The sequence below is a fragment of the Streptomyces sp. 3N207 genome (assembly GCF_052246355.1).
Classification (GTDB): Bacteria; Actinomycetota; Actinomycetes; order Streptomycetales; family Streptomycetaceae; genus Streptomyces.
Genome location: NZ_JBQQBV010000014.1, coordinates 170,141 through 222,533, shown reverse-complemented (window position 1 = coordinate 222,533; position 52,393 = coordinate 170,141). Strand labels below are relative to the sequence as shown.

48 protein-coding genes, 1 tRNA gene and 1 pseudogene (1 of these 50 only partly in view) are annotated in these 52,393 nt (G+C 70.6%); 30 read left to right on the top strand and 20 right to left on the bottom strand.

Annotated elements, in window-relative coordinates:
* The first annotated feature begins 27 nt into the window (after positions 1–27).
* Positions 28–996 (top strand): 1-phosphofructokinase, encoded by a 969-nt coding sequence (gene pfkB / locus ACTWP9_RS22800; protein WP_443248097.1) that lies wholly within the window; start codon positions 28–30, stop codon positions 994–996.
* Entirely contained in the window at positions 993–3,110 is a 2,118-nt protein-coding gene (locus ACTWP9_RS22795; protein WP_443248085.1) for a fructose-specific PTS transporter subunit EIIC, read from the top strand. Before pfkB ends, ACTWP9_RS22795 begins: the two co-directional genes overlap by 4 nt.
* A gap of 152 nt (positions 3,111–3,262) precedes the next feature.
* Here ACTWP9_RS22795 and ACTWP9_RS22790 read toward each other — a convergent pair whose 3' ends face one another.
* The gene (locus ACTWP9_RS22790; RefSeq protein ID WP_443248084.1) at positions 3,263–4,414 is read right to left on the bottom strand and encodes a P1 family peptidase; all 1,152 of its coding nucleotides are present in this window, start codon (positions 4,412–4,414) and stop codon (positions 3,263–3,265) included.
* Positions 4,415–4,461: 47 nt separating this feature from the next.
* Between ACTWP9_RS22790 and ACTWP9_RS22785 the strand changes: the two genes are divergently transcribed.
* Positions 4,462–4,662: a hypothetical protein gene (locus tag ACTWP9_RS22785; RefSeq protein ID WP_443248083.1), complete on the top strand. Its 201-nt coding sequence runs from the start codon at positions 4,462–4,464 to the stop codon at positions 4,660–4,662.
* Positions 4,663–4,825: 163 nt separating this feature from the next.
* Here the strand turns inward: ACTWP9_RS22785 and mscL are convergent, their stop codons facing one another.
* From mscL to ACTWP9_RS22755, 6 genes are all read right to left on the bottom strand, one after another.
* Positions 4,826–5,380 (bottom strand): large conductance mechanosensitive channel protein MscL, encoded by a 555-nt coding sequence (gene mscL, locus ACTWP9_RS22780; RefSeq protein ID WP_443248082.1) that lies wholly within the window; start codon positions 5,378–5,380, stop codon positions 4,826–4,828.
* Between the two features lie 174 nt (positions 5,381–5,554).
* Positions 5,555–5,833, bottom strand: a complete 279-nt coding sequence (locus tag ACTWP9_RS22775) for a hypothetical protein (RefSeq protein WP_443248081.1) — start codon at positions 5,831–5,833, stop codon at positions 5,555–5,557.
* Positions 5,834–6,278: 445 nt separating this feature from the next.
* Positions 6,279–7,115 (bottom strand): S-methyl-5'-thioadenosine phosphorylase, encoded by an 837-nt coding sequence (locus ACTWP9_RS22770; RefSeq protein ID WP_443248080.1) that lies wholly within the window; start codon positions 7,113–7,115, stop codon positions 6,279–6,281.
* Positions 7,116–7,194: 79 nt separating this feature from the next.
* Complete coding sequence (locus ACTWP9_RS22765) at positions 7,195–7,554, bottom strand: FmdB family zinc ribbon protein (protein WP_443248079.1); 360 nt, start codon at positions 7,552–7,554, stop codon at positions 7,195–7,197.
* 67 nt (positions 7,555–7,621) lie between these two features.
* Positions 7,622–9,010, bottom strand: coding sequence for an MFS transporter (locus ACTWP9_RS22760; RefSeq protein ID WP_443248078.1), 1,389 nt, complete (start codon positions 9,008–9,010; stop codon positions 7,622–7,624).
* A 269-nt stretch (positions 9,011–9,279) separates the two neighbouring features.
* Complete coding sequence (locus tag ACTWP9_RS22755; RefSeq protein ID WP_443248096.1) at positions 9,280–10,788, bottom strand: potassium/proton antiporter; 1,509 nt, start codon at positions 10,786–10,788, stop codon at positions 9,280–9,282.
* Between the two features lie 379 nt (positions 10,789–11,167).
* Between ACTWP9_RS22755 and ACTWP9_RS22750 the strand changes: the two genes are divergently transcribed.
* A complete protein-coding gene (locus tag ACTWP9_RS22750; RefSeq protein ID WP_443248077.1) occupies positions 11,168–13,987 on the top strand; it encodes a penicillin acylase family protein in 2,820 nt (939 codons plus the stop codon).
* Positions 13,988–14,066: 79 nt separating this feature from the next.
* Here ACTWP9_RS22750 and ACTWP9_RS22745 read toward each other — a convergent pair whose 3' ends face one another.
* Entirely contained in the window at positions 14,067–14,681 is a 615-nt protein-coding gene (locus ACTWP9_RS22745) for a 5-formyltetrahydrofolate cyclo-ligase (protein WP_443248076.1), read from the bottom strand.
* A 117-nt stretch (positions 14,682–14,798) separates the two neighbouring features.
* Between ACTWP9_RS22745 and galU the strand changes: the two genes are divergently transcribed.
* The 8 genes and pseudogenes from galU (at position 14,799) to ACTWP9_RS22705 (ending at position 21,521) form a co-directional block, all read left to right on the top strand.
* The gene (gene galU, locus ACTWP9_RS22740; protein ID WP_443248075.1) at positions 14,799–15,701 is read left to right on the top strand and encodes a UTP--glucose-1-phosphate uridylyltransferase GalU; all 903 of its coding nucleotides are present in this window, start codon (positions 14,799–14,801) and stop codon (positions 15,699–15,701) included.
* 3 nt (positions 15,702–15,704) lie between these two features.
* On the top strand, positions 15,705–17,045 hold the full coding sequence (gene glp / locus ACTWP9_RS22735) for a molybdotransferase-like divisome protein Glp (RefSeq protein ID WP_443248074.1): 1,341 nt from the start codon (positions 15,705–15,707) through the stop codon (positions 17,043–17,045).
* A 66-nt stretch (positions 17,046–17,111) separates the two neighbouring features.
* The gene (moaC, locus tag ACTWP9_RS22730; RefSeq protein ID WP_443248073.1) at positions 17,112–17,618 is read left to right on the top strand and encodes a cyclic pyranopterin monophosphate synthase MoaC; all 507 of its coding nucleotides are present in this window, start codon (positions 17,112–17,114) and stop codon (positions 17,616–17,618) included.
* The gene (locus ACTWP9_RS22725; RefSeq protein ID WP_443248072.1) at positions 17,615–18,277 is read left to right on the top strand and encodes a MogA/MoaB family molybdenum cofactor biosynthesis protein; all 663 of its coding nucleotides are present in this window, start codon (positions 17,615–17,617) and stop codon (positions 18,275–18,277) included. The genes moaC and ACTWP9_RS22725 overlap by 4 nt, the downstream gene beginning before the upstream one ends.
* Positions 18,274–18,903, top strand: coding sequence for a GNAT family N-acetyltransferase (locus ACTWP9_RS22720; RefSeq protein WP_443248095.1), 630 nt, complete (start codon positions 18,274–18,276; stop codon positions 18,901–18,903). The genes ACTWP9_RS22725 and ACTWP9_RS22720 overlap by 4 nt, the downstream gene beginning before the upstream one ends.
* Before the next feature lie 182 nt (positions 18,904–19,085).
* Positions 19,086–20,609, top strand: coding sequence for a hypothetical protein (locus ACTWP9_RS22715; RefSeq protein ID WP_443248071.1), 1,524 nt, complete (start codon positions 19,086–19,088; stop codon positions 20,607–20,609).
* Between the two features lie 72 nt (positions 20,610–20,681).
* Positions 20,682–20,755: transfer RNA gene (locus tag ACTWP9_RS22710), tRNA-Ala, on the top strand.
* A gap of 149 nt (positions 20,756–20,904) precedes the next feature.
* A pseudogene (locus ACTWP9_RS22705) lies at positions 20,905–21,521 on the top strand (helix-turn-helix domain-containing protein).
* Positions 21,522–21,556: 35 nt separating this feature from the next.
* Here the strand turns inward: ACTWP9_RS22705 and ACTWP9_RS22700 are convergent.
* A complete protein-coding gene (locus tag ACTWP9_RS22700; RefSeq protein ID WP_443248070.1) occupies positions 21,557–22,399 on the bottom strand; it encodes a DUF2637 domain-containing protein in 843 nt (280 codons plus the stop codon).
* A gap of 445 nt (positions 22,400–22,844) precedes the next feature.
* On the opposite strand from ACTWP9_RS22700, the gene ACTWP9_RS22695 reads away from it, so the two are divergent.
* Positions 22,845–24,080: a macrolide family glycosyltransferase gene (locus ACTWP9_RS22695; RefSeq protein WP_443248069.1), complete on the top strand. Its 1,236-nt coding sequence runs from the start codon at positions 22,845–22,847 to the stop codon at positions 24,078–24,080.
* Positions 24,081–24,124: 44 nt separating this feature from the next.
* Here the strand turns inward: ACTWP9_RS22695 and ACTWP9_RS22690 are convergent, their stop codons facing one another.
* Both ACTWP9_RS22690 and ACTWP9_RS22685 read right to left on the bottom strand, forming a co-directional pair.
* Positions 24,125–24,445 (bottom strand): hypothetical protein, encoded by a 321-nt coding sequence (locus tag ACTWP9_RS22690; RefSeq protein WP_443248068.1) that lies wholly within the window; start codon positions 24,443–24,445, stop codon positions 24,125–24,127.
* Complete coding sequence (locus ACTWP9_RS22685) at positions 24,442–25,383, bottom strand: LysR family transcriptional regulator (RefSeq protein ID WP_443248067.1); 942 nt, start codon at positions 25,381–25,383, stop codon at positions 24,442–24,444. Before ACTWP9_RS22685 ends, ACTWP9_RS22690 begins: the two co-directional genes overlap by 4 nt.
* A gap of 127 nt (positions 25,384–25,510) precedes the next feature.
* Here ACTWP9_RS22685 and ACTWP9_RS22680 point away from each other — a divergent pair, with 127 nt between their 5' ends.
* Genes ACTWP9_RS22680 through ACTWP9_RS22670 form a run of 3 tightly spaced genes read left to right on the top strand, consistent with a single transcriptional unit; the run spans position 25,511 to position 28,410 of the window.
* Positions 25,511–26,176 carry a maleylpyruvate isomerase family mycothiol-dependent enzyme gene (locus ACTWP9_RS22680; RefSeq protein WP_443248066.1) on the top strand — a complete coding sequence of 222 codons (666 nt, stop codon included), beginning with the start codon at positions 25,511–25,513 and terminating at the stop codon, positions 26,174–26,176.
* 38 nt (positions 26,177–26,214) lie between these two features.
* Complete coding sequence (locus ACTWP9_RS22675) at positions 26,215–27,144, top strand: putative RNA methyltransferase (RefSeq protein ID WP_443248065.1); 930 nt, start codon at positions 26,215–26,217, stop codon at positions 27,142–27,144.
* Positions 27,145–27,189: 45 nt separating this feature from the next.
* Positions 27,190–28,410, top strand: a complete 1,221-nt coding sequence (locus ACTWP9_RS22670; RefSeq protein ID WP_443248064.1) for a serine hydrolase domain-containing protein — start codon at positions 27,190–27,192, stop codon at positions 28,408–28,410.
* Between the two features lie 61 nt (positions 28,411–28,471).
* Here ACTWP9_RS22670 and ACTWP9_RS22665 read toward each other — a convergent pair whose 3' ends face one another.
* Positions 28,472–28,849, bottom strand: a complete 378-nt coding sequence (locus tag ACTWP9_RS22665) for a MerR family transcriptional regulator (RefSeq protein ID WP_443248063.1) — start codon at positions 28,847–28,849, stop codon at positions 28,472–28,474.
* A 92-nt stretch (positions 28,850–28,941) separates the two neighbouring features.
* Between ACTWP9_RS22665 and ACTWP9_RS22660 the strand changes: the two genes are divergently transcribed.
* Entirely contained in the window at positions 28,942–29,778 is an 837-nt protein-coding gene (locus ACTWP9_RS22660) for an alpha/beta fold hydrolase (RefSeq protein WP_443248062.1), read from the top strand.
* A gap of 89 nt (positions 29,779–29,867) precedes the next feature.
* Here ACTWP9_RS22660 and ACTWP9_RS22655 read toward each other — a convergent pair whose 3' ends face one another.
* On the bottom strand, positions 29,868–30,647 hold the full coding sequence (locus tag ACTWP9_RS22655) for an AraC family transcriptional regulator (RefSeq protein ID WP_443248061.1): 780 nt from the start codon (positions 30,645–30,647) through the stop codon (positions 29,868–29,870).
* A 55-nt stretch (positions 30,648–30,702) separates the two neighbouring features.
* Here ACTWP9_RS22655 and ACTWP9_RS22650 point away from each other — a divergent pair, with 55 nt between their 5' ends.
* On the top strand, positions 30,703–31,287 hold the full coding sequence (locus tag ACTWP9_RS22650; protein ID WP_443248060.1) for a class I SAM-dependent methyltransferase: 585 nt from the start codon (positions 30,703–30,705) through the stop codon (positions 31,285–31,287).
* Between the two features lie 18 nt (positions 31,288–31,305).
* Here ACTWP9_RS22650 and ACTWP9_RS22645 read toward each other — a convergent pair whose 3' ends face one another.
* Together ACTWP9_RS22645 and ACTWP9_RS22640 are read right to left on the bottom strand one after the other, a co-directional pair.
* A complete protein-coding gene (locus ACTWP9_RS22645) occupies positions 31,306–31,626 on the bottom strand; it encodes a DMT family transporter (protein ID WP_443248059.1) in 321 nt (106 codons plus the stop codon).
* A gap of 55 nt (positions 31,627–31,681) precedes the next feature.
* The gene (locus ACTWP9_RS22640) at positions 31,682–32,296 is read right to left on the bottom strand and encodes a DUF1269 domain-containing protein (RefSeq protein WP_443248058.1); all 615 of its coding nucleotides are present in this window, start codon (positions 32,294–32,296) and stop codon (positions 31,682–31,684) included.
* Between the two features lie 163 nt (positions 32,297–32,459).
* Between ACTWP9_RS22640 and ACTWP9_RS22635 the strand changes: the two genes are divergently transcribed.
* Entirely contained in the window at positions 32,460–33,227 is a 768-nt protein-coding gene (locus ACTWP9_RS22635) for an acyltransferase domain-containing protein (RefSeq protein ID WP_443248057.1), read from the top strand.
* 44 nt (positions 33,228–33,271) lie between these two features.
* On the opposite strand, the gene ACTWP9_RS22630 is transcribed toward ACTWP9_RS22635, so the two are convergent.
* Positions 33,272–33,775: a GNAT family N-acetyltransferase gene (locus ACTWP9_RS22630; protein ID WP_443248056.1), complete on the bottom strand. Its 504-nt coding sequence runs from the start codon at positions 33,773–33,775 to the stop codon at positions 33,272–33,274.
* Positions 33,776–33,916: 141 nt separating this feature from the next.
* Here ACTWP9_RS22630 and ACTWP9_RS22625 point away from each other — a divergent pair, with 141 nt between their 5' ends.
* The 3 genes from ACTWP9_RS22625 to ACTWP9_RS22615 all read left to right on the top strand — a co-directional run bounded on the left by ACTWP9_RS22625 (position 33,917) and on the right by ACTWP9_RS22615 (position 37,020).
* The gene (locus tag ACTWP9_RS22625; RefSeq protein ID WP_443248055.1) at positions 33,917–34,720 is read left to right on the top strand and encodes an exodeoxyribonuclease III; all 804 of its coding nucleotides are present in this window, start codon (positions 33,917–33,919) and stop codon (positions 34,718–34,720) included.
* A 135-nt stretch (positions 34,721–34,855) separates the two neighbouring features.
* Entirely contained in the window at positions 34,856–35,731 is an 876-nt protein-coding gene (locus tag ACTWP9_RS22620) for an alpha/beta fold hydrolase (protein WP_443248054.1), read from the top strand.
* 26 nt (positions 35,732–35,757) lie between these two features.
* Positions 35,758–37,020 carry an RNA-guided endonuclease InsQ/TnpB family protein gene (locus ACTWP9_RS22615; protein ID WP_443248053.1) on the top strand — a complete coding sequence of 421 codons (1,263 nt, stop codon included), beginning with the start codon at positions 35,758–35,760 and terminating at the stop codon, positions 37,018–37,020.
* Here the strand turns inward: ACTWP9_RS22615 and ACTWP9_RS22610 are convergent.
* The gene (locus tag ACTWP9_RS22610) at positions 36,993–37,805 is read right to left on the bottom strand and encodes a MerR family transcriptional regulator (protein WP_443248052.1); all 813 of its coding nucleotides are present in this window, start codon (positions 37,803–37,805) and stop codon (positions 36,993–36,995) included. The genes ACTWP9_RS22615 and ACTWP9_RS22610 overlap by 28 nt on opposite strands.
* A 204-nt stretch (positions 37,806–38,009) precedes the next feature.
* On the opposite strand from ACTWP9_RS22610, the gene ACTWP9_RS22605 reads away from it, so the two are divergent.
* The 3 genes from ACTWP9_RS22605 to ACTWP9_RS22595 are packed head-to-tail and all read left to right on the top strand — an operon-like array spanning position 38,010 to position 41,466.
* A complete protein-coding gene (locus tag ACTWP9_RS22605; protein WP_443248051.1) occupies positions 38,010–39,626 on the top strand; it encodes a flavin-containing monooxygenase in 1,617 nt (538 codons plus the stop codon).
* Positions 39,623–40,579 (top strand): alpha/beta fold hydrolase, encoded by a 957-nt coding sequence (locus ACTWP9_RS22600; protein WP_443248050.1) that lies wholly within the window; start codon positions 39,623–39,625, stop codon positions 40,577–40,579. The genes ACTWP9_RS22605 and ACTWP9_RS22600 overlap by 4 nt, the downstream gene beginning before the upstream one ends.
* Positions 40,576–41,466 carry an SDR family oxidoreductase gene (locus ACTWP9_RS22595; RefSeq protein WP_443248049.1) on the top strand — a complete coding sequence of 297 codons (891 nt, stop codon included), beginning with the start codon at positions 40,576–40,578 and terminating at the stop codon, positions 41,464–41,466. Before ACTWP9_RS22600 ends, ACTWP9_RS22595 begins: the two co-directional genes overlap by 4 nt.
* A gap of 128 nt (positions 41,467–41,594) precedes the next feature.
* On the opposite strand, the gene ACTWP9_RS22590 is transcribed toward ACTWP9_RS22595, so the two are convergent.
* Complete coding sequence (locus ACTWP9_RS22590; RefSeq protein WP_443248048.1) at positions 41,595–41,777, bottom strand: hypothetical protein; 183 nt, start codon at positions 41,775–41,777, stop codon at positions 41,595–41,597.
* Positions 41,778–41,874: 97 nt separating this feature from the next.
* Positions 41,875–45,240, bottom strand: coding sequence for a S41 family peptidase (locus ACTWP9_RS22585; protein WP_443248047.1), 3,366 nt, complete (start codon positions 45,238–45,240; stop codon positions 41,875–41,877).
* A 233-nt stretch (positions 45,241–45,473) separates the two neighbouring features.
* Here ACTWP9_RS22585 and ACTWP9_RS22580 point away from each other — a divergent pair, with 233 nt between their 5' ends.
* The gene (locus ACTWP9_RS22580; RefSeq protein ID WP_443248046.1) at positions 45,474–47,717 is read left to right on the top strand and encodes an MMPL family transporter; all 2,244 of its coding nucleotides are present in this window, start codon (positions 45,474–45,476) and stop codon (positions 47,715–47,717) included.
* A 78-nt stretch (positions 47,718–47,795) separates the two neighbouring features.
* Here the strand turns inward: ACTWP9_RS22580 and ACTWP9_RS22575 are convergent, their stop codons facing one another.
* A complete protein-coding gene (locus ACTWP9_RS22575) occupies positions 47,796–48,209 on the bottom strand; it encodes an SsgA family sporulation/cell division regulator (protein WP_443248045.1) in 414 nt (137 codons plus the stop codon).
* A gap of 284 nt (positions 48,210–48,493) precedes the next feature.
* Between ACTWP9_RS22575 and ACTWP9_RS22570 the strand changes: the two genes are divergently transcribed.
* The 4 genes from ACTWP9_RS22570 to ACTWP9_RS22555 form a co-directional block, all read left to right on the top strand.
* Positions 48,494–49,633 (top strand): energy-coupling factor ABC transporter permease, encoded by a 1,140-nt coding sequence (locus ACTWP9_RS22570; protein ID WP_443248044.1) that lies wholly within the window; start codon positions 48,494–48,496, stop codon positions 49,631–49,633.
* Positions 49,634–49,649: 16 nt separating this feature from the next.
* Positions 49,650–50,414, top strand: a complete 765-nt coding sequence (cbiQ, locus tag ACTWP9_RS22565; RefSeq protein ID WP_443248043.1) for a cobalt ECF transporter T component CbiQ — start codon at positions 49,650–49,652, stop codon at positions 50,412–50,414.
* Complete coding sequence (locus ACTWP9_RS22560; protein WP_443248042.1) at positions 50,402–51,202, top strand: energy-coupling factor ABC transporter ATP-binding protein; 801 nt, start codon at positions 50,402–50,404, stop codon at positions 51,200–51,202. The genes cbiQ and ACTWP9_RS22560 overlap by 13 nt, the downstream gene beginning before the upstream one ends.
* 113 nt (positions 51,203–51,315) lie before the next feature.
* Positions 51,316–52,393, top strand: partial view of a serine hydrolase domain-containing protein gene (locus ACTWP9_RS22555; protein WP_443248041.1) — the 5' portion only. It continues 140 nt past the right edge of the window; 1,078 of the gene's 1,218 nt are visible here — the first part of the coding sequence; the start codon lies at positions 51,316–51,318; the stop codon falls past the right edge of the window.

Here is a 52,393-nt window from a genome sequence, read left to right as displayed (position 1 = left end):
GTACTGCACCGACCCCCTGGACCCCCTATGACCGTCCTCACCGTCACCCCCAATCCCAGCCTGGACCGCACATACGAGATACCGGCCCTTGACCGCGGGGCCGTACTGCGGGCCGGTGCCGACCGTGTCGACCCGGGAGGCAAGGGCGTCAATGTCTCTCGCGCGGTGGCCGCGGCGGGGCACCCCACAGTCGCGGTACTCCCGGTCGGTGGCCCCGAAGGTGCCCTCCTCTCGCAGCTCCTCAGCGATCTCGGTATCGCGGTGGCCGGCGTACCGGTGCGGGGCTCGACCCGCGTCAACATCTCCTTGGCCGAACCGGACGGCACCCTGACCAAGATCAATGCCGCTGGGCCCGACATCGGCGCCGGCGAATCCCGCGCCCTCCTGGACACGCTGGCCGCCGAAGCCGCCAGGAGCCGGGCACGCTGGCTCGTGTGCTGCGGCAGCCTTCCGCGCGGCCTCTCCCATGAGTGGTACGCGGCAGTCGTCACCCGGGCCCGCGAGAACGGGGTCCGTGTCGCGCTCGACACCTCGGGACCCGCTCTCGCGGCAGCCCTCTCCGCACAGCCCGACGTGGTCAAGCCCAACGCCGACGAACTCGCCGAGGCAGTCGGCCGCCCCCTCACCACCGTCGGCGACGCCGTCAAGGCAGCCGACGAGGTACGGGCGGCGGGCGCGGGAGCGGTGCTGGCCAGCCTCGGCGCCACGGGACAGCTCCTCGTGGACACCACTGGCACCTACTTCGCGACCGCCCCCGTCGCCACCGTCCGCAGCGATGTGGGCGCGGGTGACGCCTCGCTGGCGGGTTTCCTGACGGCCGGCGGCGCCCGCGCCCAGGCGCTTGTCTCGGCCGTGGCACACGGCGCGGCCGCCGTCCAGCTGCCCGGCAGCCAAATGCCCACTCCGGACGACATCCGTCCGGAAGCGGTCACCGTGACCACCGACGTCCCCTTGGACCTCCCCCTTCTCCCCGACGTCAACGGAGCCGTCCGATGAGCCAGTTGATCACAGCGGAACTGGTCGACCTCGATCTGTCCGCCACCACAAAGTCCGATGCCGCCCGTTCGCTCGCAGAGCGGATGGTGTCGCTTGGCCGCGTCACCGACCTCGAAGGGTTCCTCGCCGATGTCGAGGCCCGCGAGGCACAGATGCCGACGGGCCTCGAAGGAGGCATCGGCATACCCCACTGCCGCAGCACTCACGTCACCGAACCCACGCTGGCCTTCGGCCGCCCGCGGTCGCCCATCGACTTCGGTGCCACGGACGGTCCTGCGGACCTGGTCTTCCTGATCGCGGCCCCCGACGGCGCGGACAGCGACCACTTGACCATCCTGTCCTCGCTCGCACGGCACTTGGCCGACCCCGAGTTCACCGATGCTCTCCGCTCCGTAGCTGACCCGGAACGGGCGAGTGCGCTCATACGTGGCGACGCCGACCCGGCGACCCCCTCGTCGGCAGAGCAGCCCGAGGCGGCGAACGAGGTGCCGAACGAGACCACTGAGTCGGCGCACGGCACGGCGGAGCCACGGCCGGCGGATCCGGATACAGAGCCCGAGCGGCCTGAGCACACGCAGCCGCCGGAGCCCGGCATCCAGGGAGATGCGGCGCCGGCCCCCGAGCCCTTCCGGATCGTGGCCGTCACCTCCTGCCCCACCGGGATCGCCCACACCTACATGGCCGCTGAATCCCTGGAGAGGGCGGCCGAGGAGAGCGCGTCCAGCACTGTGATGACGGTGGAGACCCAGGGCTCCGCCGGTTTCCAGCGGCTCGACCCCTCGGTGATCGCCGCCGCCGACGCCGTGATCTTCGCCCACGATGTCGAAGTACGGGAGCGCGGACGTTTCGCCGGTAAGCCCACCGTCGATGTGGGGGTCAAGGCCGCCATCAACCGTCCCGCCGAACTCATCGAGGAGGCGCGGAACAAGGCCGCACGCGGGGAGACCGCGCCCAAGTCCTCTGCCACCGCCCCCATGGACCAGGGCGCCGAGGAAGGAGACGGGTTCGGAACCCGGCTGCGGACCTGGCTGATGACCGGCGTCAGCTACATGGTTCCGTTCGTCGCCGCGGGCGGCCTGCTGATTGCCCTGTCGTTCGCCATCGGCGGGTACGAGGTCGCCAACGCCAAGTCCGTGGCCGACCACTTCGTGTGGACCGAGGCCCACAGCTGGGCCGCTTTGCTCAACCAGGTCGGTGGGCTCGCCTTCGGCTTCCTCGTGCCCGTCCTCGCCGGATACATCGCCTACGGCATGGCCGACCGGCCCGGTCTCGTGCCTGGTTTCGTGGGCGGTGCCGTCGCCGTCCAGATCGAGGCGGGCTTCCTCGGCGGCCTGGTGGCGGGTCTGCTCGCGGGCGGCCTCGTGATGGCCATTCAGAAGGTCAATATCCCGGCCGTACTGCGCGGCATCATGCCGGTCGTCGTCATCCCGCTGATCTCGTCGGCGATCGTCGGCGCGCTGATGTTCGTCGTCGTCGGCAAGCCGATCGCCACCGCGCAGAAGGCCATGACCGACTGGCTCAGCGGGCTGACCGGGACCAACGCCATCCTGCTCGGGCTGCTCATCGGCCTGATGATGTGCTTCGACCTGGGCGGGCCGGTCAACAAGGTCGCCTACACCTTCGCCACCGGGGGTATCGCCAGCGCCGACCCCGGCAACGGCAGCCTGATGGTGATGGCGGCCGCCATGGGCGCCGGAATGGTGCCGCCCCTGGGCATGGCCCTTGCCACGACCGTGCGCGGAAGCCTCTTCACCAAGACCGAACGGGAGAACGGCAAGGCCGCCTGGGTGCTCGGAGCCTCCTTCATCAGTGAGGGAGCGATTCCGTTCGCCGCCGCCGATCCGCTGCGGGTGATCCCCGCCTCGATGGCGGGCGGAGCGGTCACCGGCGCGCTCTCGATGGCCTTCGGGAGCACACTGCGGGCGCCTCACGGCGGTATCTTCGTCGTGCCGCTGATCGGCTCCCCGCTGCTCTACCTCGTCGCGATCGCGGCCGGAACCGTCGTCACGGCCGGTACCACCCTCCTCCTCAAGGGCGCCCGAAAGCAGGCCCCGAAGGTGGAGACCACCCCGGCGAAGGACGGCGCCGAGGCCCGCATTCCGGCAAGCGTCTGAGCTGGTCCCACTCGACGGCCTACCCGGCGGCGGCACCGTTCCGCGGTCCGTCGCCGGGGCCACCCCGGCGGACGCTTCCTCCGCCTCACGGCGCTGTGGTCCCGCCGCCTTGGAGCCCCGTGCTCCCGTCGGCTTCCAGCGCCACGGCCCCGTCAGCCCCCGGCGCCGTGCTCCAGGTCCTCCTCCGGGGAGTTGTCTCCTTCCGGTTCGGACAGCGCGGGGCCGTAGAGGTCGGTGTACGAGGGAAAGACGCCGCCGGACCCATCCACACCATCCGCGACCCGTACCGCCTTCACCACGGCGCGGGCCACCACGTCGGCACCTGCGGCCAGCACCTCGTTGAATTCGCCGCCCTGCAACTCGCGTGAGCTCACGGCCAGCGCGAAGGCCGTGTCGCCGTCGTGCATCAGATGCGCCGGACGCACTGCCCTCGCCAGCCCGTCGTGGGCGCTGCCCGCCAGCCGCTGTGCCTGGGGGCGGCTGAGACTCGCGTCCGTCCCGAGCACCACCAGCGTGGTGTTCAAGGCCGGCCGTAGCGTGCCCGCGGCCCGTCTCGCGGTTTCCTCCTTCGCTTCCGAGCGCAGCATCTCGGCCTCGGCGTGCTCGTCCTCGGACGGGATGTGCGGCAGGCCGTCGGCCAGTTCGCCGTAGAGGACGCCCGTCGCCGGATCCGTCGCCGAGCCTGCGGCATTGAGGACCACCAGTGCGCCGACCACCACTCCCGACGCCAGCCGGGTGCTCGCCGTGCCTATCCCGCCCTTGAGGCCGCCGACCACGGCCCCCGTCCCGGCCCCCACACTGCCCTCCGCAACCGGCGCGCCCGGCTCCGTCGAGGCCGCCGCCTCCACCGCCTGACGACCCAGCGCCGCATCCGGCCGCGCGCTCCAGCGGCCCCCGCGCCCCAGGTCGAAGATGACCGCTGCCGGGACCACAGGGACCACCTGCCGGGGGTCGGGACCCACCGGTACGCCACGGCCCTGCTCCTCCAGCCAGCTCATCACGCCCGAGGCGGCGTCCAGACCGAACGCGCTGCCCCCGCTGAGGACGACGGCGTGAATGCGCTCGACCAGGTTCCGTGGGTCCAGGGCGTCCGTCTCGCGCGTTCCCGGTGCCCCGCCCCGTGCGTCCACCCCCGCGACCGCGCCCTCCTCCGGAGCCAGCACCACGGTTGTACCGGTCAGCCAGCCGTCCTCCGTCCGCTGCGCGTGGCCCACGCGCAGGCCGGGCACGTCTGTCAGCGCGTCCCGAGTACCGGTCGGCGGCTCCTGCACGGGGCGCGGCCCCTGGGCGTCGTGAGTGTCCATGAAGCATCAATACCAGCAGGCGCTTGCGACGGCCGTACGCTTGAGCCATGAGCGTCGAACCGCAGTCCTCACTCCGGCCGGAAATGCCGCGTGATGCGGCGGCCTCGCTGGTCTTCGACGACCCGCTGAGCCGCCCGTCCTCGGACGACGCCGACCAGGGCTGGGGCGAGGGGGCAGGCGGCGCATCCGGGGGAGCGAACGCCGACCTCGCCCGCTTCCTCGACGAGAAGCCGCCCCACCACATCTGAGTCCGGACCAGCAGCCCGCACAACGTCCGCACACAGCGCCGGACTGCCTGATTCCTGTTCCGCACGGTCCAGCCGTCCGCGGAGGAGCCACTGCCGCCACTGGGGCAAGCACTGGGCCCGCTGCCCGGCCGGGAGGGCTGCGCCGCCCCTGCGGACTGCCGCGCTACTTGTGAGTGCTGACGCCACCACCGCGCTGCGGCCCCACCGAGCCGTCCGGACCAGCCGGCCCGGAGCCGTCCTGGGAGCCGGAAGAGCCATCCTGGCCCGTGTGCTGTGCGAGCAGCACGTCGCGGATCTCCGTGAGCAGCTCGACCTCGGTCTTGGGCACCTCCACCGGGTCGGCCTTTGCCTGCTGGCGCTCCTTGAACTTGTTCATCGGCAGGATCATCAGGAAGTAGACGACCGCCGCCGTGATCAGGAAGGTCAGTGTGGCGCTGAGCACAGGGCCCCAGTGGATCGTGATGCCCTTGGTCACCTCGCCTGTGGGACTGATCTCGCAAGGTCCCTTGAGGCAGGAGCGGTACTTGTCCAGATCCTTGGTTCCGATGGCACCGACCAGCGGGTTGATGAAGCCGTTGACGATTGCGTCGACGATCTTGCTGAAGGCTGCTCCGACGACCACGGCAACGGCCAGTTCGACCACGTTGCCGCGCATCAGGAATTCCTTGAAGCCGGCCAGGACGCCCTTCTTCTCGGGTGCGGGTGCGTCGTTGCTCAACGGACTTCCTCTTCCAGAACCAAGTGACGATGCTGACTGCGAGCGGGAGACCGAGAGCACACGGCACTGCGGACAGCGCCCACGAAAGGGACCGGCGGCTCACCTGCCCTCGGACGCAGTGGTTCATGCACATACGACCCTGGCGCCCCAGGCGTGACAGAGGCCGCAGACGGCTCAGCACAGCGTCACCGCCAACCGGGACTTCGCCGCGGCGCCCGCCAGCGCTGCCGCTGCGCGCCGGGGCACGACGACAACGATCAGCGCGCCCTCGGCTCCGCCGCCCGAGACAGTGTCGCCGTACTTCGGCACATGGGCCACTCGGACATTTGTGGCCACTACCCGGGCGGAAGCCCTCTTGGACGTGCTCGCCAGTACATCGATCCTGTCGCCGGGGTTCAGCAGCCGGACCGTTGCGGGGTCGGCGATCCTTACCGGCGAGGAGACGGGAGCCATTTGTGCACTCTGCTCCGTGACAGATCTCTCAGCGCCCTGCCGTCCCCCAGCGGCGCCGGACCCACCGCTGCCGGCGTCGTCCGCCGCACCGCCGCCCGGGGCACCGACCGCAAGCCCTGCAGCCGAGACGGCCAGCGCGGCCGCGAGGACCCTGCGGCGCCCCAGCCCCCGCCGCAGCCGACGGGAGCCCCGTCCAGCACGCACGGGTGGGAAGTCGGGAACGGGGGCGCGCAGCCGCGTACGGGGAAGGGACTCCTCGGGAACCGGGTTCCGAAATCGGGGCACGACGCTCACCACCAGCCATCACAGGGAGAAGCACCGCCTGGTCACGGCCTTCGGTGACTACGGTGAACCCCTCGACGGAATCCCGCTGAAGGCGTCGAAAATCTGTGGATGACTGGGAAGTTGTGGACAACTCCGTCACCCGGGAGGGGGACTCTCCCGGTCAGGGCAGCGTGATCCCGGGCTCCAGCCCGCCCAACGCCGCCCCGCACTCGCACTTGCGTTCGTCCGCTGCGGGCATTTCGCGTACCGCGTCGAAAAGCACCTCGCGCAGCCGCCCGATGTTCTCGCCGAAGACGCGCAGCACCTCCTCGTGGGAGACACCGTCACCGGCTTCGGCGCCCGCGTCCAGGTCTGTGACCAGGGCCAGCGAGGAGTAGCACAGCTCCAGCTCGCGGGCGAGGATCGCTTCGGGGTGCCCGGTCATGCCCACGACGGCCCAGCCCTGCGCCGCGTGCCAGCGGGACTCGGCGCGGGTCGAGAAGCGCGGGCCTTCGATGACGCACATCGTGCCGCCGTCGACCGCCTCCCACCCCTGGCCGCGGGCAGCCCGCAGCGCGGCCTGGCGGCCGGCCTCGCAGTACGGGTCGGCGAAGGCGACGTGGACGACCTGCGGAATGGTGCCGTCGGCTAGGCGCTCTCCGTCGAAGAAGGTCTGCTGCCGCGACTTCGTACGGTCCACCAGTTGGTCCGGCACCACCAGCGTGCCGGGGCCGTACTGCGGCTGGAGACCGCCGACCGCGCAGGGCGCGATGATCTGCCGTACGCCCACCGAGCGCAGCGCCCAGATGTTGGCGCGATAGTTGATGCGGTTCGGCGGCAGATGGTGGCCGCGGCCATGGCGCGGCAGGAATGCGACTCGGCGACCGCCGGTCTCGCCCAGGAAGAGGGAATCGCTCGGCGGGCCGTAGGGCGTCTCGACGGTGATCTCGGTCACATCGTCGAGGAAGGAGTAGAAGCCGGAACCGCCGATGACACCGATCTCTGCCTGTTCGCTCATGCGGTCACCCTAAGGGCGTACGCCTGGCGCTGGGCAGGGGGAGTGAGCGGGCCCGTCGCCAGGCCCTCGGAGCGGCGGCTCAGGCCGAAGTGCCCGCCTTGGCAGTGCTCTTGCTGTCGCTCTTGCCGGAGGACTTCGACTCCGAGGAGGACGAGCCGGAAGACGCCGAGTCCGAAGTGGAGGACGAGCTCTTGGAGTCGCCGTTCTTGCTCGACGAGTCCGAGGAGGAGCTCTTGGAGGCGGAGCTGCTGCTCGACGAGGAGCTGCGGCTGTCGTTGCGGTAGAAGCCGGAGCCCTTGAAGACGATGCCGACCGCCGAGAAGACCTTCTTGAGGTTGCCCTGGCAGCTGGGGCACTCGGTCAGCGAGTCGTCCGTGAACTTCTGCACCACCTCGAGGCCCTCGCCGCACTCGGTGCACTGGTACTGGTACGTCGGCACGTTCTTCCTCCTGGCACTCTCACTCGTTGAGTGCTAACAACGCTCCATAGTGCAGCATTCCCGCGCATCAGTCCACTGAGACCGTCGTTCGGTGACCCAGCCCACGTGCCGCGACCAGCCCGCTGTGCGGAGGATGCAGCGCTTTTCTGAACGCGAGAAGCACCAGCAGAGCCAGGCCCGTACCGGCCAGCGGGGTGAGGAAACCGGTGCCGGCTCCCGAGTGGTCCGCGAGCTGGCCCGCCGCTGTCGAGCCCGCCGCCTGTCCCAGCGCGACCGCGCCTGTCAGCCAGGTGAACGCTTCTGTACGGGCGCCCGCCGGAACCAGCGTCTCGATCAGAGTGAAGCAGGTGATCATGCACGGGGCCACACACAGCCCGATCAGCGTCCCCAGTGCGCCCAGCAGCACCACCCACGGTCCCAGCTGCGCAGTGAGGGCCACCAGTGCCGCAGCAACCACCAGCCCCGGGTACGCGATGAGCAGCCGGGTCTGCGGTCCGCGCTTCCACCGGATGGCACCCACGGCGACGGCCGCAAGCATGTTGCCCGCCGCGAAAAAGCCGTACATCACGCCGTTGATGCCCGGTTGGCCGATCGATTCGGTGAACGCGGTGAGCGAGACCTGCATACCGCCGAAAACCATCCCGATCCCGAGCACTGCTGCGACCAGCACACGTGCCCCGGGGACGGCCAGTGCGGACGTGGCACGGCCCGCCAGCTGTGCGGCGTCGTCGGCGGCCTCTCCTTGCTCGCCCGCGCCCGCGCCCGCGTCGGCGGCCGTGCGGACCGGCGTCGGCTGCGTACGGCGCTGCGCGGCGAAAACCAGCCCGCCCGCCAGTGAGACGCCTGCCTCGGCCACGAGTCCGGCGGCCGGATGCACCCCGGTGCACAGCGCCGTGGCGAGCACCGGGCCGACCACGAACGTGAACTCGTCCGTCACCGACTCGAAGGCCGCTGCCGTTGTCATCAGTGGCGACCCCTGCAGCCGCGCCGCCCACCGGGCGCGCACCATGGGGCTGATCTGCGGAGCGGTGGCGCCCGCCGGCACTGCTGCGACGAACAGCGCCCACAGCGGCGCGTCCAGCAGAGCGGCGGAGATCAGCGCTCCGACGGCGTGGGCGTGCAGGAACACCTGAGGAGCGAGAACGGCGCCCTGTCCGAACCGGTCGGCGAGCCTGCCGCTCTGCGGCGCGATGAGGGCCATGGAGATGCCCGCAGTCGCAGACACGGCGCCCGCCAGCCCGAACGATCCGGTGGTGTGCTGGACGAGCAGGACGATGCTGATGGTCAGCATCGCGTAGGGCTGGCGGGCCAGAAAGCCCGGCAGCAGGAAGGACCATGCTCCCTCGGTGCGCAGCAGCTGTCCGTACCCGGGGCGCTCGGAGGAGCGCCTGGAGCGCCGCTTCTCGTGCGCTGTGCCGGTCTGTGCGTGGTTGTTCTCGGTGGCCGGGGATTCCACGGCCGGGCCTTTCTGCCGCCTGATAGCGCGTTCAGGGTGACGCGCCGAGAGCTGTCCTCTTGCGCAGGACCGGGGTAGATACCCGGTCCGATGCAGGGGTGGGCTTTCCGGACCGTGGCCGCCGAGCGGTCGCGCCAGCTCTGCTTCAGGCAGAGTCGGGGTGAATCTTTCCGCCATGAGGATAACGGGCAGAGGCAGTTTTTCGTAAAACGTGCCACAAGCCCGGCAGTGATCGCGCTACAAGTCGGCCCCCCGGCACCGTTCCGCAGTCACCGGCGCACTGCTGTGCTCCCTCCGGAGCCCAGCCAGCCGGCGAGCTTGCCGCCGCGGCTGACCGACAGCAGCCGCCGTTCGGCCGCATCGCGTACCTGGTCGGTCGCGACGACCAGCAGCTCGTCACCGTGCTGCAGCACTGTGGAGGGCAGAGGCACGAAACTCGTTCCGTTGCGTACGACCAGGGTGACGGCGGCGCCCGCGGGGAGGCGCAGTTCGGTGATCTCCACACCGTGCATCCGGGACGACGGCGGGATGGCCACGGACAGCAGATGTCCGCGCAGCCGCTCCAGGGGTGCGGACTCGATGTCGAGGTCCGCCGCTTCGTCCCTCTCGTTCAGTCGCAGTTTCCGCGCCAGCCAGGGAAGGGTGGGTCCCTGCAGCACGGTGAAGACGACCACCAACACGAAGACGATGTTGAAGATGCGCTGGCTGCCTTCGACCTGGGCGACCATCGGAATGGTCGCCAGCACGATGGGCACAGCGCCCCGCAGCCCGGCCCAGGAGAGCAGCGTCTTGTCCTGCCAGGGCATGCGGAACCGGTCCAGGCACAGGAAGACCGACAGCGGGCGGGCGACCAGGGTGAGGGCCAGCCCGATCAGTATGGCGGGCCAGAAGTCCTTCCACAGGTCGTGCGGGGTCACCAGCAGACCCAGCAGGACGAAGAGGCCGATCTGCGCCATCCAGGCCACTCCGTCGGCGAAGCTGCGCACAGCGGGCCGGTGCGGCAGTTTGCCGTTGCCCAGGATCAGCGCAGCCACATAGACGGCCAGGAAGCCGGAACCGTGCACCATGGCGCCTCCGGCGTACGCCAGGAAGCACAGCGCCAGCACGGCGATGGGATACAGCCCCGAAGCGGGCAGTGCCACATGGCGCATGCCCAGCTCGCCCAGCTTGCCGACGACCAGGCCCACCACCAGCCCGATGGCGAGCTCCAGCAGGATCTCGCCCAGCAGGAAGTACCAGGCGTGGTGCTCGGAGCCGAGCGAGGAGAAGGTGACGACCAGCAGCACGACAGGCGCGTCGTTGAACCCGGACTCGGCCTCCAGCACGCCGGTGAGCCGCTTGGGCAGCGGCACCCTGCGCAGTACGGAGAAGACGGCTGCGGCGTCCGTGGAGGAGACCACGGCGCCCATCAGCAGCGACGCTTGCCAGTCGAGTCCGACCAGGTAGTGCGCGGCCAGCGCCGTGACGGTCACGCTGATGGCCACGCCGAACGTCGACAGCACGGCGGCGGCAGGGATGGCGGGCCGGATGTCGCGCCACTTCGTGCCGAGCCCGCCCTCGGCGAGGATCACCACCAGGGCGGCGTATCCGAGGACTTGCGTCAGCGCGGCGTTCGAGAAACCGAAGCCGATGCCGTCCTGCCCTATGGCGATGCCTATCCCCAGGTAGACGAGCAGGCTGGGTAGTCCGCTGCGCGAGGAGAGACGGACCGCCGCGACGGCGATGAGCAGAACGAGGGCGCTGAACAGCAGGAGCTGGTTGAGGCTGTGGACGGTCAGGGCACGGTCCTCTCTGGCCGGGGCTCTCTCCTTGAGTGCACGAGCGGGGTGCTCCGAGCGCGGGGATCGGCGTCGGAGCGCGGGTTCCTGAGGGGGCGAGTGGCTGCGTGTGGCGGGTCTGACGATCTCCTGACGTTTTCCTGACGAGTTCTTAACGCCTCACCCATGGCTGGGCGTGGCTCCCGGACAGGTGTCCGGCAGCCGGCTAGTTCGTTTGGGTAGCTAACAATTTACCATTGCTTGAATATGCCCCCGGGAGAATTCGTAGGGGGTGACTCGCTGTCCGGGCGAATCGAGGGTCGGCCTATGGTTGCTCCGTACGGATCGAGCCCGTCCGGTCCCCTCAGTCAAGGTCCACCCTGCCCCTCGAAGGACAGCGATGCCCGCCAAGAAGACCTCGCGACGCGCCCGCCTCATCGTGATCGTCGTCGTGCTGCTGCTCGTGGCAGGCATCGGCGGCGGCACCTACTGGGGCATCAGCACCGTCCGGGACTCCTTCCCGCAGACGACCGGCACGCTCAAACTCAAGGGGCTGGCAGCGCCGGTGAGCGTGAAGCGGGACAGCAGTGGCATTCCGCAGATCTATGCCGACAACTCCAAAGACCTCTTCCTGGCCCAGGGGTACGTCCAGGCGCAGGACCGCTTCTGGGAGATGGACGTACGCCGGCACATGACCGCCGGGCGGCTCTCGGAGATGTTCGGTGACGGTCAGGTGCAGACCGACGCCTTCTTGCGCACCCTCGGCTGGCGCAAGGTGGCCGAGAAGGAGTACGCGCAACTCCCGGAAAAGACCAAGAACTTCCTCAGGGCCTACTCGGCGGGTGTCAACGCCTACCTCAAGGACCACAAGGGCTCGGCGCTCTCCGTCGAGTACGCCGCCCTCGACCTTGCGGGCAAGGACTACCAGCCCGCCGACTGGACCCCGGTGGACTCGGTCGCCTGGCTCAAGGCGATGGCCTGGGACCTGCGCGGCAACCTCTCGGACGAGACCGACCGGGCGCTGATGACCAGCCGCCTGGACAAGGACCAGATCGAGGACCTGTATCCGGACTACCCGACCGACAGGAACAGGCCGATAGTCGACAAGGGCTCGGTCGACCCCGCCACCAAGAAGTTCGACCCGAAGGCCAAGGGCGGCCAGAGCGGTGCCCAGAGCGGGTCCGACGGCACCGGTACCGGGCAGCCGGGAGCGGACGGTGAACAGCCCGCTGCGGGCTCGGGAGCGGGTGAGACGACTCCCGGAGCCTCCGAGGGTGCGAACGGCGCTCAGGCGGCCGGTGAGGCGGCTCAGGGGGCCAGTACGCAGATGGGCACCGTGGCCAAGAAGCTGGACGAGATCCCCGGGCTGCTCGGCCCGAACGGCAGCGGCATCGGCTCCAACTCCTGGGTCGTCTCCGGAAAGTACACGACCACCGGCAAGCCGCTGCTGGCCAACGACCCGCATCTGGCGCCGCAACTGCCCTCCGTCTGGTACCAGATGGGCCTGCACTGCCGTTCGGTGGACAAATCCTGCCCCTACGACGTCTCCGGCTTCACCTTCTCCGGCATGCCCGGCGTCGTCATCGGCCACAACCAGCAGATCTCCTGGGGCATGACCAACCTCGGCGCCGATGTGACCGACCTCTACCTGGAGAAGGTCCGCGACGGGCACTACCTCTACGACGGCAAGGAAGTCCCGTACCGCACCCGTGAGGAGACCATCAAGGTCGCCGGCGGCAAGGACCGCACCATCACCGTACGCGAGACCAACAACGGGCCCATCGTCTCCGACCGCGACAAGGAGCTGCGCAAGGTCGGCGACAAGTCCCCCGTCGGCAACGCCGCACCGGACCGCGGGGACGGCTACGCGGTCTCGCTCCGGTGGACCGCCCTGGAGCCCTCCAAGACCATGGACGCCGTCTTCAAGCTCAACCGGGCCTCGGACTTCTCCGAATTCCGCGCGGCTGCCCGGGACTTCGCCGTCCCCTCGCAGAACCTCATCTACGCCGACACCAAGGGCAACATCGGCTACCAGGCACCTGGCCGTATCCCGGTGCGGGACAAGGGCGACGGGCGCTATCCGGCACCCGGATGGGACCCCAACTACCGCTGGAAGGGCTACGTTCCCCAGCGTGCCCTGCCGTGGGAGTACAACCCGAAGCGTGGCTACATCGTGACCGCCAACCAGGCCGTCGTGGACCGCGAGAAGTATCCCTACCTGCTCACCGACGACTGGGGTTACGGAGCGCGCAGTCAGCGGATCAACGACCTCATCCAGTCGAAGATCAAGGACGGCGGGAAGATCTCCATGGACGACATGGAGACGATGCAGATGGACAACAGCAGCGAGATCGCCAAGCTGCTGGTGCCCTACCTGCTGAAGATCGAGGTCGACGACAAGTACGTACGCAACGCACAGAAGCTGCTGGAGGGCTGGGACTACACCCAGGACTCCGACTCGGCGCCCGCCGCCTACTTCAACGCCGTCTGGCGCAACCTCCTCAAGCTCGCCTTCGGTGACAAGCTGCCCAAGGAACTGCGGGTCAAGGGCGACTGTCTGTACGTCGCGCCCTCCGACGACTCCGGCCCTGTCGACGACCTGGACGGCAACCAGCGACTGGTGCGCGAGTGCGGACAGCGTTCCCCCGATGAGGCGCAGCCCGACGGTGGCGACCGCTGGTTCGAGGTCGTACGCAAGCTGCTCAAGCAGCCCGACAGCGAGTGGTGGAAGACGCGCGACACCTCCACCCACAAGGGCGACAAGAACCGCGACGACCTGCTGGCGCACGCCATGAAGGACGCGCGCTGGGAGCTCACCTCGAAGCTCGGCAAGGACATCAACACCTGGAGCTGGGGCAGGCTGCACCGGCTGATGCTCAAGAACCAGACCATCGGCACCGAAGGGCCCGGCTACATGCAGTGGCTCCTCAACCGCGGCCCCTGGGACCTGGGCGGCGGCGAGGCAGCCGTCAACGCCACCGGCTGGAACGCGGCGGGCGGGTACGACGTGACCTGGGTGCCGTCGATGCGGATGGTCGTCGACATGGGCGACATGGACAACTCCCGGTGGATCAACCTCACCGGAGCGTCCGGGCACGCCTACAACGCGCACTACACCGACCAGACCGACAAGTGGGCCAAGGGCGAGTTCCTGAAGTGGCCCTACAGCGAGAAGGCGGTCAACAAGGCCACCGAGGACCAGATGGCCCTCACCCCCTGACCGCCCGGCACACCCCGGCCGGCCGCACGCCGTGACGCCGGTCGGGGCACGGCCGCCCAGTGCCCCTTCAGCCGTCCGTTCAGCCCTCGGTGACCCCGAAGCGGTGTACTCCGCTCGGGGTCACGGCCGTCTCCACCCGCCGGTCGTGCTCCTCGCCGTCGATACGGTCGACCACTTCACCGTCGTACAGCAGCACCGCACATGCCGGCTGTGCGCCGCGCGCCGCCAGCCGGGCGAGCACCCGGTCGTAGCAGCCGGCACCACGTCCCAGCCGCAGTCCGCTGCGGTCCACGGCCAGCCCCGGCAGCAGCACCGCGTCGGCCTGCGTGACCGCCTCCGGGCCTAGGCGTGCCCCGGACGGCTCGCGCAGCCCGCGCCCGGCCGCCACAAGCGCCTCCGGGCCCTCGTAGACCGCCCAGTCGAGGTCGTTGTCCTCTTGGAGCACCGGCAGCAGCACCCGTACGCCCCGCCCGCGCAGCGACTCCAGAAGAGGGCCGGTGCCCGGCTCGCTGCCGACCGATACATAGGAGGCGACCGTGGCGGCACCGGCCAGCTCCGGCAGCTCCAGCACGTGCTGGGCCAGGGCGTGCGCGGCTGCCTGGAGGTCACCCGCCGTCAATGTTCTCCTCGCAGACAGGACAGTGCGGCGCAACTCGCGCTTACTACGGTGGCCGACGGCCTCCGGCTCGCCCATGGGAACGCCCAACCCTTTCCGCGCCGCAATACGCAACAAACCCAATAAACCCTACAAACACGATGAACACCGTGGACGCTTATCTTCCACATCAAGTCAGCGGTTATGGTGCGGGACATGACTTCTCCCCGCGCACGGATCACCAAGGCAGTCATCCCCGCAGCCGGCCTGGGCACGCGCTTCCTGCCTGCGACAAAGGCCACACCCAAGGAGATGCTTCCGGTCGTCGACAAGCCCGCGATCCAGTATGTGGTCGAGGAAGCCGTGACAGCCGGGCTCTCGGACGTCCTCATGGTCACCGGGCGCAACAAGCGCCCCCTGGAGGACCACTTCGACCGCAACTATGAGCTGGAGCAGGTACTCCGTGACAAGGGTGACGACGGAAAGCTCGCCCGGGTCCAGGAGTCCAGCGATCTGGCGACCATGCACTACGTCCGGCAGGGCGACCCGCGCGGCCTGGGGCACGCCATCCTGTGCGCAGCCCCGCACGTGGGGGAGCAGCCCTTCGCCGTACTGCTCGGCGACGACCTGATCGACCCGCGCGACCCCCTGCTCTCCCGCATGATCGAGGTGCAGGAGGAACGCGGCGGCAGTGTCATCGCGCTGCTGGAGGTCGACCCGGGCAGCATCCACCTGTACGGCGCCGCAGCGGCCGGCCCCACCTCCGAGGGCGATGTGGTGCGAGTCTCCGACCTGGTGGAGAAACCTTCGGCCAAAGAGGCGCCCAGCAATCTGGCCATCATCGGCCGCTATGTGCTCGACCCGGCCGTCTTCGAGGTCCTCAGCAAGACCGAGCCCGGCAGGGGCGGCGAAATCCAGCTCACCGACGCCCTCCAGGCCCTCTCCGCCGACGAGTCCCTGGGCGGCCCTGTGCACGGTGTCGTCTTCAGCGGCCGTCGCTACGACACCGGCGACCGGGCGGACTACCTGCGTGCCATTGTCAGGCTCGCGTGCGAACGTGAGGACCTGGGCCCGGAGTTCCGGGACTGGCTGCGCGGTTACGTCACCGAGGAGATGTAAGTCTTGAGCAAGACCTGGTCGGTCGAGGAGCACCTGGAGGACATCCTCCGCAGCGTCCGCCCGCTGGACCCCATCGAGCTGAACCTGCTCGACGCGCAGGGCTGCACCCTGGTCGATGACGTCATCGTCCCCGCGGCTCTCCCGCCGTTCGACAACAGCTCCATGGACGGCTACGCCGTACGGACAGCCGACGTCGAGGGTGCCAGCGAGGAGTTCCCCGCGGTGCTCAGCGTCATCGGCGACATCGCTGCGGGCAGCTCGGACCTGCTGACTGTCGCGTCGGGCGAGGCGGCCCGCATCATGACCGGTGCACCCCTCCCGCCCGGGGCGGAAGCCGTCGTCCCTGTCGAGTGGACGGACGGCGGCACAGGCGGCGGCCCCGCGGACTCCATGGCCGCACTCAGTGACTCGCCCCAGGGCGCCTCCGGCCAGGTACGCGTGCACCGCCCGGTGCTCTCCCGGCAGCACGTACGGGCCAAGGGCAGCGACGTCAAACCGGGCACTGTCGCACTCAAGGCGGGCACCGTCCTCGGCCCCGCACAGGTGGGCCTGCTGGCGGCCATCGGACGCGGTACGGTCACGGTCCGTCCGCGGCCCCGGGTCGTGGTTCTGTCCACCGGCAGCGAACTCGTCACCCCGGGGGAACCATTGGGCCCCGGCCAGATCCACGACGCCAACAGTTTCGTACTGACCGCCGCAGCACGCGCAGCCGGAGCCATCCCCTACCGGGTCGGAGCGGTGGCCGACGACGCGGAGACGCTGCGCGCCACCATCGAGGACCAGCTCATCCGGGCCGACCTGGTCGTCACCAGCGGCGGGGTCAGCGTCGGCGCTTACGACGTCGTCAAGGAAGCGCTCTCCCGGGTGGACGCCTTCCGGGGCGGCGAGGAGGAGGACCGCACGGACGCCGCCGGTGACCTGGTGGAGTTCCGGAGACTGGCGATGCAACCGGGCAAGCCCCAGGGCTTCGGCCTGATCGGGCCCGACCGCACCCCCATCCTGACCCTTCCGGGCAACCCGGTGAGCGCCTACGTCTCCTTCGAACTGTTCGTCCGCCCGGCACTGCGCACCCTGATGGGCCAGGAGCCCGTACGCCGCCGGACCGTACGCGCCCGCCTGAGCGGAGATGCCGCACTGACCTCACCGGAAGGCAAGCGGCAGTTCCTGCGGGGCGACTACACCCCGTCCGGCGAGGAGGACGACATGGGCAGCGTCCGCGCGGTCGGCGGAGCGGGCTCCCACCTGATCGCCGCCCTCGCACAGGCCAACGCCCTGATCGACATCCCCGAGAAGACCGGCCGGCTCACCCCAGGGGACGAAGTGACGGTCGTACTCCTCGACTGACGCGCCGGGCCGCAGTCCTGCCGCTGCCGGTACCGTGTCTGGGCACAGCACAGGACCGGGAGAACCATGACCAGCCCCCAGCAGCACCTCACCCACGTCGACGCGTCCGGGGCCGCGCGGATGGTCGACGTGTCCGAGAAGGACGTCACTGCCAGGACGGCCCGCGCCACCGGACGCGTGCTCGTCTCGCCGCAGGTCGTCGCACTGCTCAGGGGCGAGGGCATGCCCAAGGGAGACGCCTTGGCCACCGCCCGGATCGCGGGGATCATGGGCGCCAAGAAGACCCCCGAACTCATCCCTCTGTGCCACCCTCTCGCCGTCTCCGGCGTCAAGGTCGACCTGACGGTCGCCGACGACGCTGTCGAGATCGCGGCCCGGGTGAAGACCACCGACCGCACCGGCGTCGAGATGGAAGCGCTCACAGCGGTTACGGTCGCCGCTCTGACGGTCATCGACATGGTGAAGGCAGTCGACAAGTCGGCAGCCATCACGGATGTCAGGGTGGAGGAGAAGACCGGCGGCAAGTCAGGAGACTGGACGCGCCGGCCGCTCGCCGACGAGGAGGGCGCATGAGCGGTCCCGAGCAGCAGGAAGCCGGGCGGCACCCGCACAGCCACGGGTCCCCACAGTCCCCGCACAGCCACCGGGAACCCGGCTCCGGCACCAGTCTCGGTCCCGTTCACGGTGCTCCGGGCGCCAGGCCGCCCTACCGTGCCCTCGCCGTGACGGCGTCCAACCGCGCCTCCGCGGGGGTCTACGCCGACAAGGGCGGGCCACTGCTCGTGGAGGGCCTGAGTGCCCTCGGATTCGCCGCAGACGGGCCACGGGTGGTCCCGGACGGTGAGCCCGTCCGTAAGGCGCTGGAGGAGGCCGTGGAGGCGGGCTACGCCGTCGTCCTGACAACGGGCGGCACCGGCATCTCCCCGACCGACCGGACCCCCGAGGTGACCCGCGACGTCCTGGACTACGAGATCCCGGGCATCCCCGAGGCCATTCGAGCCGAGGGCATGGCAAAAGTGCCCACCGCGGCGCTCTCGCGCGGTGTCGCCGGTGTCGCGGGCCGAACGCTGATCGTCAACCTTCCGGGCTCCACGGGTGGCGTCAAAGACGGACTGGCGGTCCTTACCCGGCTGCTGCCGCACGCCGTCGACCAGATCCACGGGGGCGACCACCCCGCCGAGCCGGACACCTCCCACCGGTCCGGCGTCCCTAGAGGGGACGACCCCCGCTGAACGCACCGTGGCCGGCCGAGCTGGCGGACGGTCCCACGGCCCTCCGCCCCATAAAGCTGCGCGACCAACGGGCCTGGCGTGAGGTCAACCAGCGCAACCGCGACTGGCTGCGCCCCTGGGAGGCCACGATCCCGCCCGCGCCCCCCGGCCACCTGCCGCCGCGTCGCCCCACGTTCCGCCAGATGGTGCGGCATCTGCGGACCGAGGCACAGGCCGGCCGGATGCTTCCCTTTGTCGTTGAGCACGAGGGAAGACTTGCCGGACAGCTGACCGTGGCGGGCATCACCTGGGGCTCCATGTGCTCCGGGCATATCGGCTACTGGATCGACCGTGCGGTAGCGGGGCGCGGTGTGATGCCCACTGCAGTGGCACTCGCAGTGGACCACTGTTTCCGTACCGTAGGACTGCACCGCGTGGAAGTGTGCATCCGCCCGGAGAACCTCCCCAGTCGCCGTGTGGTGGAAAAGCTTGGCTTCAGGGAAGAAGGCACCCGCCCGCGCTATCTCCACATCGACGGCGCCTGGCGCGACCACCTGGTGTTCGCGCTGACTGCGGAGGAGGTCCCGGAGGGACTGCTGACCCGCTGGCATCGGTCGCAGCCCGGCCGCTCGACAGAAATAAAATAAACGTTCGAATTGTGGGTTGTCCGGATAGCCTCAGGTGGCCGGCCCTTCACCGGCCATTTATCGGCCATTTCCACTTAGCCCGGACGAGCAGTCACAAAAAAAGCTCGAGGGATCAGCCAGATCGTGCGACACACCGGGCTATTTGGCAGATGGGCTCAAGCAATCCCCTCTACCGTGTGAGGGTGAGCAGCAGTGGCCTCATCTACGCAGTCATCGTCGGGGCCTGGGCCGCCTACTTGGTGCCGATGTGGCTTCGCCGACAGGACGAGCTGAACGAAGCCCGTCCGACGGAACGCTTCAGCACCGCCATCCGGCTGCTGTCCGGCAAGGCCGGCATGGAGCGCCGTTACGCGAGAGAAGCGGAGCGGCGCCGGGCGCGCGAGGGGTGGGCAGCGGACGATCCGTACGCGCGGAAGGCGGGAGCCGAACCCGGCCGGCCCAGCGCGCACGGCGACGACGGCTACGAAGATGACGTGTACGGGAGCGACCCGGACGCCGTCACCGAGCAGGCGGTGGACGTCCGGGCCTTCGCCGACCCCAAGACCATGGTCAGCGCCCCAGTTGCCGAAGCGCCGACCGAAGTGCACGCTCACCGCACGTCGGACCGCGCCGCACGGCCCGCGCCCCACGGCAGCCGGAACGGCCACGACGGTCGTTCTGCCGCGCACGGGGGCCCGGACGCCGCACACAGCGCCCCTGGCGGTGCGCACAGTGGTCCAGGTGATGTGGAGCGTCCCGGGCAGGCTCAAGCCGGGCAGCCGGAGTCGGAGGATGCCGCCCAGCCCGGACGGGACCACCCCGGGGCCGCCGCGGACGGTGCGGGTGCGCCGCGTGTGCAGAGCGCCGAGGCGCGTGCTGCTGCGCTGGAGGGCAGACGCGCCAAGCAGGCCAAGCGCGCCAAGCTGCTGGCCCGACGGCGGCGTACGACGATGCTGCTGTTCCTCGCCTTCACCGTCGGCACCGTCATCGCGGCTGTCCGTGGACTCGCCCTGCTGTGGGTGCCCGCCATCCCCGCCGTCCTGCTGAGCACCTACATCGTCTATCTGCGCGCCCAGGAGCGGCGCCGTTTCGCCTTCACCATGGACCGGCGCCAGGCCGAGGCAGCAGCGCGCAGTCTGCACGCCCAGCGGCCGCGCGGCGGCGCCACGGGCGCATCCGGCCGCCGCCGGGCCGCGGCACGGGAGGCAGACACCGAGCCCCGCCTCGCCGCCGGCGCCGCGCAGGGGACGGGCCGCGAAGGCCGACGGGATACTGCGCCGCCCGAGCGGGAGCGCGGCAGCGCCCACCCGGAAGCGCACCGTGAGGACCGTACGGACGCCCGGCGGGAAGCCCGCGCCCACGTGGAGCAGCAGGAGGCCGCCGAACGGCGCGCCCTGGTCGAGCAGACCGACCACGCGGAGTGGGTCGACCAGCAGCGAGCCCGGGACCGCGACTCCTCCGAGGGCGAAGGCTGGGACCCCGTACCGGTACCGTTGCCCACCTACGTGAGCGCCCCGGTCGCCCCCCGCGCAACGCGCGGTGTCGACCTGGAGGCCCCGGACGCGTGGAGCTCCGCCCGCTCCAGCACCGCCCACGTCGCCGAGCCGCAGTCCGCGGAAGGAGAGACCGACGGGCCCTCCCATTCCCGCCGCGCCTCCGACCGGGACCGGACGCCCCTCTTCGACCAGTACGAGGACGAGGACCGCCCCCGCGCCGCCAACGAATGACCGCCCCATGACCAGCGAAGTAACGGATTTCCTCCCGCCCCGACGAGGATGCTAAAGTTTCATCCGTCGCAAGGGCCTGTAGCGCAGTCCGGTAGCGCATCTCGTTCGCAACGAGAGGGTCAGGGGTTCAAATCCCCTCAGGTCCACAGCGCAGCACGTCAGAGCCCCCGCCGGGGATTTCCGGTGGGGGCTCTTTCTGTGTTTGGGAGGCGCCAGAGGTTGCCGGTGCAGTCGTCGCCGTGCAGGAGGTGGTCGGGGGTTGTGAGGTCTTCCTCGTCGAGGTAGGGGCCAACTGGTGGCGCAGGCGGGTGGAGAGGGAGTCGAGAGCCGTCTGTTGGTCGGCCAGGTCGGCCCGCGGCTCAAGGGGCTGCGTATCCGGCGCGCTGTCACCCTGGCCGCGCTCGCGCGGGCGACCGGTATTCCAGGAGCACCGTCTCCGGGCTGGAGTCCGGCAGCGGCGCCCCAGTCCGGAGCCGCTGCTGCCGCTCGCGGAGGCCCACCAGGTGCCGCTGGATGAGCTGGTCGGCGCGCCTGAGGTCGGCGATCCGCGGGTGCGTCTCGAGCCGCAGCGGGTCAATGGCAATACAGTGCTGCCGTTGACCCGTCAGACGGGACGCAACAGGCGTTCAAAATGGTGTTGCCGGCTGACCGTTCCGAGCCCGAACTGTGGGCTCACGAGGGCTATGAGTGGCTGTACGTCCTCTCGGGGCGACTGCGACTGGCCGAGCATGAGTTGGTGCTGGGCCGGGTGAGGTCGGCGAGTTCGACACCAGGCTGCCGCACTGGTTCGGCAGCCTGGAGGGGGACTCGTCGAAATGCTCAGCCCTTTTCGGCCGCCAGGGGGAGCGCACGCACATCCGGGCGCAGCCCCGTCGTGACGATACTGCCGGCCGGAGCGGTCAACCGGGTTGACCACTTGCAGGGGCGCCCCGGCCGGCTGTCGGTCGTCAGCCCGCCGAACGGTGGCGGCTGGACCCGTGGGGCGGACGGGCGTGCCGGGAGGGGGCCGCGGGTACCGGCGGGAGGTCGAGCTGCCGGACGAGCTGGTGGAAGCAGAGCAGCGCCGTGATGGGCGGCAGACCGGCCACGGCGATGCCCGCGGGGGTGGGCGGCGCGTCGGCGACGCACAGCAGCGAGGCGACGGCGGCGAAGAAGAGCACGACGAGCCAGGAGTGCACGGTGCGGCGGCGGTAGGCACGGGTGCGCAGGATGGAGAGCGTGGCCGCGACCCAGGGTGCGTAGATCAGCAGCGGCCAGGCGTGCGCGACGCTCGGGGGAGCGGACTCCTGGGCCAGGCCGTAGAGCGACGGATAGGACGCCTTGGCGCCCAGAAAGCTGACCAGCACCACGATCAGTGCGGTGAGCGTGACCGAGAGGGCGCTGAGAATTCGCCGCCAGCTCAGTTCCTCCCGGCTCTTCTGCTTCACACGCTCCAGGGGACGTTCCTTGCGGTGCCTCGCTCGAGTGAGCGCGCCAGGAGAGTCCGCGAATCTCTGCTGTTCGACCGTGTCGAGGAAGTGGGCGAGTTCCGCGTCCAGGTCCGCATGCTCCGTCTGTTCGCCGCGCTCGCCGCGCTCGGGGTGCGGTGAGACGAAGCGGGTCAGTCCGAGGGTTCCCGTGTCGGAGGGGTCGGTGAGGCCCAGACGCGCAGCAGTTTCGTTCCTGGCTGTGGAGGCGCCGCAGGTGTGGGCCGAGTGCACGTCCGGTTCGGCCGGTTGTCTCGGCCAGGGGAGGCCGGTGTCCGGATCAGGGGGTGCGTAGGACGTGTACGTGTGCGACGTCTCGGTCAAGACTGAACTCTCTTCTCTGCGGGCAGGTTCAGACGACTGTGTCGAGACCGGTCCCGCACGCGCACGACGCATCCGGTGGTGACCGACGGCGCGCAGCCCTGTGTCGTCCGCGATGACCAGCGCCAGGGGCGGATGCCGGGGATGACCGTCTCGGGTACAACCCCGTCAACGAATACTCCAGCCAGCGGAAACTCCTGTTCGCAGTACTCAGACTTATGAGCATGCGGTTTTCACGAGGTATGTAACTCGTTGGTGAGACACCGAGATGTCGGTACGCTGTGCGGCATGTACTTTCACCAGATCTACGGCTGACGCGCGCGAGGCGGCGCCCCGCCTCACTTCCGCGCACCGGTTGCACGTGCACGCCGGTCCGTTGAGCGTGTCCTCTTTCGCCGCAGGTTTTCGCCGACAGTGCGAACCGTAGATCTGGAACGGAAAATCACCCATGCCTCGTGCATTCCGAACGGCCCTTGATTCCCGCCCCATTGACCGCCCCGCGCATATCGCGATGGTCGGTATTCCCGCAGTCAGTCATGTGCTGCCGAGCCTGGAGATCATCCGGGAGCTGGTCGCCCGTGGCCACCGGGTGACGTATGCCAACGACCCGGCAGTTGCCGAACACGTCGCTTCCACGGGCGCCGAGCTGGTGCCGTACACGTCCGGGCTGCCGGTCGTGGACAACAACTGGCCGGACGATCCGATCGCCGCCATGGAGATCTTCCTGGACGACGCGATCGCCGTCCTGCCCCGGCTGCGGGCCGCCTACGACCAGGACCGGCCCGATCTCTATCTGTACGACATCGGTGCCCTGGCGACCCGTGCGCTGGCCGAGGGGCAGGGCCGGCCCGTCCTGCAGCTCTCGCCCACGTTCGTGGCCTGGGACGGCTACCAGGAGGAGGTCGGGTCGCAGGTGTGGGGGCTGCCGGGCGCCGACTCCTACCGGGCCAAGTGCGCCTCATGGCTGGCCGGTTGCGGGGCGGCGACGACGGACGTCGATGCCTATCTGGGCCTGCCGCCACGGGCGCTGGCGATGATCCCGCGTGTGATGCAGCCCAACGCCGAGCGGGTGGACACCGACCGCGTCACCTTCGTCGGCCCCTGCTTCGGTGAGCCCCGAGCCGACGGGCCCAGGGCCCGTGGGACATGGCAGCGCCCGGCGGGCGCCGAGCGGGTGCTGCTGGTCTCGCTGGGCTCCGCGTACACCAGGCAGCCCGAGTTCTACCGGCGCTGTCTGGCGGCCTTTGGCGGACTGCCGGGCTGGCATGTGGTTCTGCAGATCGGCAAATACACCGACCCGGCGGAGCTGGGGGAGATCCCCGGGAATGTGGAAGTGTGCTCCTGGGTACCGCAGTTGGCCATCCTGGAGCAGGCCGACGCGTTCGTCACGCACGCGGGGATGGGTGGCAGCGCCGAAGGGCTCCTCACCGGGACGCCGATGATCGCCGTGCCGCAGGGTGCCGAGCAGTTCGAGAACGCCGACCGTCTGGTCTCCCTCGGGGTCGCACGCCGCATCGACACCGAGGAGGCGAGCCCGGAGCTGCTGCGCGAGGCGTTGGGCGCGCTCAGTAGCGATCCGGAGGTTGCCCGGCGCTGCGCCCGGCTGAGCGCTGAATCGCGCGCTGAGGGCGGTACGCAGCGCGCTGTGGAACTCATCGAGCAGTACGGCGGGTTCGCCGCCTGACGGCCCGCTGGGCGGCTTTGCAAGGCCGTCCGGCGCAGATGCCCTCATCTGCGCCAGGGCAGGTTTTCGACCTGGTCGATCCGACCTGCCGCCAGCAGTGAGAACAGCCGCAGGACCTCCTCTCGGGGAACGTCGCGCAGGGCGCCGGGGGCGGGACCGTCGTCGTCCCCGGCGTCCGCGATCAGCTCCCACCACAGCAGACCGTCGCGGAAGGCGCTGAGCGTCCACCCGGACTCATGGGACAGCGATATGTCCGGGTGCTCCTCGTCGGCCTGGGCGTCCAGGCTGTCGAGGGCGTGCCGTATGGCTGCTTCGTCGGGCTCGTCGATGCTGTCGCCCATGACGGTGGTGAGGAAGTACGTCATGCACTCCATTCAGCCAGGGCGTCACTGTCGTCGTCCTTCCGGGGCACGCTGAGGACGGTGCGCAGCCGGGTCAGCAGGGCGCGGGCGGCCGGGCCGGCCGGGCCGCCGGTGCGCCAGGTGAGGCCGATCCGCGCCCGCGGCTGAGGCGTCAGGTGCAGCGTCCGCAGCCCGAGTGCGGCGGCCGTGTCCGGCGGTATGGCGGGTACGACGGCGGCTCCCAGTCCGCGGGCCGCAAGCCGGGCGAGGAGGGGCGGGGCGGCGGCCTCGAAGGCTACGCGGGGACGGAACCCGGCCTCCGCGCAGGCGCGTTCGAGCACGCCGCGCAGGCCCGTGCCGCGCGGGAGGCTGATCAGGGCGCGGCCGCGCAGTGCCGCCACCGGCAGGGGCCCGTCGCCGTGGGCCAGCAGCGGGTCGTCGGGGGCGACGGCGACGGCGACGGGCTCGTCGATCACGATCTCGGCGGTGGTGCCCTCGGGCGGGTGCTCGTCCGCCAGGCCCAGCACGCCGATGTCGAGCTCGCCCCGGAGCAGCGCCTGGAGCATGCGCTCCGAGGTGTCCTCGGTGAGGGCGATATCGACCCGCGGGTGCTCGCTGTGGAAGTCGGCCAGTACGGAGGCGATGTCGAACTGTCCGGTCGCGCCGGAGACCAGTCCGACAGCGACATGGCCGCGCAGCAGCCCCGTGAACGCGTCCGCGCTGTGCCGCACGTTCTCGACGGCCTCCAGCGCCGCCCTGGCGTACGGCAGCACCGCCTCACCGACCTCGGTCGCCGTCACCGAACGCCCCGTACGGTCCAGGAGCGGGTGGCCCAGCTCCCGTTCGAGCTGCCGGATGCGTGCGCTGACGCCGGGCTGGGCCAGATGGAGGCGTTCGGCGGCCCTGGTGAAGCTGCGCTCCTCCACCACGGCGACGAAGAACTGAAGCTGCCGCAGATCCATGTCCGGCAGCCTAGCCAGTGCCATAACCGTTGCTTCTGGCTGCTAGAAGGGCCTTCTCTTGGACTTATGGGCCGCTCCGCGGACACCCTGGGGAGATCACCGCAGAATGCTGCACAGGGAGCGGCCAATGGACATCAAGCAGGCGATAGCAGCCGAACGCACGGAGCTGGCCGAGCTGTTGGACGGACTGGCGGAAGCCGACTGGGAAGCGCCCTCCCTGTGCGCGGGGTGGCGGGTGCGGGAGGTGGCGGCACATATGTCGGCCGGGTTCCGCACGTCCCGCTCGCAGATGCTGCGCGAACTGCTGCGGGCCCGCGGCAACCTGCACCGGATGACCGACCACTGTGCGCGCAGGGACGCCGCTGCGATGAGCACGGCCCGGATTGCGGCTGCGCTGCGGGACAACGCTCATCATCCCTGGAAGCCTCCGGTGGGCGGCCTCCCGGCGGCGCTGGGGCACGACGTGGTGCACGGGCTGGACATCACTGTCGCGCTCGGCCACGGGCGGCGCGTTCCGCAGCAGCGGATCCGCGTACTGCTGGACACGGTCACGCCCAGGAGCCTGAAGTTCTTCGGCGCCGATCTGGAGGGCGTCGCACTGCGCGCCGAGGACCTCGACTGGTCGTACGGCACGGGTACGCCGGTGTCAGGGGCGGCGCAGGATCTGCTGCTGGTCACCTTCGGGCGCAGAGTGCCCGCCGGCCGGCTGCGCGGTGAGGCGGCGGACCGGTTCACCGCGGGCCTGGTCCGGGCCGCCGCTCCGGAAGGCGGGGACGGGGCGGCGCGGCGGTAGCCTGGGGGCTCCCTCCCGCCGCCCGAGGAAGCTGCCCCGTGTCCGAACCACCCGCCACGCGCCCCGGTTCCGTACGCCGCGATCCGGTGCACACCGGGCCCTGGGAGGCGCTGACGAGGGTGGTGCGGTGCCCCGTCTGCCGGGACGGTCTCGAAGTGGCCGAGCGGTCGCTGCGCTGCCCGCAGCGGCATACGTTCGACATCGCGCGGCAGGGGTACGTGAGTCTGCTCTCGGGCGCCAAGCGCACCATGAACGCCGACAGCGCGGCGATGGTGCAGGCCCGCACGGCGTTCCTGGAGGCAGGGCACTATGCGCCGCTGACCCGGGAACTCGCCCGGATCGCGGCCTCGCCGGAAGTGCGCGGAGAGAGCGAGGACGGCACTGTGCTGGACGCCGGTGCGGGCACCGGGCACTACCTCGCCGCCGTCCTGGAGGCGCTGCCGGGCGCTGTGGGACTCGCGCTGGACGCGTCACCGTACGCGCTGCGCCGCGCCGCGCGGGCGCACCCGCGTGCGGGGGCGGCCAGCTGGGACGTATGGCGGCCGTTTCCGGTACGGGACGCGTGCGTGGACGTCGTGCTCAATGTCTTCGCACCGCGCAACGGTGCGGAGTTCCACCGGGTGCTGAGGCCCCGTGGAGCGCTGCTGGTGGTCACTCCGACCGAGCGGCATCTGCGCGAACTGCGTGACCGGCTCGGGCTGCTGGAGGTCGATCCGGACAAGGAGGAGCGCCTGGAGCGCACACTGTCCGGTCATTTCGTACGGGAGCGAACCGAGGCACTGGAGTACACCGTCGAGCTGTCCGGACAGGACGTGGAAAACCTCGCCGCCATGGGACCGTCCGCGCGGCACGTCGAACCGGAGGAGCTGCACGCGCGCGTTGCCGGGCTGGGTGCGCCGGTGGGGGTGACGGCATCCTTCGGGATCTCGGTGTACCGGGCACACCGAAAGGCAGAGCCCAGGGTCTGACTTTCGCTGGTACCGCGGCGGTTCGGCCGTCCCTAGCCTCCCGGCATGCAATCAGCGAACGACCGCCTCGGCGGTAACAGGAAAAGCCGTGCCACCCGCGCCACTGCCGTCGCCCTGGCGCTGGTCACAGTGCTCGGAGCAGGTGCCACCGCCAGTGCCGCGTACGCCGCCCCGGCAGCCGCCCGGGCGGGAGCGGGCGGGCACGCTGCCACCCAGGACGCGCTCCGGGCCGTAGTGGAGGAGGACGGGCTGCCGGGCGTCGCCGCGGAGGCCAGGGACGAGCGGGGACGGTGGTTCGGCTCCGCCGGATACGCGGACACCCGCACACACCGCGAACGGTCGCAGGCGGAGCACTTCCGTGCCGCGAGCATCACCAAGGTGTTCATCGCCACCCTCATGCTGCAACTGGAGGAGGAGGGAAGGCTCGACCTGGACGACACCGTGGAGAAGTGGCTGCCGGGTGTGGTGCGTGGCCACGGGAACGACGGCCGCAAGATCCGACTGCGGCAGCTGCTCAATCACACCAGTGGGCTGAACAACTACAGCGACGACCCAAAGTTCGCCCACCGCACGTCCGGGCCGGGCTTTCCCGAGCACCGGTACGACACCTACCGTCCCGGGGATCTGGTCGCCCTCTCGATGAAGCGGGCACCGCACGGCGCACCTGGTACGCCCTGGTACAGCAACACCAACTATGTGCTCGCCGGGATGGTCCTGGAGAAAGCGACGGGGCGTACGTACGCACACGAGGCCGAGCGGCGCATAGTCCGGCCCCTGGGGCTGCGCAACACCTCGTTCCCCGGGACCCGGGCCCGGATGCCGCGGCCCCACCCTGTCGGCTACTCGCGGCTCCACCAGAAGGAGCCCGACGCCCCCATCGTCGACGCCACCGAACAGAACATGTCCTTCCTCGGGGCGGCGGGAGAGGTGATCTCCACGACGGGTGACCTGAACACCTTCTTCGGGGCTCTGCTCAAGGGCGAACTGCTGGGGCAGGACGCGATGCGGCAGATGCTCACCACAGTGCCGTCCGAGGCCGACGAATTCGGCTACGGGCTCGGCATCGAGTCCGCCACCCTGTCGTGCGGTGTGACAGTGGTGGGGAAGACCGGCCGCACCAACGGCTCCCTGTCCGGACTGGTCAGCACGGAGGACGGCCGGCATCAGCTGGCCTTCAACATCAACGGTGACTGGCAGGGCGACGCATCCGGCTACCTGGGCGTCATCGACGCGGAATTCTGCGGAAAGGGCGGCGCCGAAAGCTAGCGGGACGCCTCGAAGCGGGCCGAGCGGGCCAGGCCGTACGGACGCGGACCGAGCCGCCGCGCTATGCGGGCGCTCCGGTCTTGAGGTGCTCAGGAGTGGCGGCCAGGACGTTGTCGAGCAGGCCGCGAGAGGTGTGCAGGGCCTCGATCTCCGCGGTCATCCGGTCCCGCTGGGCGAGCAACTGAGCGACGAGGTCGGGGCAGGTCGGCACCAGGCTGTCCCCCTCGTCGCGCAGGCACGGCAGGATCTGCGCGATCATCGTGGTCGACAGCCCCGCCGTCAGCAGACAGCGCACCCTGCGCACTGTGTCGACGTCCGCCTCGCTGTACTCGCGGTAGCCGCTGGGCAGCCGCTGAGGGCTCAGCAGACCCTGCTTCTCGTAGTAGCGCAGCAGTCGCTCGTGGACGCCGGTGCGGCGCACCATCTCCTTCATGCGCATGGAGGTCGTCTCCTCAAGGATCGCGCCGTGGTCGCCCGGTCTCCGGCATCGGCTTGACTCTGACACTGATGTCGGAGTTTAGCTTCCCGTGCATGACCAAGGCGCACACAGCGGCAGCTGCCGCATCCTCGTCCCGTATCGACTCCTCCTCCCTCGATGTGCACGTACAGGGCAGCGGACCGGCGCTGCTGCTCGCGCACGGGGCGGGAGGAGGGATCGAGCCCAACTTCGGCTACGTGCTGGAGGACTTGGCGTCCGACCACACACTGGTCGGACCGCACTACCCGGGTGCCGGTGCCTCGCCTCTCACAGGGGGCCCGCTCGACCTCGACGCACTGGTGGACGCCGTCGTGGAGGCGGCCGTCGCGCGCGGGCACGAGCGGTTCATGCTGCTGGGAGAGTCCCTGGGATCGGCGGTCTCCATACGGGCAGCAGCCCGGTACCCGGAGCGGGTGACAGGGCTCGTGCTGACGGCCGGGTTCGCTGTGGCCGACTCGGCCCTGTCGTTCGCCGCCGAGCTCATCACCCGGTTCGGGCGGGCGGGGGAGTGGGACGCGGTGGCGCGGATCGCCATGCAGTCAGCGCTGCTCGACGACGAGCTGAACCAGCTCACCGCCGAGGCACTGGAGGCCGCTGTCGCGGCGACACGTGAGGGCCTGCCGCCAGGCATGGTGGACCACTTCGATCTGGTGCGCAGGGTCGACGTACGCGGCGACCTCGCGGGTATCTCCGTACCCACCCTGGTGGCGATGCCCACGGGTGACCGTCTCGTCCTTCCCGACTGCTCCCGGCAGCTGGCTGCGGCCATCCCCGGTGCCGCCCTGGTGGAGATTCCGGGCGGCGCGCACGTCCTGGGCGAGCGGCACCGCAAGCTGTGGCTCGGGCAGGTGCGGGAGTTCCTGGCAGGGCTGCCGGAAGCAGTGCAGTAGCCGCTCAGCAGCCGCGTCGGCCCATTGGCGGCCGGCCGCACCTCGGCGGTCCCTCCGGTCGGCGTCTCAGCGGAAGACCGGTCGGCGTCTCAGCGGAAGAACTGCCCCGGGGTGAGCCCGACCGTGCGGCGGAACGCGGCGATGAAAGCGCTCGCCGAGGCGTAGCCCACCCGGTGTGCGACGGACTCCACGGAGCGCCCCTGGGCCAGCAACGGCATCGCCTCCTGCACCCGTAGCCGCTCCCGCCAGCGGCCGAAACCGAGCCCCGTCTCGGCAGTGAACAGCCGCGCCAGCGTACGGGCGCTGGCTCCGGCCACCGGGCTCCAGGCGGCGAGCGGGCGGGAGTCGGTGAGGTCGGCGTGGAGCGCTTCGGCCACCGCGCGAGCCCGTGGATCGGTCGGCCAGGACAGTCCGATGTCCCGCGCGGGCACCGGCCGGAGCAGGTCGAACAGCACGCCTTCGGCGCGCTCGCGGGAGGCCCGGGAGAGACCGGGCTCTGCCAGGTAGTTGATGAGTTCGCGCAGCAGCGGCGGCACAGCCACCACCGTGGGCTCCGGCCAGGCCACCGGGCAGTGCGCGGGTGCGATGTAGGGACTGCGCATCACCGCCGTACTGGTGGCGCCTGTCGCGTGCGGAGTGTGCGCGGGGATCCACAGTGCGACCGAAGGAGGCAGCAGCCAGGTGCCGCCCGGTGCACGTACCGACAGCAGGCCGCTTGTGCACCAGGCCAGTTGGTGCGCCGGATGGCGATGTTCCTCGAACCATGAACCCCGCGGCAGCGGGAAGCTGCGCACGACAAGGGCCGCCTGCTGTCCCGGCGGAACGTCCCACGCAGGCAGCGGGTCCGGAAGCTGTCCGTATGGCGGCATCAGTTGGCAGCGTACGCCGTAGTGGACGGCTCTCGACCCGGCTTAGCGTCCCCGTATGCCGATGAACAGAGCGCACCGGAGACTGTGCAGTTCCGAGAAGTGGGCCACAGGAGTGCGGGAGCAACTGCTGCCGTGGGCCCTGGAGAACGTCGAACTGGGCGAGGAAATCGTCGAGATCGGCCCCGGATACGGAGCCAACCTGCGTGTCCTGATCGAGCAGGTGCCCCGGGTGACCGCCGTCGAGATCGACGGTGAGACGGCCGGGCTGCTGCGCGAGAAGTGGGGCGACCGCGCGCGCATTCTGCACGCCGACGGAGCGGACATGCCGCTTCCTGACACCGCGTTCTCCGCAGTGGTGTGCTTCACGATGCTGCACCACGTGCCCACCGAAGTGCAGCAGGACCGCATCTTTGCCGAGGCGTTCCGCGTGCTGCGGCCCGGAGGGACGTTCGCGGGGGCCGACAGTCAGCCGAACTTCCGCTTCCGGCTGCTGCACATCGGCGACACCATGAACACCCTCGACCCCGCGGCACTGCCCGCCCGGCTGTCCCGGGCGGGGTTCACCGACATCGCCGTGGACCGCCACCCGGAGAGTGGTGGACTGCGCTTCCGTGCCCGGCGCCCGGCGGAGGACGGCTGAGGAGCCTCCGGCCGCGCCTCAGTGCAGCAGTTTCAGTCCCACCACCGCGCCGACGATCAGCAGCAGGCACAGCAGCCTGGCCGCGCTGACCGCGTCCCCCAGTACCGCCATGCCGTACAGGGCCGTACCGACCGCGCCGATCCCGACCCACACCGCGTACGCCGTGCCCAGGGGAATCTGCGACACGGCGTACGACAGGCCCGCCATGCTGGCCGCGAGGGCGACCAGGAAGAGCACCGACGGCCATAGCCGGTGGAAGTTCTTCGACGCCTCCAGAGCCGTCGCCCACAGCGTCTCCAGGCACCCGGAAACAATCAGTACGCCCCACGCGAGTCCCATCCGGTGCTCCCTCGCCGCCTGTGCCGTCACGAGTGCTCCACCACGGTCCAGCGGTCTACCGCCGCCACCAGTGCTCCTCGCGCCCGCTCGCCCGCTCCCGCTCGCCCTCGCCGTGCGGGCCGACCTCGTGGCCTGCCGTCGCGGGGCCGGTGGGGGCGTCCGAGGGGTTCGGCGTCGGCTGGGGGGTGGACAGGACGTCCTCCAGCTCCTTGCGCACCGTAGCGGCCAGATAGCGGCTGACGCCCGGCCCCAGGGCCTCGTCCGCAGGGTCGGTGGACGTCTCCTTCACGTCGGCCACCACTACCGTGCTGCCGGGCGGGATCTCCGCCGTCAGCTCCTCCAGCCCCTCGTTCGTCTCGATCACCCGGCGGGCGTCGTGACCGCCGCCGATCAGCCCGCCCGTGCCGAAGCCCAGCAGAGCCCCCTTCGGGCCGCCCACCAGGCCCAGCAGCGCACCCACGAGCCCTCCGACGGCCAAGCCGGTGGCGCCGCTGATGTTGTCCACCTCGCCGAGGACCTCGGCGTTCCCGTCCGGGTCCCGGTCGACCACCCGCGCCTCGAGCAGTTCGAGCACGCCCAGGCGGTGCGCGCTGTCCAGCCTGTCCAGCGCGTTCAGTGCCGCTCGGGTGCCCCGCTCGGTGAAGTCGGCGCACAAGATGTTTTCCGTCATACGCCCACCATCGGCGCTCCTGCGGCGTACGGCATCCGCAGTCCCGCACCGGCGCCGCGACCTGCGGCTCGGCCCGGCGGGACGCGGGTGGGCGGCTCGGCAGTCGGTGCGGGTGCGGGCCTGCGACTGGCACGGCAGGGGCGCTGCGGGTGAGGGTGGCCCCATGAACGTCGCGTTCCTCTTTCCCGGTCTGGGCTCGCTGCGGGCGGGCATGCTGCACCGGCTGCCGGACACCGCTGCCTCGGCGACCGTGCTCGCCGAGGCCGAGTGGGGCCACCCGGGAGGGATTGCGCAGCTGGACACCGCCGAGGCACTGGCGGAGTCCGAGGTGGCACGGCATGTGAGTCTGCTGGTCGCCGGAGTGGCGGGGGCCAGGGCGCTGATGGAGGACGAGGACGTGCGACCGGCCGTCGTGGCGGGGCACGGCCTCGGGGGCTACGCCGCAGCCGTCGTCGCGGAGCTGCTCACCTTCCCCGAGGCGCTGCGGGCGGTCCGGCTGCGTGCCGAGTTGCTGGAGCGGGCCGAGGAACCGCCGTACGACATCGGCATCCGGATGGCACAGCACCTGGCGACCATTCCGCGCCGGACGCACACGCTGCCCTATGTGGCCTGCACGAGCGGTGCGTGTCTGCACGGGAACGCGAACGAGGTCTTCGACGACCTGGCCCGTTCCGTCGCGCTGCCGGTGCGCTGGGAAGAGATGAAGGCGTCCCTGCGGACGGCGGCCGACCGATGGGTGGAGCTGCCGCCCGGGCGTGCTCTGACCGCGCACCTGGCGGGAGAGGGGACCGGCGCCGCGGGGCCCGGCCCCGGGGTGCGGGTGGTCTCGGTGGAGGAACAGGGGATCGCGGAGGCTGCGGACTTCGCGCGGGGTGTGGCGGGGGATGCAGAGGGGGAGGGGGACTTCCCGTTGGGTAACGCGGATTATTGACCAGCTGCGCAAACGGGCTTCACGAACGGGCTCCGCGAAGCTGCTCAGCGAATCGGCTTCACAAAGCACCGGCTCTCCTCGTGGAACCGGTAGAGGCCGAACTTCTCCGGAGCCGGTTCGTACCCCGCCGATGTGTACAGCGCGATGGCTTCCGGCTGCTCCACGCCCGTCTCCAGCACCATGCGTATGCGCCCCGCCTCGCGCGCGTCCCGCTCCAGCAGGGTGAGGATCCGACGGGCGAGGCCCTGGCCACGCGCCTCGGGCACGACGAACATGCGCTTGATCTCGGCGTCGCCGTCCGCGTAGTTCGCGTCCTTCTCGTCCGGCTCTCGTGCAGCGTCCATCGAGCGCCAGGCACCGGTGGCGACGGGCCGCTGCTCCTCGTCGTAGGCCAGCAGGTACAGACCGCGCGGCGGCTTGAACATCATGGGGTCCAGCGGCGTCGCGTCGCCTTCCGGGTCGCCGTAGCGCAGCGCGTACTCCTGGAGTACGAGATCGTTGAGCTTCCGGGCGTCCGGGTGGTCGAAATGGGCGGGAACGATCTGCATGCCGGGCATCGTAAGGTGCCCGGTGTCTTTGCGCCTGGTGCTTTTCGTCCGGGACCGCGGGTGAGGGCGGCGGTGGCGTACGGGGCGGCTGCCACTGCCACATAGGGTGCGGGTCGTCCGCGTACCGATGGGGAGCATGTTTTGCGCAAGGTGAGCACGGTGAACGTCAATGGGCTGCGGGCAGCGGCCAAGAAGGGGTACGCGGAGTGGCTGCGGACCACCGAGGCGGATGTGATCTGTCTCCAGGAGGTCCGGGCGGAGCCGGAGCAGCTGCCTGAGGCGGTGCGGTATCCGGAGGGCCGGCATGCCTTCTGGGCGCCCTCCTCCGCGAAGGGCAGGGCCGGTGTCGCCCTGCTCACCCGTCGGGAGCCCGACAGTGTGCGGGTCGGTTTCGGTGTGTCCGAGTTCGAGGAGTCCGGCCGCTATGTGGAGGCGGACCTGCCCGGCGTGACGGTCGCCAGCCTGTATCTGCCCTCCGGGGAGGTCGGTACGGAGCGGCAGGACGAGAAGGAGCGCTTCATGGCGGCGTTTCTGCCCTACCTGTGCGACCTGCGCGAGCGCGCGGCGGCGGCCGGGCGCGAGGTGCTGGTCTGCGGTGACTGGAACATCGCCCACCAGGAAGCCGACTTGAAGAACTGGCGCGGCAACAAGAAGAACTCCGGGTTCCTGCCGGAGGAGCGCGGCTGGCTGTCCCGCGTCTTCGACCCGGCGGAGGGCGGCTACACGGATGTCGTCCGCTCGCTCCATCCGGACGTCCCGGGACCGTACTCGTGGTGGTCGTACCGGGGGCGTGCCTTCGACAACGACACGGGCTGGCGGATCGACTACCACGTGTCCACGCCCGGGCTGGCGGGCCGTGCGGTGAAGGCGTACGTCGAGCGGGCCGCCACCCACGCGGAGCGGTGGAGCGACCATGCGCCGGTGACCGTCGACTTCGGGGTTTGAAGGCCCCGTAGCGGGAGTTCGGACGCCGCGAGGGCTTGAAGCCACCTGTCGTGGTCTTGTGCGGCCGGGAGGGGCCGGGTCACCGTGGAGCCGGGGCGGGGTGCCGGGGCCCCGCCGTCCTCAGGGGAGGCCGCCATGGAAGCTGCCGCAGGGGCCGGAACCGATGACGCGGGAGTGGGATCCGCGACGGGTGCCGGTGGCCGGTCCGGTGCCGTCGTACTGCCTGCCCTCCGGATCGGTGACGGCGCGCACCATGTGATCGCCGTACACGGCTGGTTCGCGGACCGGCGGGCGTATGCGCCGGTGTCAGACGTCCTCGACCGGGCCACGTTCAGCTACGCCGTGCCCGATCTGCGCGGCTACGGCGAGGCACGGGACATCGTGGGCGCCTTCACGACCGGTGAGGCCGCGGAGGATGTCCTGGCGCTGGCGGATGCGCTCGGCTGGGAGCGGTTCTCGCTCGTCGGGCACTCGATGGGCAGCGCCGTCATCCAGCGGGTCGCGCTCGCGGCGCCGGAGCGGGTGCGCCGGATGGTGGGTATAGCGCCGGTGCCCGCGAGCGGGGTGCCGTTGCAAGGCGAGCAGTGGGAGCTGTTCGCGCAGGCTGCACAGCGCCCGGCCAACCGCAGGGCGATCATCGATCTGAGCACCGGCAACCGGCGTCCGGACGCCTGGCTGGACCTCATGGTCGAGCGGTCGCTGTCGTGCACCGATCCGGCTGCCTTCCGTGCCTGGCTGGATTCCTGGGCACTGGAGGACTTCCACGAGCAGGTGCGGGGCTGCCGGGTGCCGGTACGGCTGGTGGTCGGCGACGGCGATCCGGTGCTGTCGGCGGAGGTGGTCCGTACGACATGGCTGCGCTGGTACACGGCTGCCGAGTTGGTGGAGGTGCCCGCCGCCGGGCACTATCCGCTCGACGAGACGCCACTGGAGACCGTCCGGGCCGTGGAGGATTTCCTGCGCGCGGAGGATCTGCCCGCGGACGCTGAGGCCCCAACCTCCTGCGGTTAGCTATGTGTTGAGGCACTATGTGAGCTGTGGCCTCTCACGTGAAGCGGGCGCACCGGTACCGCTTCTATCCGACGGATGCGCAGGCAGTGGAGCTGTCGCGCACCTTCGGATGCGTGCGCAAGGTCTACAACATGGCGCTCGCTGCTCGCAGCGAGGCGTGGTCGGTGCGCCAGGAGCGGGTCGGCTACTGCGCTACGTCGGCGATGCTGACGGCGTGGAAGAAGACTGAGGAGCTGGCATTCCTCAATGAGGTCTCCTCGGTGCCCCTCCAACAAACCCTTCGGCATCTGCAAGGAGCGTTCACCAACTTCTTCGCCAAGCGGGCCCGGTACCCGCGCTTCAAGTCCAAGCACAAGTCGAGGGGCTCGGCCGAGTACACCTCCTCTGGGTTCCGGTTCCAGGACGGGCAGCTGACCCTGGCGAAGATGACCGAGCCGCTGGACATCCGTTGGTCCCGTCCACTCCCAGAAAACGTGAAACCGTCGACGGTGACGGTCTCCCGCGATGCGGCAGGCCGCTGGTTCGTTTCCCTGCTGTGCAAGGACCCGTCTGTCAAGCCGCTGGCCGCCAGCGGCAACGCTGTCGGCATCGACGTTGGGCTTGATCACCTGCTGACGCTCTCGACGGGCGAGAAGATCACCAACCCGCGGCATGAGCGGAAAGACCGTGCCCGGCTGGCCAAAGCTCAGCGGACTTTGGCGAAGAAGGCGAAGGGCTCGGCAAACCGTGCCAAGGCCCGACTGAAGGTCGCGAAGATCCACGCCAGGATCGCCGACCGCAGGCGTGATCACCTGCACAAGGTAACGACTCGGCTCGTGCGCGAAAACCAAACGCTCGTGATCGAGGACCTGACGGTACGCGCCATGGTCAAGAACCGTACACTCGCTCGCGCAATCTCCGACGCGGCATGGAGTGAGTTCCGCAGCATGCTGGAGTACAAGGCCCAGTGGTACGGCCGCGAGGTGATCGCGGTCGACCGCTGGTTCCCCTCCTCCAAGCTGTGCTCTGCCTGCGGCACGCTGCAAGAGAAGATGCCGCTGAGCGTCCGCACCTGGACATGTGACTGCGGCACCGCCCACGACCGGGACGTGAACGCAGCGAAGAACCTTCTGGCGGCCGGACGGGCCGTGACAGCCTGTGGAGACGGTGTAAGACCTCAACGGAACACCCCGGGCGGGCAGTCGTCAGCGAAGCAGGAAACTCCGGCTCGCGAGGGCTGGGAATCCCCTCCCTTCAGGGAGGGGGAACGTCAACCACGGCATCAAGTCTCTCCCCGGTCCGCCTTATGACTGCTTAGCCATCCCTCCAGTTCCGCCCGCACCCGCCGGTCCAGGGCGAGGCCGAGCTCCGCCTCGACGACCTGTTTGGCGACGGGGGCCAAGCGGGCGAGGAGATCGTTGAGCTCGGCCGGGTCGGTGGAGTTCTGCCGGGGCAGCAGGTGGGAGCGGAAGAGGCGGGCGAAGGTGGCGGCGATCTCGTCCGTCTGGGTGCGAAGTTCGCGGGCCGCCTCCAGGACGTCGGCCAGCGGGATGCCCTTGGCGACCAGGTCGGCGGAGCCCTCCAGCAGACGACGACTGGTGTGGACGAACTCGTCGCCGTCGATGGCGACATAGCCGAGGTCCAGGGAGGCGGCCAGGTTGTCCACGGTGACCTCGCCCTGGAAGTAGTCGGCGAGCTCCTCCGGTGTGAGGCGGACGGGGGTCTCCTCGGAGAACGGGGTGAGCACGGTGCTGTCCAGCCCCATGACCTCGGCGGCCGAGCGTACGTCGCGGCCCTTCTCGAAGGCGTCGAGCAGGTCGGCGATGCCGCCGAGGGTGTGGCCGCGGGCCAGCAGGGCTGTGATGCTGCGCAGCCGTGCCAGATGGTGCTCGTCGTACCAGGCGATACGGCCCTCGCGGCGGGGCGGCGGGAGGAGTTTGCGTTCGCGGTAGAAGCGCAGGGTGCGAGTGGTGATGCCGGCGGCTTCGGCCAGCTCCTGCGCGCGGAACTCCCGCTTCTTCGCGGGCTCGGCAGGTGTGCCCCCGGTCGGCCGTCCAGGCCCGTCCGTCGTATGTTGCTCGTTCGCGCTCGCCACGCCGTCCAGCCTAAGTGGCGGCCGTGGGCCCCCACCCAGGTGCGACCGCCGGTAACTTTCCTCGGACCGACCCCTACCCATGAGTATTCGGCTGCCCTACTCTCGTGACCGTGCCAGTGATTACTGGCACAGTTGGTGGTCCCCCACGAGTCCCCACGAGTCCCCACGAACCGCAGTACGCGACAGATCCCGGGAGGCGGCGGCATGGCGGCCGAGCACGAGCAGGAGCACGTACGGGTGGCGGTGATCGGTACCGGATTCGGCGGCCTGGGAGCCGCTGTCCGGCTGCGCCGCGCGGGGGTGACGGACTTCGTCCTCCTGGAACGCAGGGAGGCCGTCGGCGGCACCTGGCACGACAACACGTATCCCGGGTGCGCGTGTGACATCCCCTCGCACCTGTACTCGTTCTCCTTCGCGCCCCATGCGGAGTGGCCGCGCAGCTTCTCGCCGCAGCCGGACATCCGCGACTATCTGGAGCGGGTCACCGACACCTTCGGACTGCGTCAGCACATCCGCTTCAACACCGAGGTCCAGCAGTTGAGCTGGGACGCGGAGGAGCTGCACTGGCGGGTGGTGACCTCGGCGGGCACGCTGACGGCCGACGTCGTCGTCTCCGCCGCCGGGCCGCTGTCCGAGCCCAGGCTGCCCGACATCCCGGGGCTGGACTCCTTCGAGGGCAAGGTCTTCCACAGCGCCACCTGGGACCACGACTACGACCTGCGCGGCAAGCGGGTGGCCGTGATCGGCACGGGGGCCTCGGCCATCCAGATCATCCCCGCCATCCAGCCGGTCGCCGGCGAGCTGACGGTCTTCCAGCGCACCCCCGCCTGGGTGCTGCCGCGCAACGACCGCCGTATCAGCAGGGCCGAGCGGAAGCTGCACGCCCGCTTCCCCGCCACCCAGAAGCTGCGCCGGTTCGCACTGTGGGGCGTACGGGAGCTGGAGACGCAGGTCTTCGCCAACTATCCGAAACTGCTGCCCGTCGTGGAGCAGGTCGCCAAGCTGCATATGAAGCGCGCCGTCAAGGACCCCGGGCTGCGCCGCAAGCTGACGCCCGACTACCGCGTCGGCTGCAAGCGTTGTCTGCTGTCCGACGACTACTACCCGGCGCTCGCGCAGCCCAACACGCACGTCATCGACTCCGGCCTCAAGGAGATCCGCGGCAACACGCTGATCTCCGCTGACGGCCGCGAGGCGGAGGTCGACGCGGTGGTCTTCTGCAGCGGCTTCTACGTTTCCGACATGCCTGTGGCGCACCTCGTCAAGGGCGCCGACGGCGAGACGCTGGCCCAGTCGTGGGCCGCGGACGGGATGAACGCACTGCGGGGCACGACCACCACAGGATTCCCCAACTTCCTGTTCGTCATCGGTCCCAACACCGGGCTGGGCACCAGCTCGATGGTGCTGATCATCGAGGCGCAGCTCAACTACCTGATCGACTACGTGCGCAAGCTGGACACCCTCGGCGGCGGCGACAAGGTCGCGCTGGACGTCCGGCCCATCGCACAGCACACCTACAACGCCAAACTGCGCGAACGCATCAAATCCAGCGTCTGGGACACCGGCTGTACGAGCTGGTATCTGGATGCACAGGGGCGGCCAGTGGCCGTGTGGCCGGGCACCACCGCCGAGTTCCGCAAGGTCACACGTGAGGTGTGGCTGGAGGAGTACGAGGTGCTGCGCGCGCCGCGCAGCGGCGGGGGCACTGCTGCTCGCCGCAAGGCACCGCTGCTGGCCGGGAGCGTCAGCACGGGAGCCGCCACCGACGCCTTCCACTCCGCGGAGGACATGCCCTCGGGGGCGCGGGAGGACGTGCGATGAGCCGTATCACCAGCACCCACCGGCACAAGGGACTGACCGGTCGGTATGTGCCGCCCATGCCCGCGCGAGAGCTGACTGCGCGCTCCGGGGACGGCGTACGCCTGCCAGTCGAGGTGCACGGCCCCGCCGACGGCCCAGCTGTCGTGCTCGCCCACGGCTGGACCTGCTCGACGCTGTTCTGGGCGCCGGTGATCCGGGAGCTGACCGCGAGCGGGCACCGCGTCATCGTCTACGACCAGCGCGGGCACGGCCGCAGCCCCGCCGCCGCGACGCCCATGGCCTACAGCACCGCCATGCTCGCCGACGACCTGTGCGCCGTACTGGACGCCGCTCTGGAGCCGGGCGAGCGAGCAGTCATCGGCGGGCACTCGATGGGCGGCATGACGATCATGGCGGCGGCCGGCAGGGAACAACTGCGCGAGCACGGCGCGGCGTTGCTGCTGTGCAGCACAGGCGCCGAGCATCTGACGGGCCAGGCGCGGGTGCTGCCCTTCCGCTCCGAGCAAGTACGCGCCGTCGCGCACCGCACGCTGCTGGGCTCGGCAGCGCCGCTGGGCCCCGTCAGCCCGCTGACCCGCAAAGCCCTCGCGTACGGCACCCTCGGGCCCGCTCCCGATCCGGCCACCGCAGAGGTCACGGCGCGCATCGTGCACGCCTGCCCGACGCGCGTCAGGTCGGCGTGGGGCGGGGTGCTGGCCGGGCTCGACCTGTCGGCCAAGGTGCCGCACCTGGACGCGCCCACCGCCGTCGTCATCGGCACCCACGACCGACTCACCCCCCTCCCGCACGCCCACCGGCTGGCAGCTCTGCTGCCCCGCTGCACGGGAGTGCACGAGCTGGAGCGGCGCGGGCACATGACGCCGCTGGAGGAGCCGGAGACTGTCAGCGCCGTACTCGCCGGGCTCGCCCGGAACCACCTCGCAACCAAGGACTTGGAGGAGACCAGCGCATGAGCAGGGTCAGTCTGGAGGGCCAGGTCGCCGTCATCACGGGCGCGGCCCGCGGCGTGGGGGCGCTGCTCGCGCGGAAGATGTCCGCACGCGGCGCGAGGATCGCGCTGGTCGGGCTGGAGCCGGACGAGTTGAAGCGGGTCGCCGATTCGCTGCACACCGACTCGGCGCACTGGTACGCGGACGTCACCGACCACGAGGCCATGGCGGAGGTCGCCCGCGAGGTCAAGGAGCACTTCGGGAAGGTCGACATCACCGTTGCCAACGCCGGGGTGGCGGCGGGCGGGCCGTTCATGGACTCCGACCCGGTCGCATGGCGCCGGGTGATCGAGGTCAACCTCATCGGCGGCGCCGTCACGGGGCGCGCTTTCCTGCCCGTACTGGAGGAGTCGCGCGGCTACTTCCTCCAGATCGCCTCCCTCGCGGCCATCACTCCGGCACCCATGATGACGGCGTACTGCGCCTCCAAATCCGGAGTGGAGGCGTTCGCGCACAGCCTGCGCGCGGAGGTCGGCTACAAGGGCGTCGGCGTCGGCGTCGGCTATCTGAGCTGGACCGACACCGACATGGTGCGCGGTGCCGACGCGGACGAGGTGATGCGTGAGGTACGGCAGCGGCTGCCCTACCCGACCAACAAGACCTACCCCCTCGGGCCCGCCGTCGACCGGCTCGTCGCGGGCATCGAGCGCCGCGCCCCGCATGTGTACGGGCAATGGTGGCTGCGCGGTATGCAGGGCATACGCGGCTATCTGGCCCCGCTCATCGGTGGCCCCCTGGGCCGGCGCGAGATGCGCCGAGTCGCGGCGCGGCTGGAGACTGCGGGTGGCGTTTCGACCGGGCTCGTCGGCGCGGGCGGCGAGGCGGACGAGAGGACGCGGGCTACGCGATAGAGCTTGCCCAGCATGGGGCAGCGCAGCCGCGCCCCGTAAGGGGCGCGGGGAACTGCGCGAGCAACCACAACGCACCCGCAGTCTGCGGGAGTCGGACAGGGGCACCCTCTTGGAAAGAGGTTGCCGCGTCAGCGGTTCTTGTCTTTCCACTCCTGGGCGCGCTGCTGGGCCTTGTCCTTCATCTCCTGCGCCCTCTGGCGGGCGTCCTGGCCGCCACCCTGACCGCCGGACCGCGACTTGGACTGCTTCTTCTCCTTGCCCCTGTGCCGAAGCTGCTCGGCCTTGGACTTGAACTGGTCTGCGAAGCCCATCGTCACTCCTTCAGAGGTGTCGGAAGTGTCTTCTCACGGGCACTTTCCACCCTGCCACGCCGACGCATAGCCCGCATTCCGTACCAGAAGGTGCAGATCAGTGGCGGGGCGGGAGCTGGGGGCGGGCGCGGTCCGGGACGTTCCCGTAGTCGGGCGGGGTCCGTGCGGGGTGCCGCTCCAGCAGATCGAGGGCGGTCCGTACGGCGGTGCCCAGCACCGAGCTGCGGCCCTCGGCCCAGTCCAGCGGGGTGCGCAGCACCTCGATGTCCGGCTCCACGCCGCGGTTCTCCACCGACCATCCGTAGCCCTCGAACCATGCGGCGTTCATCGGCACCGTGATCACCGTGCCGTCGCCGAGCCGGTGCCTGCCCGTCATACCGACGACTCCGCCCCAGGTGCGGGCGCCGACCACCGGGCCCAGGCCGAGCAGCCGGAACGCGGCGATGATCATGTCGCCGTCGGAGGCCGTGGCCTCGTCGGCGACGGCGACCACCGGGCCGCGTGGTGCGTTGCTGGTGTAGGTGACGGGCTGCGCGTTGCGGGTGAGGTCCCAGCCCAGGATGGTGCGGGTGAGCTTTTCCAGGACGAGCTCGCTGATGTGCCCGCCCGCGTTGCCCCGTACGTCCACGATCAGCGCGGGCCGGGAGACCTCCAGCCGCAGGTCGCGGTTGAACTGCGCCCAGCCGGAGCCGCCCATGTCGGGAATGTGCAGATAGCCGCACCTGCCGTCGCTCAGTTCGCGGACGACGTCCCGGCGGCGGGCCACCCAGTCCTGGTAGCGCAGCGGGCGCTCGTCGATCAGCGGGACCGCGGCGACCCGGCGCGGCCCCGGCTGCTGGAGCGTCAGCTCGACGGTCGTCCCGCCCGCCGCGGCCAGCAGCGGCGCCGGGCCGCCGACCGGGTCGACGGGCCGCGCGTCGACGTGGGTGAGCAGCGCGCCCTCCCGTACGGGCGAGCCCGCGAGCGGGGAACGGGCCCGCGAGTCGGAGGAGTTGCCGGGCAGGATGCGGGCGATCTGCCAGTCGCCCTCGGAGGTACGGATCAGATCGGCGCCCAGGAAGCCGATGGGCCGCTGGTAGTGCGACGGTCCCTCGTCGCGCCGTGCGGGGGTGACGTAGGCGTGCGAGGTGCCGAGTTCGCCGAGCACTTCGCGCAGCAGATCGGCGAACTCGTCGGGCGAGGCGACGCGTTCGACCAGCGGGCGGTACTGCTCCAGTACGGCCCCCCAGTCGATGCCGCTCATCCCCGGGTCCCAGAAGTACGCCTTGATCAGCCGGCCCGCCTCCGCGTACGCCTGCCGCCACTCGGCCGCCGGATCGACGTCGTGCAGGATGCGGCGCAGGTCGATGTAGGTGGTCGTGTCCGAGTCGGCCTGCTGGTCGGCCGGGATCACCCGCAGCAGTCCCTCGTCGTTGACGACCAGCCGGGTGCCGTCGCCGCTGGGCGCGAACCAGTCGATCTCGCTGGTGAGTTCGGTGCGCTTGGCGGTGGTCAGATCGAAGTGTTCGAGGGTGGGGCGCCCCGAGATGTCGGCCGGGTTGACGAAGGTCTCGCCGAGCGCTCCGGAGATCGGGTACCGCAGCCAGATCAGCCCGCCCCCGGTGACCGGGCACAGCGCCGCGTACTTGGAGGCCGTCACCGGGAACGGGGTGACCCGGTTGGGCAGCCCCTCCGCCTCCACCAGTACCTGGGGCTCGGGGCCCTCCTCCTCGCCGTCGCCGGTGCCGGCCGGGCGGTCCTGCGGGTCGAGCCCGCCCGCGGCCGGGCGCCCCTCCGGGGTCAGCGCGAACGGCGAGAGCGTCGCGGAGGACAGCGGCACCAGATACGGGCGGCAGCCCAGCGGGAAGGAGAGGTCGCCGGTGTGCACGTCGTACACCGGGTCGAAGCCGCGCCAGGAGAGGAAGGCGAGGTAGCGCCCGTCGCGGGTGAAGACGGGCTGCTCGTCCTCGAACCGCCCGTCCGTGACGTCGAGTACGGTGCGCTCGCCCTCCGGCTCGGAGACCTTCGCGATCTTGATGCAGGCCAGTGACCGTCCCACTCCCGGATGGGCCCAGGTCAGCCACCGCGAGTCGGGCGCGAAGGCCGGGTCGTGCACCGGGCCGTTGTCGGAGCGTACGACCTCGCTGATGGGAGCTTCCGGAGCGGTTCCGTCCGCGTCGGGGTCCTCGGCGGTGATGTCGGCCGCCTCGTCCGGCCCGGGAACCTCGACCAGCAGCAGCCGCCCGTCGTGCGACACCACCGCCAGCCGCTCCCCGGAGGGCGAGGCGACCAGCTCCAGCACCCGCCCCAGCCGTCCGGCGGCGATCCGGTAGGGGGGCCGGGGACGGGAGGCGCGGGGCAGGTCCGCGATCTCGATGGCGTCCTCGCCCTCCGCATCGGTGACGTAGGCGATCCGCCCTGTGTCGCCCAGCATGGTGGGCAGCCGCACCCGTACCCCGGGCGTGTCCGCCAGTGCCCGGGCCGGACCGTCGCGGTGGGTGAGCCAGTACAGGCTGCCGCGTACGCCGACCGCGCTGGCCCTCCCGGTGGGGTCGACGGCCAGCGCGTTCACATGTGAGGCGGCGGGCACCTGATAGGAGCGGCGGCCCGCGCGCTGGCCGCCGAGGCGTACGTCGAGCCGGCGAGGACGGGCCACGTGCGCGAAGTCGTCGACCATCCACAGCTCGCCCGCGCACTGGTAGACCACCCGCCGCCCGTCGGTGGCCGCGTGCCGGGCGTAGAACGCGTCGTGGTCGGTGTGCCGGCGCAGGTCGCTGCCGTCCGGGCAGCAGGAGTAGAGGTTGCCGACGCCCTCATGATCGGAGAGGAAGGCGATCCGGTCCCCCACGAGCATCACCGAGTCCAGATGCCCCTCCAGCTCCGCCAGCAGCCGCTCACCCTGGAGCCACATCCGCCCCATGGCGCCGCCCCGGTACCGCTTCCAGCTCGCCGGTTCGTGCGGCGGCGTTCCGGTCAGCAGCAGTGTGCGGCGCTCTCCCTCCTGCTCGGCCACGCAGATGTCCGAGACCGGCCCCCACGGCAGTCTGCTGCCCGGGGACGAGGCGTCCGGGCGGCTCTCGGGCGGGCCGTCGGGGCTGTCGACGGGGACGCGGTAGGCCCACGCGCGGTGGGCGAACGGCTCCCCGTGCGAGGCCACCGCCAGCACATCGCCCTCCGGGGTCCAGCCGCGCACCCGGGTGTCGGTCGCGCCCCAGTACGTCAGCCGTCGCGCGGGACCGCCCTGGACGGAGACCAGACAGATCTCCGGGTCCAGGCTGCGCCAGGTGGTGAAGGCGATGCGCCGTCCGTCCGGGCAGAAGCGGGGATGACTGATCCGGGTCCGGTCCACGGTCAGCCGCCACGCCCGCCCCGACGGCGCTCCGGCCTCCGGGACCGGGGCGACCCACAGGTCGTCCTCGGCGACGAAGCAGAGCAGATCGCCGTGCAGGTGAGGAAAGCGGAGATACGCGCCGTGGTCAGTCATCTATTCCATGTTTCGCGTGGATTTGTACCTAAGCAAGTTGTGACGTGTCCCTCATTTCCGGGCCCTCAGTCACCCCTAAGGGTGCGAGGAAGCGTCGATTGACATGAGCTCTCATTGCCGGGCCTGCGGCATCTCCCCGCCGTGCTCCCTCAGCTCACCCAGCTGTAGCTGCTCCTGCTCCTGCTCCACCGCACCGTCCGACTGTCCGACCTCGAGACCGGAGAACCTCTCTCGTGGCCACCTTCCTGTACAAGCTCGGCAGACTCGCCTTCCGGCGTCGCCGCATCGTCGCCCTGATATGGGTGGCGCTGCTGGTGGCGGCCGGAATGGGCGCGTCCTCCGCATCCACCCCGCCCGACGACGACTTCGCGCTGCCCGGCACGCAGGCCCAGAAAGCCTTCGACGTACTGGAAGAGCGCTTCCCGGACGCCAATGCGGACGGCGCGACGGCCCGTATGGTCTTCCGCGCGCCCACCGGCGAGAAGATCACTGCCTCCGACAACAAGGCCGCTGTCGAGAAGACCCGCAAGGAGCTGAGCGGCGGCCAGGCGGCGGCCGTCTCCGACCCGTTCCTCAAGAACAGCGGGGCGATCAGCAAAGACGGCAGCATCGCCTACGCCTCCGTGACCTACAAGGTCCCGGCGCAGGACATCACCGACAAGACCCGTGAGGGCATCAAGGACGCGGCCAAGTCGGCCCGCGACACGGGGCTGACGGTGGAGACCGGCGGCGACGCGCTCATCGTCGAGCCGGAGATGGGCAACGCCGAGATCATCGGTATCGGCGTCGCCGCCGTCGTGCTGATCCTCACCTTCGGCTCGCTCATCGCCGCCGGGCTGCCGCTGATCACCGCGCTGATCGGCGTGATGATCGGTATCTCCTCGATCACCGCGCTGGGTGCCACCCTCGGCCTGTCCGCCAACACCACGACGCTGGCCATGATGATCGGCCTCGCGGTCGGCATCGACTACGCGCTCTTCATCGCCTCCCGCTACCGCGCGGAGCTGACCGAGGGCCGGGACCGCGAGGAGGCGGTCGGACGCGCTGTCGGCACGGCGGGCTCCGCCGTCGTCTTCGCCGGGCTGACCGTCGTGATCGCGCTGGTCGGGCTCGCCGTCGTCAACATCCCGGTCCTCACCAAGATGGGCCTGGCCGCCGCCGGCACCGTCGTCATCGCCGTACTGGTCGCGCTCACGCTGGTGCCCGCGGCGCTCGGCATGGTCGGCAAGCGGATCTTCGGCCGCCGGGTGCGCAAGGCCAACCCGGCCACCGGGGTGCCGCCCGCCGCCGACGCCGAGGGACAGCGCCCCAAGGCCGGTGCCCGCTGGGCGAGCTTCGTACTGCGCCGCCCGATCCTGGTGCTGGTCACCGCGGTCCTGGCGCTCGGCACCCTGGCGCTGCCGGTCGGCGCCATGAAGCTGGGCCTGCCCGACGAGGGCAACCAGCCGGAGAGCACCACCCAGCGCAAGGCGTACGACCTGCTCTCCGACGGCTTCGGCGCGGGCTTCAACGGTCCACTGATGCCTGTGCTGGACCTGAAGGACGCCGACAACCCGAAGGCCGCGGCCGCCGAGGTGCAGCAGCGGCTGAAGAAGGTGGACGGCGTGGTCGCCGTCTCGCCCCCACAGTTCAACAAGAGCGGCGACACCGCCACGCTGACCGCCATCCCGAAGTACGGCCCCAGTGACTCGCGCACCGAGGACATCGTGCGCGACATCCGGGACCAGTCGGGTGCGATCGAGAAGAAGACCGGCGCCACGCTGCTGGTCACCGGCTCGACAGCGGTCGCCATCGACTTCTCGCAGGTCATGAATGACGCGCTGGTGCCCTATCTGGCGCTGGTGGTGGGCCTGGCCTTCGTGCTGCTGATGCTGGTCTTCCGCTCGGTGCTGGTGCCGCTCAAGGCGGCGCTCGGCTTCCTGCTGTCGGTGCTGGCGGCGCTGGGCTCCGTGGTGGCCGTCTTCCAGTGGGGCTGGCTGGCCGGACTCCTCGGCGTCGAACAGACCGGGCCGATCATGAGCATGATGCCGATCTTCATGATCGGCGTGATCTTCGGGCTCGCGATGGACTACGAGGTCTTCCTGGTGACGCGGATGCGCGAGGCGTATGTGCACGGGGAGAACCCCGGCCAGGCCATCGTCAGCGGATTCCGGCTGGGCGCGCGGGTGGTGACCGCCGCGGGCATCATCATGATCAGCGTGTTCGCCGGGTTCATCGGCTCGTCCGAATCCATGATCAAGATGATGGGCTTCGGCCTCGCCATCGCCATCCTCTTCGACGCGTTCGTGGTGCGGATGGCCATCGTGCCCGCGGTGCTCGCACTGCTGGGCCGGCGTGCCTGGTGGCTGCCGCGCTGGCTGGACCGGCTGCTGCCCAACGTCGATGTCGAGGGCGAAAAGCTGCGGAAGGAGCTCCACTCCGAGGAGGCACCTGTCATGGTTCCCCCGCCGCGGGAGCCGGAGCGCACGGGGGTGTGAGCCACTGAGCGTGAGGGGCGTGGGGGGGCGGGCCGCAGGGCCCGCCCCCTCCACTTCTTACCGGGGCTCCGCGGACCCTCACACCCCCCGCAACAGCGCCGCGAAGCCCTCCTCCAGGTCCAGGAGGGCCGTCTCGGCGCCGGCCGGGACCAGGTCGTAGGTGCGGCGCAGAAAGGCGCCCAGGTCGGCGGCGCGGAACTCCAGTACGGCGACGCCCGCGCCCGCGTGCAGCTCGATCACCGTCCGCTCCTGCCCGCAGGGGCAGATGTGGACATCGCCCTCGCCCGCGGGCCCGCGCAGCCCCTCGGTGAGGAGGTCGCGGGAGAAGGCCCAGGCGACTTCCGCGCCGTCGAGGGAGATCTCGGCGGGGAAGACGATCCGCACGGCCAGCGGATCGTCCGTCTCGTAGCGGAGAGCAGGTGCGAGAGGCCGGGTCGCGGGCGGCCGGGTGATCAGTTGAGCCTGCACGGTGCGGGTGATGACCTTGGACACATCTGCTCCTCTGAGTCGGGGGTTCCCGGTGCGCTCATCGCTCGGGCCGGGTTGCCCCTTCGCACTGACAGACGCTTGGCAAAGCGGCTCAGTCACCCAGCAAGCCTGGTGAGCTCCACCACAGGCCGGGGGACAGGGCCTGACGTCCCCTCCCAATCCGGGCATTCCAATCGCCCTCTTGCGAACTCTTTGCATCTGGCCGGTATTCTCAAAAGGCTGGAGACGGCCACTGCCAGGCCATTGCCGGGCCGTTGTGAGAAGCCGTGAGAAAGCGGAGCGCCTCGATGCACGTACCTGATGGATTCATCAACGCCCCCGTCTCGGCCGGTACGGGAGTCGTCGCTGCCGCAGCCGTCGCCGTCTCCCTGCGTGGCGCCCGGCGCGAACTGGGCGACGGCCCGGGCGAGGCGGGGGAGCGGACGGCGCCGCTGGCAGGGCTGGTGGCCGCGTTCATCTTCGCCGTGCAGATGCTCAACTTCCCGGTGGCGGCGGGCACCAGCGGCCATCTGCTGGGCGGTGCGCTGGCCGCGATACTCGTGGGGCCGTACACGGGTGTGCTGTGCGTCTCCGTCGTACTGCTCCTCCAGGGCGTGCTGTTCGCGGACGGCGGGCTGACGGCGCTGGGCACCAACATCACGGACATGGGTGTGGTGACCGTCCTCGTCGCCTACGCCGTCTTCCGCGGGCTGCTGCGGGTGCTGCCGCGCCGGCGCTCCATGGTGACCGGCGCGTCCTTCGTCGCCGCGCTCGTCTCCGTACCGGCGGCGGCGGTCGCCTTCACCGGGATCTACGCGCTCGGCGGGACGACCGATGTCGCGCTGGGCAAGGTCTTCGGCGCGATGGTCGGGGTGCATGTCCTCATCGGCATCGGCGAGGCCGTGATCACCGCCGCGACCGTGGGCGCTGTGGCGGCTGTCCGGCCCGACCTGGTGTACGCGGCGCGCGACCGGCTCGCCGTACGGCTGGAGTTGCGGCCCTCGCCGCTGTCGGCCGGCCAGGACGCGGCGCCCGCGCCCGCCTCCGACGCCGCGCCCGCCGCCGACGCCCCGGTGCCTGTTGCCGCGCGCCGCCGCTCCATGCGTCCGCTGTGGATCAGTGGTCTCGCCGTCACCCTGCTGTGCGCGGGCGGGCTCAGCTTCTACGCCTCGTCCAGCCCCGACGGGCTGGAGAAGGTCGCCGCCGACAACGGCATCGACAAGAAGGAGCAGAAGCACGCCGCTGAGGACTCCCCGCTGGCGGACTACGGGGTGAAGGACATCGCCGACACCCGGCTCTCCGGCGGTCTGGCAGGCGTCATCGGCGTGGGCGCCACCCTCGCCGTCGGCTCCGGGGTCTTCCTCGTCGTACGCCGCCGCCGCGACCGGTCCCCGGCCGAGGCGACCGAGGCCGGGCCCGCCGGCTCGGTGCCCGCCACCGAGCGCTAGGGGAGGGCGGGCCGAGATGGGTGCCGGACACGCGCACAAGCTCTACAAGCACGGCCATTCGCCCGTGCACGCGCTGCCCGCGCACTGCAAGCTGGCGGCGGTCTTCTGCTTCGTCGTCCTGGTCGTCGCCACCCCGCGCGAGGCCGTGTGGGCGTTCGGTGCGTATGCGGTGCTGCTGGCGTCCGTCGCCGCGGTCTCCCGGGTGCCTGCGCGACATCTGCTGACCCGGATGGCGATCGAGGTGCCGTTCGTGGCGTTCGCGGTGCTGCTCCCGTTCGTCGCGGAGGGGGAGCGGATCACCGTCTGGGGCCTGTCGCTGTCCGAGTCCGGACTGTGGGGCGCGTGGAACGTGCTGGCCAAGGGCACCCTCGGAGTGGCCGCCTCGGTGCTGCTCGCCTCGACGACGGGGCTGAACGAACTCCTGCTGGGGCTGGCGCGGTTGCGGATGCCGCCGCTGTTGTGCCAGATCGCCACGTTCATGGTGCGCTACGCCGATGTCATCAGCGACGAGATGCGCCGGATGCGCACGGCCCGCCTCTCCCGCGGCTTCGAGGCGCGCGGGGCCCGGCACTGGGGGGTGCTGGCCAAGTCGGCCGGTTCGCTGTTCATCCGCTCCTACGAGCGGGGTGAACGGGTGCACCTGGCGATGCTCAGCCGCGGCTACGCCGGGACCATGCCGGCCGCGCTCGGCGACGGCCCCGCCGGCCGGACGGAGTGGGCCCGTTCGGCAGCACTGCCGCTGACCGCCCTCGCGATCTGCCTGTTGGGATGGACTCTGTGACCTCCACCGCCGAAACCGCCCCCGAGGTGCCTGACGAGGTTCCCTCGCTCGAAGTACGCGGCCTCGCCTACGCCTACCCGGACGGCCACCAGGCGCTGTTCGGCGTCGATCTGACCGTGCCGCGCGGCCAGCGGGTCGCGCTGCTCGGCCCCAACGGGGCGGGCAAGACCACGCTGGTGCTGCATCTGAACGGCATCCTGAGGCCGGGCGCCGGGTCGGTCACCGTCGCCGGACTGAAGGCCGAACGCCCCAATCTGGCGGAGATCCGGCGCCGGGTCGGCATCGTCTTCCAGGACCCGGACGACCAGCTGTTCATGCCGACCGTCCGGGAGGACGTGGCCTTCGGGCCCGCCGCCGCCGGGCTGCGCGGCGCCGAGCTGGAGGCGCGGGTGCACGAGGCGCTGGAGCGGGTCGGGATGGCCGAGTACGCGGGCCGGGCGCCGCACCACCTCTCGTTCGGCCAGCGGCGCCGGGTCGCGGTCGCCACCGTGCTGGCCGGCCGCCCCGAGATCCTGGTGCTGGACGAGCCCTCCTCCAACCTCGACCCTGCGGCCCGCCGCGAGCTCGCGGATCTGATCCGCTCGCTCGATCTGACGGTGCTGATGGTCACCCATGATCTGCCGTACGCGCTGGAGCTGTGCCCGCGGTCTGTTGTGCTCAGCGACGGGGTGCTGGTTGCCGACGGTACGACGCAGGAGTTGCTCTCCGACGCGGAGTTGATGCGGGCCCATAGGCTGGAGCTCCCGTTCGGGTTCGACCCTCGCTCGGTGACGGCGCCTGTCGCCTGAGGGGGGTGCCCTTGCCTGTTGTCCGGCGGCTGCGGGTGTGTTGTGGCTTGTCGCGCAGCCCCCGTGCCGGGTGCTCCCTCGTCGCGTAGGACCATGGGGGCGCGGCGTCACAAATGCGCCCTCATGGCGACAGGAGCGAAGGAAACGTGGTGCACGGCACGGTGGCGGACGGGTACGAGCCCGTCCGGGACGCCTTCATACGCAACTTCGAGCAGCGCGGCGAGCAGGGAGCCGCGCTGGCCGTGCACCGGGACGGCCGCAAAGTCGTCGACCTGTGGGGCGGCAGCACCGACCCGGCCGACCCCGACGCGGCACCCTGGAGCGAGGACACCGCAGTGGTGATCCGCTCGGCGACCAAGGGCCTGGCGGCGGCCGTTCCACATCTGCTGCACCAGCGCGGCCAGCTCGATCTGGACGCGCCAGTCGGTTCGTACTGGCCGCAGTTCAAGACGGCGGGCAAGGAACGCGTCCTGGTCCGCCATCTGCTGGCGCATCGCGCCGGACTGCCGGTGCTGGAGTTTCCGCTCACCCCCGAGGAGGTGCTGGAGCCGGGCCGGGCAGCGCGGGCGCTCGCCGCGCAGGCCCCCGAATGGCAGCCCGGTACGGCGCACGGCTACCACCCGCACACCTTCGGCTGGCTGCTGGGTGAACTGGTGGTACGCGCCAGCGGCGGCCGCTCCCTGGGGCGCTGGTTCGCGGACGAGGTGGCCGGGCCGCTCGGCCTCGACCTGTGGATCGGACTGCCCGACGAGATCGCGGCCGCCGGCCGGGTGGCCCGGGTCGCCGAACGGGAGGCGCCCGCGCCGGAGCCCGGCGCACTGCGGACCCGCCCCAAGCGCTCGGTGACCGACGCCTACACCGACCCCGGCTCGCTCACCCGCCGCGCCTTCGGTGCCATCGCGCCGAAGCCCGACGAGAACGCCCCGGCCTACCGCGCGGCCGAACTCCCCGCCGCGAACGGCATCGCCACAGCACGCTCCCTCTCCGCGTTCTACGCTGCGCTGCTGAGCCCTCTCGGTACGGCCCGCCGCCTGTTCACCCCCGCGACGCTGACCCAGGCCCGCTCCCTGGAGTCGGACGGACCCGACCGGGTGCTGATCGTGGGCACCCGGTTCGGCCTCGGCTACATGCTGCACGGCCCGGCCTGCCCGCTGCTGGGCCCCGGCTCCTTCGGCCACCCCGGGCGGGGCG

Coding starts and splice junctions, on each gene's coding strand:
- ACTWP9_RS22585 (WP_443248047.1), bottom strand. CDS start 45,240: ATGACTGACCACGGCGCGTATCTCCGCTTTCCTCACCTGCACGGCGAT.
- ACTWP9_RS22785 (WP_443248083.1), top strand. CDS start 4,462: ATGAGCGTCGAACCGCAGTCCTCACTCCGGCCGGAAATGCCGCGTGAT.
- ACTWP9_RS22590 (WP_443248048.1), bottom strand. CDS start 41,777: ATGGGCTTCGCAGACCAGTTCAAGTCCAAGGCCGAGCAGCTTCGGCAC.
- ACTWP9_RS22635 (WP_443248057.1), top strand. CDS start 32,460: ATGAACGTCGCGTTCCTCTTTCCCGGTCTGGGCTCGCTGCGGGCGGGC.
- ACTWP9_RS22645 (WP_443248059.1), bottom strand. CDS start 31,626: ATGGGACTCGCGTGGGGCGTACTGATTGTTTCCGGGTGCCTGGAGACG.
- ACTWP9_RS22665 (WP_443248063.1), bottom strand. CDS start 28,849: ATGCGCATGAAGGAGATGGTGCGCCGCACCGGCGTCCACGAGCGACTG.
- ACTWP9_RS22670 (WP_443248064.1), top strand. CDS start 27,190: ATGCAATCAGCGAACGACCGCCTCGGCGGTAACAGGAAAAGCCGTGCC.
- ACTWP9_RS22770 (WP_443248080.1), bottom strand. CDS start 7,115: ATGAGCGAACAGGCAGAGATCGGTGTCATCGGCGGTTCCGGCTTCTAC.
- ACTWP9_RS22570 (WP_443248044.1), top strand. CDS start 48,494: ATGCACGTACCTGATGGATTCATCAACGCCCCCGTCTCGGCCGGTACG.
- ACTWP9_RS22595 (WP_443248049.1), top strand. CDS start 40,576: ATGAGCAGGGTCAGTCTGGAGGGCCAGGTCGCCGTCATCACGGGCGCG.
- galU (WP_443248075.1), top strand. CDS start 14,799: ATGACTTCTCCCCGCGCACGGATCACCAAGGCAGTCATCCCCGCAGCC.
- ACTWP9_RS22795 (WP_443248085.1), top strand. CDS start 993: ATGAGCCAGTTGATCACAGCGGAACTGGTCGACCTCGATCTGTCCGCC.
- ACTWP9_RS22685 (WP_443248067.1), bottom strand. CDS start 25,383: ATGGATCTGCGGCAGCTTCAGTTCTTCGTCGCCGTGGTGGAGGAGCGC.
- ACTWP9_RS22640 (WP_443248058.1), bottom strand. CDS start 32,296: ATGACGGAAAACATCTTGTGCGCCGACTTCACCGAGCGGGGCACCCGA.
- moaC (WP_443248073.1), top strand. CDS start 17,112: ATGACCAGCCCCCAGCAGCACCTCACCCACGTCGACGCGTCCGGGGCC.
- ACTWP9_RS22655 (WP_443248061.1), bottom strand. CDS start 30,647: ATGCCGCCATACGGACAGCTTCCGGACCCGCTGCCTGCGTGGGACGTT.
- ACTWP9_RS22630 (WP_443248056.1), bottom strand. CDS start 33,775: ATGCAGATCGTTCCCGCCCATTTCGACCACCCGGACGCCCGGAAGCTC.
- ACTWP9_RS22620 (WP_443248054.1), top strand. CDS start 34,856: ATGGAAGCTGCCGCAGGGGCCGGAACCGATGACGCGGGAGTGGGATCC.
- ACTWP9_RS22650 (WP_443248060.1), top strand. CDS start 30,703: ATGCCGATGAACAGAGCGCACCGGAGACTGTGCAGTTCCGAGAAGTGG.
- ACTWP9_RS22775 (WP_443248081.1), bottom strand. CDS start 5,833: ATGGCTCCCGTCTCCTCGCCGGTAAGGATCGCCGACCCCGCAACGGTC.
- ACTWP9_RS22745 (WP_443248076.1), bottom strand. CDS start 14,681: ATGGGCGAGCCGGAGGCCGTCGGCCACCGTAGTAAGCGCGAGTTGCGC.
- ACTWP9_RS22750 (WP_443248077.1), top strand. CDS start 11,168: ATGCCCGCCAAGAAGACCTCGCGACGCGCCCGCCTCATCGTGATCGTC.
- ACTWP9_RS22605 (WP_443248051.1), top strand. CDS start 38,010: ATGGCGGCCGAGCACGAGCAGGAGCACGTACGGGTGGCGGTGATCGGT.
- pfkB (WP_443248097.1), top strand. CDS start 28: ATGACCGTCCTCACCGTCACCCCCAATCCCAGCCTGGACCGCACATAC.
- ACTWP9_RS22725 (WP_443248072.1), top strand. CDS start 17,615: ATGAGCGGTCCCGAGCAGCAGGAAGCCGGGCGGCACCCGCACAGCCAC.
- ACTWP9_RS22790 (WP_443248084.1), bottom strand. CDS start 4,414: ATGGACACTCACGACGCCCAGGGGCCGCGCCCCGTGCAGGAGCCGCCG.
- ACTWP9_RS22560 (WP_443248042.1), top strand. CDS start 50,402: ATGGACTCTGTGACCTCCACCGCCGAAACCGCCCCCGAGGTGCCTGAC.
- ACTWP9_RS22660 (WP_443248062.1), top strand. CDS start 28,942: ATGACCAAGGCGCACACAGCGGCAGCTGCCGCATCCTCGTCCCGTATC.
- ACTWP9_RS22695 (WP_443248069.1), top strand. CDS start 22,845: ATGCCTCGTGCATTCCGAACGGCCCTTGATTCCCGCCCCATTGACCGC.
- cbiQ (WP_443248043.1), top strand. CDS start 49,650: ATGGGTGCCGGACACGCGCACAAGCTCTACAAGCACGGCCATTCGCCC.
- ACTWP9_RS22690 (WP_443248068.1), bottom strand. CDS start 24,445: ATGACGTACTTCCTCACCACCGTCATGGGCGACAGCATCGACGAGCCC.
- ACTWP9_RS22680 (WP_443248066.1), top strand. CDS start 25,511: ATGGACATCAAGCAGGCGATAGCAGCCGAACGCACGGAGCTGGCCGAG.
- ACTWP9_RS22600 (WP_443248050.1), top strand. CDS start 39,623: ATGAGCCGTATCACCAGCACCCACCGGCACAAGGGACTGACCGGTCGG.